The organism is Stutzerimonas sp., assembly GCF_982611455.1.
Genome location: NZ_CEXBBO010000003.1, coordinates 90,667 through 146,072, shown reverse-complemented (window position 1 = coordinate 146,072; position 55,406 = coordinate 90,667). Strand labels below are relative to the sequence as shown.

The 55,406-nt window shown below is 59.9% G+C and carries 57 protein-coding genes, 2 tRNA genes and 1 other RNA gene (1 of these 60 running past the window's edge); 48 read left to right on the top strand and 12 right to left on the bottom strand.

The window, feature by feature from the left end:
• The 7 genes from fliM to flhB form a co-directional block, all read left to right on the top strand.
• Positions 1-90 carry the 3' portion of a flagellar motor switch protein FliM gene (fliM, locus tag AC2LD7_RS03085; RefSeq protein ID WP_484596388.1) on the top strand. It extends 882 nt beyond the left edge of the window, so 90 of the gene's 972 nt are visible here — the last part of the coding sequence; its start codon lies beyond the left edge, outside the window; its stop codon occupies positions 88-90.
• 206 nt (positions 91-296) lie between these two features.
• The gene (gene fliN, locus AC2LD7_RS03080; RefSeq protein ID WP_484596387.1) at positions 297-764 is read left to right on the top strand and encodes a flagellar motor switch protein FliN; all 468 of its coding nucleotides are present in this window, start codon (positions 297-299) and stop codon (positions 762-764) included.
• Between the two features lies 1 nt (position 765).
• Complete coding sequence (gene fliO / locus AC2LD7_RS03075; protein ID WP_484596386.1) at positions 766-1,185, top strand: flagellar biosynthetic protein FliO; 420 nt, start codon at positions 766-768, stop codon at positions 1,183-1,185.
• Complete coding sequence (gene fliP, locus AC2LD7_RS03070; protein ID WP_484596385.1) at positions 1,185-1,961, top strand: flagellar type III secretion system pore protein FliP; 777 nt, start codon at positions 1,185-1,187, stop codon at positions 1,959-1,961. Before fliO ends, fliP begins: the two co-directional genes overlap by 1 nt.
• 18 nt (positions 1,962-1,979) lie before the next feature.
• Positions 1,980-2,249: a flagellar biosynthesis protein FliQ gene (gene fliQ, locus AC2LD7_RS03065; RefSeq protein WP_019340606.1), complete on the top strand. Its 270-nt coding sequence runs from the start codon at positions 1,980-1,982 to the stop codon at positions 2,247-2,249.
• Positions 2,249-3,028 carry a flagellar biosynthetic protein FliR gene (gene fliR, locus AC2LD7_RS03060; RefSeq protein WP_484596384.1) on the top strand — a complete coding sequence of 260 codons (780 nt, stop codon included), beginning with the start codon at positions 2,249-2,251 and terminating at the stop codon, positions 3,026-3,028. Before fliQ ends, fliR begins: the two co-directional genes overlap by 1 nt.
• Positions 3,029-3,064: 36 nt before the next feature.
• On the top strand, positions 3,065-4,201 hold the full coding sequence (gene flhB, locus AC2LD7_RS03055; RefSeq protein WP_484596383.1) for a flagellar biosynthesis protein FlhB: 1,137 nt from the start codon (positions 3,065-3,067) through the stop codon (positions 4,199-4,201).
• Between the two features lie 266 nt (positions 4,202-4,467).
• On the opposite strand, the gene sodC is transcribed toward flhB, so the two are convergent.
• Positions 4,468-4,989, bottom strand: coding sequence for a superoxide dismutase [Cu-Zn] SodC (sodC, locus tag AC2LD7_RS03050; RefSeq protein WP_484596382.1), 522 nt, complete (start codon positions 4,987-4,989; stop codon positions 4,468-4,470).
• A gap of 271 nt (positions 4,990-5,260) precedes the next feature.
• Between sodC and flhA the strand changes: the two genes are divergently transcribed.
• From flhA to AC2LD7_RS02975, 15 genes are all read left to right on the top strand, one after another.
• A complete protein-coding gene (flhA, locus tag AC2LD7_RS03045; protein WP_484596381.1) occupies positions 5,261-7,381 on the top strand; it encodes a flagellar biosynthesis protein FlhA in 2,121 nt (706 codons plus the stop codon).
• Between the two features lie 15 nt (positions 7,382-7,396).
• A complete protein-coding gene (gene flhF / locus AC2LD7_RS03040; protein ID WP_484596380.1) occupies positions 7,397-8,683 on the top strand; it encodes a flagellar biosynthesis GTPase FlhF in 1,287 nt (428 codons plus the stop codon).
• Between the two features lie 91 nt (positions 8,684-8,774).
• Positions 8,775-9,602: a flagellar synthesis regulator FleN gene (gene fleN / locus AC2LD7_RS03035; RefSeq protein WP_484596379.1), complete on the top strand. Its 828-nt coding sequence runs from the start codon at positions 8,775-8,777 to the stop codon at positions 9,600-9,602.
• Positions 9,603-9,619: 17 nt separating this feature from the next.
• A complete protein-coding gene (gene fliA / locus AC2LD7_RS03030) occupies positions 9,620-10,345 on the top strand; it encodes an RNA polymerase sigma factor FliA (protein ID WP_484596378.1) in 726 nt (241 codons plus the stop codon).
• A gap of 117 nt (positions 10,346-10,462) precedes the next feature.
• Complete coding sequence (locus AC2LD7_RS03025) at positions 10,463-10,837, top strand: chemotaxis response regulator CheY (RefSeq protein WP_243604701.1); 375 nt, start codon at positions 10,463-10,465, stop codon at positions 10,835-10,837.
• 20 nt (positions 10,838-10,857) lie between these two features.
• Positions 10,858-11,652: a protein phosphatase CheZ gene (locus tag AC2LD7_RS03020; RefSeq protein ID WP_484596377.1), complete on the top strand. Its 795-nt coding sequence runs from the start codon at positions 10,858-10,860 to the stop codon at positions 11,650-11,652.
• A 12-nt stretch (positions 11,653-11,664) separates the two neighbouring features.
• Positions 11,665-13,818, top strand: a complete 2,154-nt coding sequence (locus AC2LD7_RS03015) for a chemotaxis protein CheW (protein WP_484596376.1) — start codon at positions 11,665-11,667, stop codon at positions 13,816-13,818.
• A gap of 47 nt (positions 13,819-13,865) precedes the next feature.
• Positions 13,866-14,957: a protein-glutamate methylesterase/protein-glutamine glutaminase gene (locus tag AC2LD7_RS03010; RefSeq protein ID WP_484596375.1), complete on the top strand. Its 1,092-nt coding sequence runs from the start codon at positions 13,866-13,868 to the stop codon at positions 14,955-14,957.
• Complete coding sequence (locus AC2LD7_RS03005; protein ID WP_484596374.1) at positions 14,957-15,697, top strand: flagellar motor protein; 741 nt, start codon at positions 14,957-14,959, stop codon at positions 15,695-15,697. The genes AC2LD7_RS03010 and AC2LD7_RS03005 overlap by 1 nt, the downstream gene beginning before the upstream one ends.
• Before the next feature lie 158 nt (positions 15,698-15,855).
• Positions 15,856-16,686, top strand: coding sequence for a flagellar motor protein MotD (gene motD, locus AC2LD7_RS03000; RefSeq protein ID WP_484596373.1), 831 nt, complete (start codon positions 15,856-15,858; stop codon positions 16,684-16,686).
• Between the two features lie 90 nt (positions 16,687-16,776).
• Complete coding sequence (locus tag AC2LD7_RS02995) at positions 16,777-17,565, top strand: ParA family protein (RefSeq protein WP_484596372.1); 789 nt, start codon at positions 16,777-16,779, stop codon at positions 17,563-17,565.
• A gap of 86 nt (positions 17,566-17,651) precedes the next feature.
• On the top strand, positions 17,652-18,479 hold the full coding sequence (locus AC2LD7_RS02990) for a CheW domain-containing protein (RefSeq protein WP_484596371.1): 828 nt from the start codon (positions 17,652-17,654) through the stop codon (positions 18,477-18,479).
• 85 nt (positions 18,480-18,564) lie between these two features.
• The gene (locus tag AC2LD7_RS02985; RefSeq protein WP_484596370.1) at positions 18,565-19,044 is read left to right on the top strand and encodes a chemotaxis protein CheW; all 480 of its coding nucleotides are present in this window, start codon (positions 18,565-18,567) and stop codon (positions 19,042-19,044) included.
• 3 nt (positions 19,045-19,047) lie between these two features.
• Positions 19,048-19,461 carry a DUF2802 domain-containing protein gene (locus AC2LD7_RS02980; protein ID WP_484596369.1) on the top strand — a complete coding sequence of 138 codons (414 nt, stop codon included), beginning with the start codon at positions 19,048-19,050 and terminating at the stop codon, positions 19,459-19,461.
• Between the two features lie 160 nt (positions 19,462-19,621).
• Entirely contained in the window at positions 19,622-20,062 is a 441-nt protein-coding gene (locus AC2LD7_RS02975) for a rhodanese-like domain-containing protein (RefSeq protein ID WP_484596368.1), read from the top strand.
• Here AC2LD7_RS02975 and AC2LD7_RS02970 read toward each other — a convergent pair.
• Entirely contained in the window at positions 20,034-20,366 is a 333-nt protein-coding gene (locus tag AC2LD7_RS02970) for an EscU/YscU/HrcU family type III secretion system export apparatus switch protein (RefSeq protein ID WP_484596367.1), read from the bottom strand. The two genes, AC2LD7_RS02975 and AC2LD7_RS02970, sit on opposite strands and share 29 nt — an antisense overlap.
• Positions 20,363-21,883 (bottom strand): flagellar hook-length control protein FliK, encoded by a 1,521-nt coding sequence (gene fliK, locus AC2LD7_RS02965; RefSeq protein ID WP_484596366.1) that lies wholly within the window; start codon positions 21,881-21,883, stop codon positions 20,363-20,365. Before fliK ends, AC2LD7_RS02970 begins: the two co-directional genes overlap by 4 nt.
• A 133-nt stretch (positions 21,884-22,016) precedes the next feature.
• On the opposite strand from fliK, the gene ccmA reads away from it, so the two are divergent.
• The 15 genes from ccmA (at position 22,017) to AC2LD7_RS02890 (ending at position 35,254) form a co-directional block, all read left to right on the top strand.
• Positions 22,017-22,652 carry a cytochrome c biogenesis heme-transporting ATPase CcmA gene (gene ccmA / locus AC2LD7_RS02960; protein WP_484596365.1) on the top strand — a complete coding sequence of 212 codons (636 nt, stop codon included), beginning with the start codon at positions 22,017-22,019 and terminating at the stop codon, positions 22,650-22,652.
• Positions 22,649-23,320, top strand: a complete 672-nt coding sequence (gene ccmB / locus AC2LD7_RS02955; RefSeq protein WP_484596364.1) for a heme exporter protein CcmB — start codon at positions 22,649-22,651, stop codon at positions 23,318-23,320. The genes ccmA and ccmB overlap by 4 nt, the downstream gene beginning before the upstream one ends.
• 61 nt (positions 23,321-23,381) lie before the next feature.
• A complete protein-coding gene (locus AC2LD7_RS02950; RefSeq protein ID WP_484596363.1) occupies positions 23,382-24,137 on the top strand; it encodes a heme ABC transporter permease in 756 nt (251 codons plus the stop codon).
• Positions 24,134-24,310, top strand: coding sequence for a heme exporter protein CcmD (gene ccmD / locus AC2LD7_RS02945; RefSeq protein WP_484596362.1), 177 nt, complete (start codon positions 24,134-24,136; stop codon positions 24,308-24,310). Before AC2LD7_RS02950 ends, ccmD begins: the two co-directional genes overlap by 4 nt.
• Positions 24,307-24,774: a cytochrome c maturation protein CcmE gene (gene ccmE / locus AC2LD7_RS02940; protein WP_484596361.1), complete on the top strand. Its 468-nt coding sequence runs from the start codon at positions 24,307-24,309 to the stop codon at positions 24,772-24,774. Before ccmD ends, ccmE begins: the two co-directional genes overlap by 4 nt.
• Entirely contained in the window at positions 24,771-26,744 is a 1,974-nt protein-coding gene (locus AC2LD7_RS02935) for a heme lyase CcmF/NrfE family subunit (protein ID WP_484596360.1), read from the top strand. Before ccmE ends, AC2LD7_RS02935 begins: the two co-directional genes overlap by 4 nt.
• 1 nt (position 26,745) lies before the next feature.
• Positions 26,746-27,276 (top strand): DsbE family thiol:disulfide interchange protein, encoded by a 531-nt coding sequence (locus tag AC2LD7_RS02930; RefSeq protein ID WP_484596359.1) that lies wholly within the window; start codon positions 26,746-26,748, stop codon positions 27,274-27,276.
• Positions 27,273-27,746, top strand: coding sequence for a cytochrome c-type biogenesis protein (locus AC2LD7_RS02925; protein WP_484596358.1), 474 nt, complete (start codon positions 27,273-27,275; stop codon positions 27,744-27,746). The genes AC2LD7_RS02930 and AC2LD7_RS02925 overlap by 4 nt, the downstream gene beginning before the upstream one ends.
• On the top strand, positions 27,743-28,960 hold the full coding sequence (gene ccmI / locus AC2LD7_RS02920) for a c-type cytochrome biogenesis protein CcmI (RefSeq protein WP_484596357.1): 1,218 nt from the start codon (positions 27,743-27,745) through the stop codon (positions 28,958-28,960). Before AC2LD7_RS02925 ends, ccmI begins: the two co-directional genes overlap by 4 nt.
• 38 nt (positions 28,961-28,998) lie before the next feature.
• Entirely contained in the window at positions 28,999-29,415 is a 417-nt protein-coding gene (locus tag AC2LD7_RS02915) for a hypothetical protein (protein ID WP_484596460.1), read from the top strand.
• A 135-nt stretch (positions 29,416-29,550) separates the two neighbouring features.
• Entirely contained in the window at positions 29,551-29,847 is a 297-nt protein-coding gene (fliT, locus tag AC2LD7_RS02910; protein ID WP_484596356.1) for a flagellar protein FliT, read from the top strand.
• A gap of 464 nt (positions 29,848-30,311) precedes the next feature.
• Entirely contained in the window at positions 30,312-31,781 is a 1,470-nt protein-coding gene (locus AC2LD7_RS02905; RefSeq protein WP_484596355.1) for a sigma-54 dependent transcriptional regulator, read from the top strand.
• Between the two features lie 216 nt (positions 31,782-31,997).
• A complete protein-coding gene (locus AC2LD7_RS02900; protein WP_484596354.1) occupies positions 31,998-33,104 on the top strand; it encodes a sensor histidine kinase in 1,107 nt (368 codons plus the stop codon).
• A 5-nt stretch (positions 33,105-33,109) separates the two neighbouring features.
• Positions 33,110-34,513 carry a sigma-54-dependent transcriptional regulator gene (locus tag AC2LD7_RS02895; RefSeq protein ID WP_484596353.1) on the top strand — a complete coding sequence of 468 codons (1,404 nt, stop codon included), beginning with the start codon at positions 33,110-33,112 and terminating at the stop codon, positions 34,511-34,513.
• Positions 34,514-34,594: 81 nt separating this feature from the next.
• Entirely contained in the window at positions 34,595-35,254 is a 660-nt protein-coding gene (locus tag AC2LD7_RS02890) for a thiopurine S-methyltransferase (protein ID WP_484596352.1), read from the top strand.
• 166 nt (positions 35,255-35,420) lie between these two features.
• Here the strand turns inward: AC2LD7_RS02890 and htpX are convergent, their stop codons facing one another.
• From htpX to AC2LD7_RS02875, 3 genes are all read right to left on the bottom strand, one after another.
• Positions 35,421-36,293 (bottom strand): protease HtpX, encoded by an 873-nt coding sequence (htpX, locus tag AC2LD7_RS02885; protein WP_484596351.1) that lies wholly within the window; start codon positions 36,291-36,293, stop codon positions 35,421-35,423.
• An 83-nt stretch (positions 36,294-36,376) separates the two neighbouring features.
• Positions 36,377-36,850: a hypothetical protein gene (locus tag AC2LD7_RS02880; protein ID WP_484596350.1), complete on the bottom strand. Its 474-nt coding sequence runs from the start codon at positions 36,848-36,850 to the stop codon at positions 36,377-36,379.
• 7 nt (positions 36,851-36,857) lie between these two features.
• Positions 36,858-38,069: a pyridoxal phosphate-dependent aminotransferase gene (locus AC2LD7_RS02875; protein ID WP_484596349.1), complete on the bottom strand. Its 1,212-nt coding sequence runs from the start codon at positions 38,067-38,069 to the stop codon at positions 36,858-36,860.
• Positions 38,070-38,259: 190 nt separating this feature from the next.
• Between AC2LD7_RS02875 and msrB the strand changes: the two genes are divergently transcribed.
• From msrB to AC2LD7_RS02860, 3 genes are read left to right on the top strand one after another with little or no spacing between them, the layout of a single operon-like run.
• A complete protein-coding gene (gene msrB, locus AC2LD7_RS02870; protein ID WP_484596348.1) occupies positions 38,260-38,658 on the top strand; it encodes a peptide-methionine (R)-S-oxide reductase MsrB in 399 nt (132 codons plus the stop codon).
• 34 nt (positions 38,659-38,692) lie between these two features.
• A complete protein-coding gene (locus tag AC2LD7_RS02865) occupies positions 38,693-39,175 on the top strand; it encodes a glutathione peroxidase (RefSeq protein ID WP_484596347.1) in 483 nt (160 codons plus the stop codon).
• Between the two features lie 55 nt (positions 39,176-39,230).
• The gene (locus AC2LD7_RS02860) at positions 39,231-40,109 is read left to right on the top strand and encodes an ATP-binding protein (RefSeq protein ID WP_484596346.1); all 879 of its coding nucleotides are present in this window, start codon (positions 39,231-39,233) and stop codon (positions 40,107-40,109) included.
• 59 nt (positions 40,110-40,168) lie between these two features.
• Here AC2LD7_RS02860 and AC2LD7_RS02855 read toward each other — a convergent pair whose 3' ends face one another.
• Both AC2LD7_RS02855 and AC2LD7_RS02850 read right to left on the bottom strand, forming a co-directional pair.
• Entirely contained in the window at positions 40,169-40,852 is a 684-nt protein-coding gene (locus AC2LD7_RS02855) for a glutathione S-transferase family protein (protein ID WP_484596345.1), read from the bottom strand.
• A 110-nt stretch (positions 40,853-40,962) separates the two neighbouring features.
• Positions 40,963-41,730, bottom strand: coding sequence for a hypothetical protein (locus tag AC2LD7_RS02850; RefSeq protein WP_484596344.1), 768 nt, complete (start codon positions 41,728-41,730; stop codon positions 40,963-40,965).
• A gap of 214 nt (positions 41,731-41,944) precedes the next feature.
• On the opposite strand from AC2LD7_RS02850, the gene AC2LD7_RS02845 reads away from it, so the two are divergent.
• From AC2LD7_RS02845 to AC2LD7_RS02835, 3 genes are all read left to right on the top strand, one after another.
• Positions 41,945-42,020 (top strand) — tRNA-Glu (locus AC2LD7_RS02845).
• A gap of 15 nt (positions 42,021-42,035) precedes the next feature.
• Positions 42,036-42,111: transfer RNA gene (locus AC2LD7_RS02840), tRNA-Gly, on the top strand.
• A 338-nt stretch (positions 42,112-42,449) separates the two neighbouring features.
• Positions 42,450-43,379 (top strand): ZIP family metal transporter, encoded by a 930-nt coding sequence (locus AC2LD7_RS02835; RefSeq protein WP_484596343.1) that lies wholly within the window; start codon positions 42,450-42,452, stop codon positions 43,377-43,379.
• A 96-nt stretch (positions 43,380-43,475) separates the two neighbouring features.
• On the opposite strand, the gene AC2LD7_RS02830 is transcribed toward AC2LD7_RS02835, so the two are convergent.
• Entirely contained in the window at positions 43,476-44,462 is a 987-nt protein-coding gene (locus tag AC2LD7_RS02830; RefSeq protein WP_484596342.1) for an NAD(P)/FAD-dependent oxidoreductase, read from the bottom strand.
• A gap of 356 nt (positions 44,463-44,818) precedes the next feature.
• Between AC2LD7_RS02830 and ffs the strand changes: the two genes are divergently transcribed.
• From ffs to efp, 3 genes are all read left to right on the top strand, one after another.
• Positions 44,819-44,915: signal recognition particle sRNA small type (ffs, locus tag AC2LD7_RS02825), an RNA gene on the top strand.
• Between the two features lie 281 nt (positions 44,916-45,196).
• On the top strand, positions 45,197-46,336 hold the full coding sequence (earP, locus tag AC2LD7_RS02820; RefSeq protein ID WP_484596341.1) for an elongation factor P maturation arginine rhamnosyltransferase EarP: 1,140 nt from the start codon (positions 45,197-45,199) through the stop codon (positions 46,334-46,336).
• A gap of 43 nt (positions 46,337-46,379) precedes the next feature.
• Positions 46,380-46,946, top strand: coding sequence for an elongation factor P (gene efp / locus AC2LD7_RS02815; protein WP_484596340.1), 567 nt, complete (start codon positions 46,380-46,382; stop codon positions 46,944-46,946).
• Positions 46,947-47,238: 292 nt separating this feature from the next.
• Here efp and AC2LD7_RS02810 read toward each other — a convergent pair whose 3' ends face one another.
• The gene (locus AC2LD7_RS02810; protein WP_484596339.1) at positions 47,239-48,687 is read right to left on the bottom strand and encodes an SLC13 family permease; all 1,449 of its coding nucleotides are present in this window, start codon (positions 48,685-48,687) and stop codon (positions 47,239-47,241) included.
• Positions 48,688-49,341: 654 nt separating this feature from the next.
• Positions 49,342-50,691, bottom strand: coding sequence for a class II 3-deoxy-7-phosphoheptulonate synthase (locus AC2LD7_RS02805; protein WP_484596338.1), 1,350 nt, complete (start codon positions 50,689-50,691; stop codon positions 49,342-49,344).
• 117 nt (positions 50,692-50,808) lie between these two features.
• On the opposite strand from AC2LD7_RS02805, the gene AC2LD7_RS02800 reads away from it, so the two are divergent.
• Together AC2LD7_RS02800 and AC2LD7_RS02795 are read left to right on the top strand one after the other, a co-directional pair.
• The gene (locus AC2LD7_RS02800) at positions 50,809-51,558 is read left to right on the top strand and encodes a spermidine synthase (protein ID WP_484596337.1); all 750 of its coding nucleotides are present in this window, start codon (positions 50,809-50,811) and stop codon (positions 51,556-51,558) included.
• Positions 51,559-52,397: 839 nt separating this feature from the next.
• The gene (locus AC2LD7_RS02795) at positions 52,398-54,059 is read left to right on the top strand and encodes a DEAD/DEAH box helicase (protein WP_484596336.1); all 1,662 of its coding nucleotides are present in this window, start codon (positions 52,398-52,400) and stop codon (positions 54,057-54,059) included.
• Positions 54,060-54,430: 371 nt separating this feature from the next.
• Here AC2LD7_RS02795 and AC2LD7_RS02790 read toward each other — a convergent pair whose 3' ends face one another.
• Positions 54,431-54,877, bottom strand: a complete 447-nt coding sequence (locus AC2LD7_RS02790) for an REP-associated tyrosine transposase (protein ID WP_484596335.1) — start codon at positions 54,875-54,877, stop codon at positions 54,431-54,433.
• Positions 54,878-55,406: the final 529 nt, after the last annotated feature.

Genomic DNA, 55,406 nt, shown 5'->3' with positions numbered 1-55,406 from the left:
AACGGCATGCCGTCCTTCAAGGTCAAGCTGGGCGCACACAAGGGCAACCTGGCCTTGCAGGTGCTGGAATCGGTGATGCGACCACGTTGATTCAGCCTGGCAGGCCGTTGAAAAACGTAGGCGAGGCAGGCAAGACGAGGCGCAACGACCAACGGGAGTAACAGTCGAAGGCTGGCCCGCAAGGCGAGTGTAACGAGTCAAAGCTCGCATCCGAGCCTGTTTTTAACGAAGTAATGCCAACGCAGGTAGTTTTCCAACAGCCTGCTAAATATTTACCAGCCGGTCGAGGACTAGCGATGGCAGACGAACACGAACACACATCCGAAGAACAGGCGCTTGCCGATGAATGGGCTTCGGCGCTGGCAGAGGCGGGAGACGCCAATCAGGACGATATCGACGCGCTGTTGAATCAGGGGCCGGCATCGGCGCCGGTACCACCACGCGCGCCGCTGGAAGAATTCGGCACCAGCCCGAAGTCGGCGGCCGTACCGGTCGGTCTCGAGGGGCCCAACCTGGATGTGATACTTGATATTCCGGTGTCGATATCCATGGAGGTCGGTAGCACCGAGATCAGTATTCGCAACCTGCTGCAACTCAACCAGGGCTCGGTCGTGGAGCTCGACCGGCTAGCAGGCGAGCCACTGGATGTCCTGGTCAACGGCACGCTGATCGCCCATGGCGAAGTGGTGGTGGTAAACGAGAAGTTCGGCATCCGTCTCACCGACGTGATCAGCCCGAGCGAACGCATCAAGAAGTTGCGCTGACATGCGAATCCTTGCCTTTCTATCGCTGTTGCTGGCGTTGCCGGCGATGGCAGCCGAGCCATCGGCGAGCATGAACAGCAGCGGCATGGGCACGCAGATGACCAAACTGCTGTTCGGCCTGCTGTTGGTGATCGGGTTGATTTTTCTGCTTGCATGGCTCCTGCGGCGAATGCAGCAGCTCAATCCGCGCGGCAACCAGGCCATCAAACTGATCTCCAGCCATGCGCTCGGTCCACGTGAGCGGCTGGTGCTGGTGCAGGTCGGCAGCGAACAGGTTCTGCTTGGCCTGAGCGCTGGCCGGATTACCCCTTTGCATGTGCTTGAAGAGCCAGTTCATTTGCCGGATGCCGAGCCGGCCAATCCGGAGTTTGCCCAGCGCCTCATGGAGCTGCTTGGCAGGGATCAGAAGGACAAGCCCTGATGCTTCGATTGTTGTTAGCGGTCCTGCTGATAGTGGCCGCTCCGTTCGCCGTGGGTCAGGATGCCGGAGGGTTGATCACTCAGGGGGACAATCCGCTGTCGATCCCGGCGATCACCTTGAGCACCGATGCCGAAGGGCAACAGGAATACTCGGTCAGCCTGCAAATTCTGCTGATCATGACGGCGCTGAGCTTCATTCCGGCGTTCGTCATGCTGATGACCAGCTTCACTCGGATCATTATCGTCTTTTCCATCCTGCGCCAGGCCCTGGGCCTGCAACAAACGCCGTCGAACCAGATTCTCGTTGGCCTGACGATTTTTCTCACGCTGTTCATCATGGCGCCCGTATTCGAGCGAATAAACAACGAGGCGGTGCAGCCTTATCTGAACGAGCAGCTGTCGGCTCCCGATGCGATCACCCGTGCCGAGGTGCCGTTGAAGAACTTCATGCTGGCGCAAACCCGCGAGAGTGATCTGGAGCTGTTCATGCGGCTGTCCCGGCGTACCGATATCGAGACGCCGGACGCGGCCCCCTTAACCATCCTGGTGCCGGCATTCGTGACGTCAGAGTTGAAAACGGCTTTCCAGATCGGCTTCATGATCTTCATCCCGTTCCTGATCATCGACATGGTGGTGGCCAGTGTGCTGATGGCGATGGGCATGATGATGCTTTCGCCGCTGATCATCTCGTTGCCGTTCAAAATCATGTTGTTCGTGCTGGTCGATGGTTGGGGCTTGATCATAGGCACGCTCGCCAGCAGTTTCGGCACGCTTTAAGGCCCTTGGAGTTTCGCCATGACACCAGAAGTCGCCGTTGACCTGTTTCGAGAAGGGCTGTGGATGACGGCCATGATCGTCGGTGTGCTGGTAGTGCCCAGCCTGCTGGTCGGTCTGGTGGTAGCGATGTTCCAGGCGGCCACGCAGATCAACGAACAAACCCTGAGCTTCCTGCCGCGCCTGCTGGTCATGTTGATGACGCTAATCTGGGCGGGACCCTGGCTGGTCCGTGAGTTGATGGAATACACCCAGGGCCTGATCCAGAACATTCCGCTGATAATCGGCTGATGCTGGAGCTCAGCGACGCGCAAATCGGCGCGTGGGTAGGGCAGTTTCTGCTGCCCCTGTTTCGCATCGCGGCGCTGTTGATGAGCATGCCAATCATTGGAACCCAGTTGGTGCCGATGCGCGTGCGGCTGTATCTCGCGGTCGCCATTGCCGTCGTGCTGGTGCCGGGGCTGCCGCCGGTGCCGGTGGTCGAGGCGCTGAGTGCGCAAGCACTGGTGTTGATTGCCGAGCAAATTCTGATCGGCGTGATGCTGGGGTTCGTGCTGCAGTTGTTCTTTCAGGTATTCATCGTGTCCGGGCAATTGCTCGCCATGCAGATGGGTTTGGGCTTCGCGTCGATGGTCGATCCGGCCAACGGTGTCTCGGTGCCGGTGATCGGCCAGTTCTTCAATATGCTAGTGATCTTGCTGTTCCTGGCCATGAACGGTCACTTGGTGGTGCTGGAGATTCTTACCGAAAGCTTCGTCACCTTGCCGATCGGCGGCTGGCTGGTCGGCACCAATCACTTCTGGGAAGTCGCGGGAAAGCTCGGCTGGGTGTTGGGCGCCGGGCTACTGCTGGTCTTGCCGGCGATCACCGCGCTGCTGGTGGTCAATCTGGCCTTCGGCCTGATGACGCGTGCCGCGCCGCAGCTGAACATCTTCTCGATCGGCTTTCCGCTGACTCTGGTGCTGGGCCTGATCATCGTCTGGATCGGGATGGCCGACATCCTGGCGCAATACCAGACCTTCGTCAGCGAAGCGCTGGGCATGCTTCGTGATCTGATCGGGCTGCGCTGATGAGATTGCTTTCTTTACAGCTTCGGGAGGCCTCGCATGGCTGAGAGCGAAAGCGGTGCCGATAAAAGCGAAGAACCCACGGAGAAACGTCTCCGTGAGTCTCGCGAGAAAGGTCAGCTCGCCCGTTCCCGTGAGTTGAACACCGTAGCGGTCACGCTGGGCGGGATCGGCGGTCTGCTGGCTTCAGGCAGCAGCCTAGCCGGCAGCCTGATGGCAATGATGCAGAGCAATTTCGAGCTCAGCCGGGAAACGCTGCTGGACGAAAATGCCATGGTGCAGCTTCTGATGAGCAGCGGCATGATCGCGCTCGAGGCCATCATGCCCTTGCTGATCGTGCTGCTGATCGTTTCGATCATCGGGCCGATCTCGCTCGGCGGCTGGCTGTTTTCGGGCAAGTCGATGGCGCCCAAGTTCAGCCGGATGAACCCTGGCGCTGGGCTGAAGCGGATGTTTTCGACCCATGCGCTGGTCGAGCTGCTGAAGGCGTTGGCCAAATTCATCGTGGTACTGCTGGTGGCGCTGGCGGTGCTTGGCGCCTATCAGGACGACTTGCTGTCGATCGCCAAGCAACCGCTGGATCTGGCGATCATGCACAGCGCCGAGGTCGTGGGCTGGTGTGCGCTGTGGATGGCCTGCGGGTTGATCCTTATCGCGGCGGTGGATGTGCCGTTCCAGCTATGGGACAACAAGCAGAAGCTGATGATGACCAAGCAGGAAGTTCGCGACGAGTACAAGGACAGCGAGGGCAAACCCGAGGTCAAATCGCGGATTCGTCAAATGCAGCGGGAAATGTCCGAGCGCCGGATGATGCAGGCCGTGCCGGATGCCGATGTGGTCATTACCAACCCGACCCACTTTGCCGTGGCGCTGAAGTATGACGGTGACAAGGGCGGGGCGCCGATGCTGGTGGCCAAAGGTGGCGACTTCCTCGCGTTGAAGATTCGCGAGATCGCCCAAGAGCATCAGGTGACGGTTCTCGAATCGCCTGCGCTGGCGCGGGCGGTCTACTACTCCACCGAGCTCGAGCAGGAAATTCCGGCGGGTCTTTACCTCGCAGTGGCGCAGGTATTGGCATATGTCTACCAGCTACGCCAGTACCGCTCCGGCAAGGGCAAACGGCCCGATCCGCTGAGCAATCTGCCTATTCCGCCTGACTTGCGCCGAGATGAATGAGCGGCCAGGAAGCCACTCTCAGCTTGAAGCTTCGAAGAGTGGGCCTCAGCCCACTGCGCCTGAATCTGGTGGGCTGAAGCCCACCCTACGGTTCTGGGCGCATTCGGTATTAGTAGGTAGGGTGGGCCGGGCGGCGCTCCGCTTCAGCCCACCGTAAAGGAGTGCGCACCTGGTGGGCGAAATCCCACCCTTGCTTTGAAGCCTGAAGCCTGAAGCCTGAAGCCTGAAGCCTGAAGCCGGGACCGTCTTTCAAGCCTCCAGCCGCTTTACTCGATCACGCCGCAAGCCACCCGCGCTCCGCCGCCACCGAGCGGCTGCGGATGGTCGGAGTGGTTGTCGCCGCCCTTGTGAACCATCAATGCCAGGCCCTTGATGTCGCCAAGGCTTTTCAGTCGGGGTGCGAGGACTGGTTGGTTGGCCTTGCCTTCGCCATCGACCATCAGCGCTGGGAGATCTCCCATATGGCCTTCGCCCCAGGGTTCGCCATGCTTGCCGGTGTTCTTCGGATCCCAGTGGCCGCCGGCTGCGCCCGCCGCGACGGCTTCACCGTCCTTATCTGCCGGTTCACAGCTCCCTTTTGCGTGAATATGGAAACCATGGGCGCCGGAGTCCAGGCCGGACAGCGCGGGTCGGAATACCAGCCCGTATTGGCTGCTTTCGATCTTGACGGTGCCGACGGACTCGCCGATGCCTTGGGCGGTCACGGCCTTGACGGGCACGCTGAGGGTTTCAGCTTGCAGGCCCATGGCCGTGCAACTGGCGAGTGCCGCAATGATCCACTGCTTCATGGCAAAACTCCTGTGAAGTGAAAAGAGCGGGAAGTGCCGCCGGGAGCGAACGCCGTCTTACCTCTGTTACCGGTGGGCGGCGCTGCTAGCAGTGAGACTGCCCAGGCCACGGTCGGTTCGAATGCCACGTTTCCCAGCGCAGCTTCGACCTGGGCGACAGGCGCTGTTCAAGGCGGGCGCAGCAGTCCTGAACAAGTTGGACCCCTTCTTGCTATAGCCCCGGCAGGGCGCGCTTTGCGTCAATTCTTTGTTCTGCTTGCCGGGGTCTCCATTGGATCGCACGCAACTCATCAACATTCGCAATGGCCTAGCGGGCGCTGGTCGCGGCAATCTTGGCGTGCCGCTGCTGCTGCTCGTCATGATGGGCATGATGATGCTGTCGGTGCCGCCGTTCCTGCTGGATCTGCTGTTCACTTTCAACATCGCACTATCGATCGTCGTGCTGCTGGTCAGCGTCTACGCGCTGCGGCCGTTGGATTTCGCGGTGTTTCCAACGATCCTGCTGGTCGCTACCTTGATGCGTCTGGCGCTGAACGTGGCCTCTACGCGAGTGGTGCTGATCAACGGCCATGAGGGCGGGTCCGCGGCGGGTCACGTGATCGAAGCGTTCGGCAACGTGGTGATCGGCGGTAACTACGTCGTCGGTATCGTCGTCTTTGCGATCCTGATGATCATCAACTTCGTCGTGGTCACCAAGGGCGCCGGGCGGATTTCGGAAGTCAGTGCGCGCTTCACCCTCGATGCCATGCCCGGCAAGCAGATGGCCATCGACGCCGACCTCAACGCCGGCTTGATCGATCAGTCCGAAGCCAAGCTGCGCCGTGTCGAAGTCGCCTCGGAGGCGGACTTCTACGGTTCCATGGACGGCGCCAGCAAATTCGTGCGCGGCGACGCCGTCGCCGGCCTGCTGATTCTGTTCATCAACCTCATCGGTGGCGTTGGCATCGGCATGGCGCAACACGGCATGAGCTTCAGCGAGGCAGGCCAGGTTTACGCGCTGCTGACCATCGGTGACGGTCTGGTGGCGCAAATTCCATCGCTGCTGTTGTCCACCGCGGCGGCGATCATGGTCACCCGTGTCACCAGTTCCGAGGACATGGGCCAGCAGGTCAACCGGCAGATGTTCGCCTCACCCAAGGCGCTGGCTGTGTCTGCGGCAATCATGATCGCCATGGGCCTGGTGCCAGGCATGCCGCACATGTCATTCCTCGGCCTCGGTGCGGTCGCCGCTGGGGGCGCCTACTGGATCTGGCATCGCCAGCGGCAGGTCAAGCAAGAGGCCGAGCAGGAGGTGCAGAAACAACAGGAAATGCTCCCGGCGCAGCGTGCCGCGGAGACCAAGGAGCTGGGCTGGGATGACGTGACGCCAGTGGATATGGTCGGCCTGGAAGTGGGCTACCGGCTGATTCCGCTGGTCGACCGCAACCAGGGCGGCCAGCTGCTGGCGCGGATCAAGGGCGTGCGCAAGAAGCTTTCGCAGGATCTCGGTTTCCTGATGCCGTCGGTGCACATTCGCGACAATCTCGACCTTCTGCCCAACGCCTATCGCTTGACACTGATGGGCGTGAGCCTGGCTGAGGCCGAGGTCTACCCGGATCGCGAACTGGCGATCAATCCGGGCCAGGTGTTCGGTCCGCTCAACGGGATCGCGGCCAAGGACCCCGCATTCGGCCTGGAAGCGGTGTGGATCGAGGCCAGTCAGCGCGATCAGGCACAATCGCTCGGCTACACCGTGGTCGATGCCAGCACCGTGGTTGCGACTCACCTGAACCAGGTGCTGCACAAACATGCCCACGAGCTCCTGGGGCATGAAGAGGTCCAGCAACTGATGCAACTGCTGGCCAAGAGTTCGCCGAAGCTTGCCGAGGAGCTGGTGCCGGGAATGATTTCGTTGTCGACGCTGCTCAAGGTATTGCAGGCGCTGCTGCAGGAACAGGTTCCGGTTCGCGATATCCGCACCATCGCCGAGGCTATCGCCAACGTGGCCGCGAAGAGTCAAGATCCCGCCGCGATGGTGGCTGCTGTACGGGTCGCGCTCTCCCGCGCAATTGTGCAAAACGTTGTGGGGCTTGAGCCGCAGCTCCCTGTCATCACGCTTGAGCCAAGGTTGGAACAGATATTGCTCAATAGTCTGCAGAAGGCTGGTCAAGGTTCCGAAGATGGCATTCTTCTGGAGCCGGGAATGGCCGAAAAGTTGCAACGTTCCCTGGTAGAGGCAGCACAGCGTCAAGAAATGTTGGGTAAGCCGGCGATTTTGCTGGTAGCCGGTCCGGTCCGCGCGATGCTCTCGCGATTCGCCCGGCTGGCGGTGCCGAACATTCATGTCCTCGCCTATCAGGAAATACCGGACAACAAGCAAGTCACCATCGTTTCCACGGTGGGTCAGAATTAACCGAGGGTACAGGCCATGCAGGTCAAACGTTTCTTCGCAGCCGACATGCGTATCGCCATGAAGATGATTCGTGACGAGCTGGGCGCTGATGCCGTGATCACGGGCAACCGTCGTGTCGCTGGCGGCGTCGAGCTGACCGCTGTGCTTGATTACCCGATGGAGCCCGCAGCACCCAAGCAGCCGAATCCGGCGCTCGAAGCGGAACTGCGTAAAACGCAGGCGCGCATCGCCAGTGCCCACGCTGAGCTGAGCTCGCCGTCTCGCGCTCAAGCGGGTAAGGACCGTCAACTGCTTGACGAGAAGTCTGCGGCTGCCGTTCAACCGGCGCCGAGTGCCAGCGCCGCGGTGGCGTCGTTCGATTCGCGCGCGGTCGAAGCCATGCATTCGGAGCTGCAAGGTTTGCGTGAGCTGATCGAAGTTCAGCTTGGCTCGATTGCCTGGGGCAATGAACAGAGTCGCCGTCCGCAGCAGGCCAGCCTCTGGCGCCGCCTACAGCGCATCGGCTTGCCGGCCGAACTGTCGCGCGCGCTGCTGGAGAAGGTAGCTACCGTGTCCGAGCCGCGTCAGGCCTGGCGCATGCTGTTGGCGCACCTGGCGCAATCGATCAAGGTCAGCAAGGTCGAGCCACTGGAAGAGGGCGGTATCATCGCGCTGGTTGGTCCGGCCGGCGCCGGCAAGACCACCACGTTGGCGAAACTCGCCGCGCGCTACGTGCTCCAGCACGGCGCACAGAGCATCGCCTTGGCGAGCATGGACAACTACCGTATCGGTGCGCAGGAACAGCTGAAGACCCTTGGTCGCATCCTCGATGTGCCGGTCATTCAGATCGACCCCAGCCAGCCATTGAGCAAGACGCTGGAGCCTTTGGCCCGCAAGCGCCTGATTCTCATCGACACCGCCGGCTTGCCTGCGGGCGACCCGATGATGCGTATGCAACTCGAAGCGCTGGCCGACCGCGGTATCAAATCGAAGAACTACCTGGTGCTGGCGGCAACCAGCCAGAGTCAAGTGCTTAAAGCGACATGGCATAACTACCGTCGCTGTGGGCTGGCGGGCTGCATTCTGACTAAACTGGATGAAGCCGGCAGTTTGGGTGATGTGCTCGGCCTTACGATCAGCCAGCATTTGCCCATCGCGTACCTCGCCGATGGACCGCGTATTCCCGAGGATCTGCAATTGCCACGTAGCCACCAACTGGTCAGTCGCGCAGTGAGCCTGCAGTCTGAAGAGACTCCCAGCGAGGAGACCATGGCCGATATGTTCTCCGGGCTGTACAACGGTTCTTCACGGAAGGTCGGATGAACGCTTTGTTAGGTGATACAGACAAAGAAGACGCGTTCTGGCTGAACGCATCGATGGCCTCCGGGCCCCAGCAAGATATAGGCGTTTGAAGATGGGTATTCATCCCGTACAGGTAATTGCAGTGACTGGCGGCAAGGGTGGCGTCGGCAAGACCAACGTGTCGGTCAATCTGGCGCTGGCCTTGGCCGACCTCGGTCGCCGGGTGGTGTTGCTTGATGCCGACCTTGGGCTGGCCAACGTCGACGTGCTGCTGGGTTTGTCTACCAAGCGCACGTTGGCTGACGTCATTGCTGGTGAATGCGATCTGCGTGATGTAATGATTCAGGGCCCGGGCGGCATTCGCGTCGTGCCCGCTGCTTCGGGTACGCAGAGCATGGTGCAGCTATCGACGTTGCAGCACTCCGGGCTGATACAGGCATTCAGCGATATCGGTCATGATATCGACGTGCTGATCATCGACACCGCGGCGGGTATCGGCGATGGCGTCGTGAGTTTCGTTCGCGCCGCGCAGGAGGTACTGCTGGTCGTGACCGACGAGCCGACGTCCATCACCGATGCCTATGCGTTGATCAAGCTACTCAATCGCGACTACGGCATCAGTCGCTTTCGTGTGCTGGCGAACATGGCACACGCTCCGCAGGAAGGCCGAAATCTGTTCGCTAAACTGACCAAGGTGACCGAGCGGTTCCTCGATGTGGCGCTGCAGTACGTCGGCGCGATTCCTTACGATGAGGCGGTGCGCAAGGCAGTACAGAAGCAACGTGCCGTCTACGAGGCCTATCCGCGAGCCAAGTGTTCATTGGCGTTCAAGGCCATCGCGCAAAAAATCGATACCTGGCCGTTGCCGGCAACGCCGCGGGGCCACTTGGAGTTCTTTGTGGAGCGCCTTGTCAGGCCCACCACAGAGCCTAACGACTGACAGCGGCTGGACTCGGTATGTATTACAGCAAAGCTCAGGCAAAAGACTCGCAATACCAGCTCATCGATCAGTACGCGCCGTTGGTCAAGCGCATCGCCTATCACCTCCTGGCGCGGTTGCCAGCGAGTGTGCAGGTGGATGACTTGATGCAGGCGGGCATGATCGGCCTGCTGGAGGCATCAAAAAAATACGACTCCGGCAAAGGCGCGAGCTTCGAGACCTACGCCGGGATTCGCATCCGTGGCGCGATGCTCGACGAGGTCCGCAAGGGCGACTGGGCTCCGCGTTCGGTCCACCGTAACTCGCGTATGGTCAGCGAAGCGATTCGGACAATTGAAGCCAAAACAGGTCGCGACGCTAAAGATCAGGAAGTTGCGGCCGAACTTAAATTGAGTCTCGATGAGTACTACGGCATTCTGGGCGACACCCTGGGCAGCCGCTTGTTCAGCTTCGATGATCTACTTCAGGAAGGCGAACATGGGGAATTCGGGGAGGATGCCGCCAGTGCGCATCCGGAGCCGTCCCGAGATCTTGAAGACGAGCGTTTTCAACAGGCGTTGGCCGAGGCCATCGGAAACCTGCCCGAACGTGAAAAGCTGGTGCTTTCGTTGTATTACGACGAAGAGCTGAATCTGAAGGAGATCGGCCAGGTGTTGGGTGTCAGTGAATCGCGGGTGAGCCAGTTGCACAGTCAGTGCGCGGCGCGCCTGCGTGCTCGCCTCGGTGAGTGGCGCGCCCGTTAAAGGCTGGTTTGCAAAAAAGCATTAGAGGCCCTTACGAGCTTCATTCATGAGGCCCGCAGCAGACCGTGAGCAGGTTCTGGGAATTTCGGGATTACGGAGGTGTACTTGGACAAGAACATGAAAATTCTCATCGTCGATGACTTCTCGACCATGAGACGGATCATCAAGAATCTGTTACGCGATCTAGGCTTCACCAATACCGCAGAGGCAGATGACGGCACGACCGCGCTGCCTATGTTGAAGAGCGGCAGTTTCGATTTCCTCGTCACCGATTGGAACATGCCCGGAATGAGCGGCATCGATCTGCTTCGAGCTGTGCGCGCCGACGATCGCCTGAAGCACCTTCCGGTGCTGATGGTCACCGCCGAAGCCAAGCGCGACCAGATCATCGAGGCCGCGCAGGCGGGCGTAAACGGTTATGTAGTCAAGCCATTCACGGCTCAAGTGCTCAAAGAGAAGATCGAAAAAATCTTCGAGCGCGTCAACGGCTGAAGTAACGCCGCGAGGGCACTATGACGCAAGCAGAACAAAGCCTGGCAGAGTTCGAAGCGACTCTGAGGGCTCATGCACCTCAGTTGATCGAAAGCCTGCAGCAGGGCCGCTTCGACGAAGCGGCGCAGATGTTCAATGAGCTCAATCAGGCCCGCAGTCAAGGGCTCTATCAGGAAGTGGGCAAGCTCACCCGCGAGCTGCATAACGCCATCGTAAAGCTGGAGATGGATACCTGCGCCACGGGCGGTGACCCGTCACCGATTACCGATGCCACCGACAGGCTTTCATATGTGGTGGAGATGACCGAAAAAGCGGCCAACCGCACCATGGATCTGGTCGAAGAGTCCGCGCCGCTGGTGAACTACGTCAGTTACGAAGCGCAGAGTCTGACCGCCGATTGGCAGCGCTTCATGCGCCGTGACATGAACGCCGAGCAGTTCCGCGATCTGGTCAAGCGCATCGATCAATTCCTTCAGCGCACCATGAACGATGGCAGTCAGCTGTCGCAGAATCTCAGCGAAATAATGTTGGCGCAGGACTTTCAAGACCTGACAGGCCAGGTGATCAAGCGGGTAACCCGTCTGATCAGCGAACTCGAAAGCAATCTGCTCAATCTTGTTCTGATGGCCGGGCAGGTCGATCGCGTGGCTGGCATCCAGCATGACCGCGAAGCGATGCGCGCAGAGCAGGAAAAGAAAAAACAAGAAAAAGAGCCTTCCAACGGTGAAGGTCCGCAGATGCATGCCGATATACGTGAGGATGTCGTATCCGGGCAGGACGATGTCGATGATCTGCTTTCGAGCCTGGGCTTTTAGGGGAAGGTGAATATGAGCTTCGACGCCGATGAAGAAATCCTCCAGGACTTCCTGGTGGAAGCCGGCGAGATTCTCGAATTATTGTCAGAGCAGTTGGTGGAGCTGGAAAGCAGCCCCGATGACGCCGCGCTGCTCAATGCGATTTTTCGCGGTTTCCATACGGTAAAAGGTGGTGCCGGCTTTCTCCAACTACACGAATTGGTGGAATGCTGCCACATCGCCGAAAACGTCTTCGACATCCTGCGCAAGGGTGAGCGTCGCGTCGACTCGGAATTGATGGACGTCGTGCTGCAGGCACTGGACACTGTCAACGAAATGTTCACTCAGGTGCGTGAGCGCACCGAGGTCACGCCAGCAACCCCCGAACTGCTCGCTGCGCTGTCGCGTCTGGCTGAGCCTGCCGGTACGGAGGTTCCGGTTGCTGAGCACGCCGCGGTTGAACCGGCGTTGGAAGCCACGACGGCAGATAACGAATTCGAGCAGTTTCTCGGCGCCCTGGATGGTTCTGCTGGTGCGCCGACTGCTGGTGCCGGTGACGAAATCACTGACGACGAATTCGAGTCGCTGCTGGATCAGCTTCATGGCACCGGCCAGTTCGCAGCAGAGCCCAGCGCCGCGCCAGCCGTTCAGATACCTGCCTCACCGGCCAGTGACGAGATTACCGACGACGAATTCGAGGCCTTGCTGGATCAGTTGCATGGCAAGGGTCAATTCGCCGAGCCAGCTGCCGCTGCGCCTGCTGCTGATGCCGCGCCTGCGGCGGCGGGTGGCGATGAGATTACCGATGATGAGTTCGAAGCACTGCTGGATCAGTTGCACGGCAAAGGCAAGTTCGAGCCGGAAGCAACTACTCCAGCCGTAGCAGCTACGCCTGCAGTCAAAAAAGACGCTCCAGCAAAGCCGGCAGTGAAGCCCGCGCCGGGCAAGACGCCTGCAGCACCGGCAAAGGCGGAAGTTGCGCCAAAAGCTTCCGCTGCGTCCGAAAAGCCGCCGAGCGAAGCTGAAACAACCGTGCGGGTCGATACTGCGCGGCTCGATGAAATCATGAACATGGTCGGCGAGCTGGTGCTGGTGCGTAACCGTCTGGTGCGCCTGGGCTCCAATAGCGGCGACGAAGCCATGGCCAAAGCCGTATCCAACCTGGATGTGGTGACCGCCGATCTGCAGAGCGCCGTGATGAAGACGCGCATGCAGCCAATCAAGAAGGTCTTCGGCCGTTTCCCTCGGTTGGTTCGGGATCTGGCGCGTAGCCTCAAGAAAGAGATCAACCTTGAGCTTGTCGGTGAAGAAACCGATCTGGACAAGAATCTGGTGGAAGCGCTGGCCGACCCGCTGGTTCACTTGGTGCGCAACGCTGTCGACCACGGTATCGAGACGCCGGAAGAGCGCGAAGCTGCAGGCAAGCCGCGCACTGGCCGCGTGGTGCTGTCGGCCGAGCAGGAAGGCGATCACATCCTTCTGCTGATCACCGACGACGGTAAAGGCATGGACGCAGACATTCTGCGTGCCAAAGCGGTAGAGAAGGGGTTGCTGGACAAGGATGCAGCCGATCGCCTGAACGATCTGGAGTGCTACAACCTGATCTTCGCGCCGGGCTTCTCCACCAAATCGGAGATCTCCGACGTGTCCGGCCGCGGCGTCGGCATGGACGTGGTCAAGACCAAAATTTCCCAGCTCAACGGCACGGTCAATGTTTTTTCCAACAAAGGCCAGGGCTCGCGGGTAGTGATCAAGGTACCGCTGACGCTGGCGATCATGCCGACCCTGATGGTGATGCTGGGCAATCAGGCGTTCGCTTTCCCACTGGTGAGCGTCAACGAAATATTCCACCTCGACTTGTCCCGGACCAACGTGGTCGATGGCCAGGAAGTGGTGATCGTGCGAGACAAGGCGCTGCCGTTGTTTTATCTCAAACGCTGGCTGGTGCGAGGCGCGGAACATGAAGAACAACGCGAGGGGCATGTGGTGATTCTGAGTGTCGGTAACCAGAGTATCGGCTTCGTCGTCGACCAACTGGTGGGGCAGGAGGAGGTAGTGATCAAGCCGCTGGGCAAGATGTTGCAGGGCACTCCCGGCATGTCTGGCGCGACAATCACTGGCGACGGTCGTATCGCCTTGATCCTCGATGTTCCGAGCATGCTAAAGCGTTACGCGCGCCGGATCTGATCCGCTGGCAGCGGCCCTGATGGAGCCGCTGTCGCTAGGAGTGTTTTATGGCAGTCAAGGTCCTGGTGGTGGACGATTCCGGCTTTTTCCGCCGCCGAGTATCGGAAATCCTTTCTTCAGACCCGAACATCCAAGTGATCGGCACCGCCACCAATGGGCGTGAGGCGATCGATCAGGCGATGGCGTTGAAGCCCGACGTCATCACCATGGATTACGAAATGCCGATGATGGACGGTATCACCGCCGTGCGGCAGATCATGCAGCGTTGCCCGACACCCGTTCTGATGTTTTCTTCGCTTACCCACGAAGGTGCACGAGTGACGCTCGATGCATTGGATGCCGGGGCTGTGGACTTCCTGCCGAAGAATTTTGAAGATATTTCCCGTAATCCCAATAAGGTCAAACAGCTGTTATGCGAGAAGATAAACACGATTTCGCGTAGCAATCGTCGTTTCAGCACTTATTCCAGCGCTCCGACCGCCGCAACTCCAGCAGCCCGTCACGCTACTTCTCCGGCGGGATTGGCATCTGCGGCGCCGATGCCAGCGCATGCCTCAACACCAGCGCCTCGCCGCAAACCGTATCGGCTGGTTGCCATCGGCACCTCCACTGGCGGGCCGGTGGCGCTGCAGCGCGTGCTGACTCAGCTTCCCGCCAGCTTTCCGACACCCATCGTACTGATTCAGCACATGCCTGCGGCTTTCACCAAGGCGTTCGCCGAGCGGCTGGACAAGCTCTGCAAGATCCGCGTAAAGGAAGCCGAAGATGGTGACCTGCTGCGCCCTGGCCTTGCACTGTTGGCGCCCGGTGGCAAGCAGATGATGGTCGACGGGCGTGGTGCGGTGCGCATCCTGCCCGGTGACGAGCGCCTCAATTATCGGCCCTGTGTGGACGTCACGTTCGGCTCCGCCGCCAAAGCTTTCCATGACAAGGTACTGGCGGTCGTGCTCACTGGCATGGGGGCTGACGGCCGTGAAGGCGCGCGCATGCTCAAGCAGTGCGGCAGCCAGGTGTGGGCGCAGGATGAAGCCAGCTGCGTCATCTACGGTATGCCGATGGCGGTGGTGAAGGCCAATCTCAGCGACGCCGTCTATGGCCTCGATGAGATCGGTCAGCACCTGAGCGAGGCCTGCATCTGATGGATGTGCTCAGCCTTATCGGGCTGGTTCTTGCGTTTGTCGCTATCGTCGGGGGTAATTTTCTCGAGGGCGGTCACGTCTCGGCCTTGGTCAACGGGCCGGCCGCCTTGATCGTGCTAGGCGGTACCCTCGGCGCGGTGCTGTTGCAGACGCCGATGTCGGTGTTCATGCGAGCGATGTCGATCATCGGCTGGATCTTTTTTCCGCCGCGCGTGGACATGGCCCGCGGCATCAGCCTGGTCACTGGTTGGAGCGCCACGGCGCGCAAGGAGGGGCTGCTGGGTCTCGAGCCGATCGCCGAAGCCGAGCTCGATCCCTATGCCCGCAAAGGTTTGCAACTGCTGGTCGATGGCGCTGAGCCAGAGGTGATCCGCAGTATTCTCGAGGTTGATCTATACACTCAGGAAACCCGCGATATCCGTGCGGCAAAGGTGTTCGAAAGCATGGGTGGCTATTCGCCTACGGTGGGCATCATCGGTGCGGTGATGGGGTTGATTCACGTGATGGGCAACCTTGCCGATCCTAGCCAGCTGGGCAATGGCATCGCCGTTGCGTTCGTCGCGACCATTTATGGCGTGGCGTTCGCCAACCTGTTGGTGTTGCCGATCGGCAACAAACTCAAGAGCGTGGTACAGAAACAGACCGCCTACCGCGAGATGCTGCTTGAAGGCGTCCTGTCGATTGCCGAAGGGGAAAACCCCCGCTCGATCGAAATGAAGCTGCAAGGCTTCATGGATTGAGAGACGGAAAGCCGACGGCGCGCATTTGTGCCGCTGCGGACACGGGGAATGAACATGGCAGCCGCTGAAAAAACAATCATCATCCGCCAAAGCACTGCCGCCTCGCGCGGGGATATTGTTGTGTCTGATTGCTCGTTAGCGCCGGGAGTGCTCTGATCATGCCTCGGCGCAGGTCCCATGAAGAGCCCGAGAATCACGAACGCTGGCTGGTTTCCTACGCGGATTTCATCACGCTGCTGTTCGCCTTCTTCGTCGTCATGTATTCGATCTCCTCGCTCAATGAGGGCAAGTACAAGATTCTGTCCGATTCGCTGGTGGGTGTTTTCAATCAGCCAGATCGCGCCGTCAAGCCGATCCCCATCGGTGAAGAGCGGCCACACACCACGCAGCCGGATGTATCCCAGGTCGACGAGCCGTCGCAATCGTCGCAGGAACCGATCGATCCCCTGGAAAGCATCATGCACAGCATGCGCGAGGCCTTTGCCGATTTGATCGACTCGAAGCAGCTCACCGTACGGGGTAACGAGCTGTGGATCGAGATCGAACTGAACTCGAGTCTGCTGTTTCCGAGTGGGGATGCGTTACCCAACGACCATGCATTCAATCTACTAGAGAAGGTCGCCGAGATTCTGGCACCGTTCGATAACCCGATTCATGTGGAAGGCTTTACCGATAATCTGCCAATCAGCACGGACAAGTTTCCGACAAATTGGGAGCTCTCCGCTGCCCGTGCCGGCAGTGTCGTGCGGATGCTGGCTGCCGACGGTGTCGATCCGTCGCGACTGGCCGCGGTAGGCTACGGTGAGTTTCAGCCAATCGCGGACAACTCGACCGCGGAGGGCAGGGCGCGCAACCGTCGGGTGATTCTGGTCATTTCGCGTAATTTGGATGTGCGCCGTAGCGTGAGCGGTGTTGGAAGCGGCAATGCACGTACCGTCGGAGCGACGCTACAGTCTGGCACACAAAGTGCAATCGCTTCGGATCGTTAGGTACCGTTGGCGGTATCGTCAATTCTCCGTCGTCGGCCTGGCCGACACACGGCAGTTCCCGGTCTGGTTCGATCCGGATGGATGTGAGTTATGAGAGTCTGGGCTGTAGCCAATCAAAAAGGCGGAGTGGGTAAGACCACCACTTCCATCGCGCTTGCCGGATTGCTGGCCGATTCCGGCAAGCGGGTCGTGACGTTGGATCTCGATCCGCATGGATCGATGACGAGCTATTTCGGTCATGATCCGGATAACCTCGATCGCAGCGTTTTCGATCTGTTCCAGCATCAGGGATCCGTTCCAGAGGGCCTGCCCTGGCAGCTGTTGCTACCAACGAGTCACGAGCGTATTTCGCTGCTGCCGTCGAGCACTGTACTGGCGACGCTGGAGCGACAGTCACCGGGACAGAACGGCCTCGGTCTGGTGATCGCCAAGAGCCTCTCTCAGCTGTGGCAGGATTTCGACTACGCCATCATCGACAGCCCGCCGCTGCTTGGTGTGCTGATGGTCAATGCGCTGGCGGCCAGCCAGCAGCTGGTCATTCCGGTCCAAACCGAATTCCTGGCGCTGAAAGGGCTGGAGCGAATGGTCAGCACGCTTGGCATGATCAACCGATCGCGCAAGCAGGCGTTGCCCTACACCATCGTGCCGACCATGTTCGACAGGCGCACCCAGGCATCGATGAATACCTTGAAGGTTCTGCGTAACGGTTATCAGGCGAATCTTTGGCAGGCGTTCATTCCCATCGACACGCGCTTGCGCGATGCCAGCCTCGCTGGCGTCACGCCTTCGCAGCATGACCCCAACAGCCGCGCGGTGCTTGCATATCGCGCGCTGCTCAAGGCGCTGTTGGCCGCGCAAGCGTCCCCGCAGGTCGCCTGAATGTCGACATACGGGCTTGATCGCGGTTCAAGTTCACCGCGGTTGCGGCCGATAGCCTATCCAGTTGGTTCGCACGAGTTGGTTTCATGAGTCGTACCGTTCTTAAAGAAAGCCGATCGCAACAGACGCTGCAGTCCTATCTCGACGCGCTCTTGCAGGATGCCGTCATGGGTTTGGCCGAATCGGTCAGTCACGACGAATTCCAGGCAGCCGTGATCGAGGAGCAGCAACGCGACATCCAGCGGGTGGTTCCGCTGCGGCAGGTCCAGCCAGAACCGGAGCCCTTGGAGGTTGTGGTGCCGGTGGCCGCGGAGCCGGAGGCACTGCTCGAATTGGAGCCTGAGTCTCCCGCTCCGACGACACCGGCGTTGGTCGAGCCAGTCGCGAAATTCGAGCAACAGGTTCAGTTGCCTGGCGGGCCGTTGAAACACCGGAGCGGCCAACCTCAATGGGGCGAGGAGCCGTTCGAATGCCTGCTGTTCGATGTCGCCGGCCTGACCCTGGCAGTGCCGTTGATCAGCCTTGGCTCGATCTATCCGCTCGCCGGACAGGATCTGACGCCGTTGTTCGGCCAGCCCGATTGGTTTCTCGGCATATTGCCGAGTCAGGCAGGTAACCTGAAAGTGCTGGATACGGCGCGCTGGGTAATGGCCGATCGTTATCGCGACGATTTTCGCGAGGGACTGCAATACGTGATATCGGTACAGGGTTACGAATGGGGGCTGGCGGTGCATCAGGTCAGCCGCTCGATTCGCCTGGACCCACGGGAAATAAAATGGCGCTCGCAGCGCACCCAGCGGCCTTGGCTGGCTGGGACAGTGATCGATCATATGTGTGCGTTGGTGGACGTGGCTGCACTTGCCGAGCTGATCGCCAGTGGTGCGACCCGCCATCTCAAGGGCGTCCCGTCGTAAACGAATTGAACAACCAAGGGTGCGCGCAAGCGGCCCGAGTAACCGAAAGAATCGACCGCCACAGCGGTTTTGAAGAGGGTGGGCTATGAAGACGACTTCCGCACAAGGTTCCGAAGATCCGGTCCTGCAATGGGTAACCTTCCGTCTGGATAATGAGACCTACGGCATCAATGTGATGCAGGTTCAGGAAGTGTTGCGCTATACCGAAATTGCACCGGTGCCGGGTGCACCGAGCTACGTGCTTGGGATCATCAACCTGCGCGGCAATGTGGTCACCGTGATCGATACGCGCCAGCGCTTCGGCCTTGAAGCGGCGCCGGTGTCGGACAACACGCGGATCGTGATCATCGAGGCGGACCGCCAGGTGATCGGGATTCTGGTCGACAGTGTCGCCGAGGTGGTCTACCTGCGGCAGTCGGAGATCGAAACCGCGCCCAACGTTGGTAACGACGAGTCGGCGAAGTTTATCCAGGGCGTTTGCAACAAGAACAACGAGCTGCTGATTCTGGTCGAACTGGACAAGATGATGAGCGAAGAAGAATGGGCGGAACTTGAGAGTATCTGATACATGATCGCGTCGCTGGTTGCGGCGGTCGTCGCGCTTGCCTTGTGCTGCCTGGCATTGCTGGGCTGCTGCATCTGGCTGTTCCGGCGCCAGGGGCAGCAGGCTCAACTGCAAGCGCACCAGGACGCGATCCGTGATAAACGACTCAAGGAGCTCAGCGCCCGTCTGGACACTTATCTGGAAGGCAGCGTGCGGATGGGCAAAAATTTGCATGAGCTGTCACGAATCGTTGCACCGCTGCCAGAAAAGCTCAGTCAGATCGAGCAGCGCGATCCGAACAACTTCTCCTTCTCCCAGGCCGCCAAGCTGGTCGGTATGGGTGCCAGCGTCGATGATCTGACGCAATCCTGCGGTCTTTCCCAGTCTGAAGCCGAATTGATGAGCAAGCTGCATCAGGCACGGCGTAACCCCGGTTAGTTGCACGTTCGTTTCATCGCTTCTGCCACCCATTTTGTGACGTATGCCTGGCCGGTTGGCTGTGCCACGGAACGTTGTAATCGTTGCTCCCTCCAATACATACAAGGCTTCGCCCGTGTCCGGTGCGGGTCCGTGCCCGGTTTCGGGCCAGGAGGGTGTGATGCTGCGCATTCTGATGCTGTTTCTGCTGGCGAGCCCAGCCTGGCTTTGTGCGGCGGAAGCGCCGACGGAAGTCGAAGGTGCGATGACCATTAACGTTTACCAGGCTAAACAGCTTCACGAGCTTGGTGCGGTATTCATCGATGTGCGCCCACGTCGCGAGTGGGGCTGGGGTCACGTCGAAGGTGCGGTACATATGGATCTTGCCCAGGAGTTTTTCGGGCTGTCGCGCCTCGACTGGCCGAGAACCGTCCCGTTGGTGGTCTATTGCGATAGCGAGGTCTGTCCTGCCAGCGCGGCGGCCGCTCGCCTCGCCGTCACCTGGGGCTATGAGCAGGTCTTCTACTTTCGACAGGGCTACTTCGCCTGGGTGCTGCAGGATTTTCCGCAGGAAAAAGGTAGGTTCAGCGGTGTCACGACGCTGAACGCTCAGGCCCATTGAGGCGGGGAATCGGCGGCGAGGCCTGCTGCTCCGTAAAACCTTGCGGGCATTTCCCCTTCAGATACCAGGCAAACGCGATGATCTCGGCGATGGTGCGGTACAGCGCCTCGGGTATTGCATCGCCGAGCTCCAGTCGCGCCAGCAGCTTTACCAGTTCGGCATTTTCGTAGATCGGCACTTCATGTTCGCGGGCGATCGCCAGTATCGCTTCGGCCAACTCATCGTCGCCCTTGGCTGAAAGGGTTGGCGTGCTTACCCCATCGTAGGTGAGCGCGATGGCCTGACGTGGTGTGTTGGCTGTCATGCGGTTTCGTCCACGAAGCGTTGATCCAGCGAGGTGCGAGGCCCCTGTGGTGGCGTGCCCCGGCGGCAAGCCAGTTCGCCGACATTCAACCCGGCCGAGACCAGTCGCTGGCGCAGGTGGTCGAGTTCCGCCGAGATCAGTTTGGCGGTGCCGCTGTGCTCTGCCCATATTTGACTCGATAGGCTGCCATGCGCCAGCTGTGCCTGGACCTGCAGCGGGCCCAGGGGTGCGACGTCAAATGCGAGTTCGACTTTCCAGAGGGTTTCCGGTTTTTCCTTGCGATTGTGCTGAGGTTCTTCTTCGCGTTGCAGTTTTACCTGTAGCGGGACGATATTGTGCTGATCACGCATCGGCACCTCGATCTGCCAGGTGGTGACCTGCGTCCCGTCCGGGCTGGTTTGGGTTTGCGCGAGGCTGGACAGCTGATGCGTCTGCAATCGTGAAACGGCCGCAGCTGCGAGTTTCAGCAGCATTTCCAGGTCGGCCTCGCCGTCGGCATTCAGCGGCAGCCGGCTCGGCAGTGGAAAGCTTTGCGCCAGTTGACGAGCGTTCGGCTGTCCCAACGCACCCAGGGCGTTGCGGGCAAAGGCAGGCAATGCCTGACCCAGGGTTGCGCCCGCCTGAGCGTTAGCCAGCGGCCCGCCGGGCAGTCCTGGCAATTGCGCGATCAGGCGGAGTAGGGTCGCTTTCATGTCTGCCGTCAAATTGCCGGTCTGACCGCTCAGCAGGCTTCCTTCCAGGAATACACCGCTCCGAACCAATGCCTGTGCCAATGTCTTGGCATCGCCCAACTGTTGCATGTCCGGGACCAAACCGAGCAACCGCTCGGCGGCGCCGCGCAACTGCTCGGGTAGTGCGGAGCCGGATGAGAGTGCGCTTAGCAGTCCTTCGAGCGAGCCTTGGCGACTATTCTGTGCCGTCAGTTGCTGGCCCAGCACTAGCTGATCGAGACGCCCGCTCAGCGGCATGAACGCCAGCGATTGATCGCCTTGGACGCGAGCCGTGATCAGGCTACCCGGCGCAAGCGGTATGGCTGATTCGATGTTCAGCTTCTGGCCGGCAAGCGGCGAGTTGAGCAGGCTGATCACGGTTTTGAATACGGTTTGTCCAGCCTGCTGGACCTGCTGACTGACCGTAACTTTTCCCTGTACGACCGTGCCGACCGGCAGTTGGTCGAGATCGATGCTGCTCTGGGGCTGCCGGTTGCCTGGCTGCAGTGTGGCTAGAAGGCGAATGTCGGAAACCGCGGTAACGAGCATCGCTGCTCCAGGCGCGGCTGCTTTGGAGCTGCCGGCCTCGACCGTCGCCTGCCGTCCGTTGTTCAGCGTCAGGCGCAGCGTCATCTGAAAGGTTTGTAGCGCTTCCTTGATACTGATGATCTCGGCCTCAGCGCTTTCCCCAGCAGCCAGCAATCCCTGCATTGGCTGCAGCAGCTTCAACGCCATGTCGGCCGTCGTGGTAATCGGTCGAGACGGGCCGGAAGCGGGGATTGCCTGGGTACTTTTGATCTCAGTCATTTTTACTCAAATGCTCTTACAACCTTTCGCCTTTGTGGTCTTTGGTGCCGGGGCTCGCCATGTATAATTCCGGCCGCCCGGTTTGCCGTCCATTGTAGCGGCCGCGCTCCTTTCATCTTGAGGTGTCCATAGCGTGTCCAGTCCCTTTCTAGAAGCTGTGGCGCTTTCCTGCGAACGGGATTGGCGCCTCTTGTTCGAGAGGTTAGACCTGCGGATCGCCAAAGGGGAAATGTTGCAGATCGCCGGACCCAACGGCAGCGGCAAAACCAGCCTGCTGCGGTTGCTCTCAGGTCTGATGCAACCGACCGCGGGTGAGGTACTACTCAATGGCCGCGGGCTCGAAAGCCAGCGCGGAGAGCTGGCCCGCAATCTTCTTTGGATCGGTCACGCCGCGGGTATTAAGGGACTGCTCAGCGCCGAAGAAAACCTCACTTGGCTATGCGCGCTGCATCAGCCTGCGACGCGCGACGTCATCTGGCAAGCGCTCGATGCGGTGGGGTTGCGCGGCTTCGAGGACGTGCCGTGCCATACGCTTTCTGCGGGCCAGCAACGACGTGTCGGTCTGGCCCGGCTGTATCTGTCGCCGCCGCCTTTGTGGATCCTCGACGAACCTTTCACCGCGCTGGACAAGCATGGCGTGACTCAACTCGAACGCCATCTGGCGGCCCACTGCGAGCAAGGTGGCATGGTCGTGCTGACGACCCATCATTCGCTTACCCACAAGCCGGCGAGCTTCCGAGAAATTGACCTGGGGCAGCGGGCTGCATGAGTAATGTCTTCACTTTGCTATTGGCTCGCGAAGCCCGTCTTCTATTCCGCCGTCCTGCCGAACTGGCAAATCCGCTGGTGTTCTTCGCCATCGTCATCGCCTTGTTCCCATTGGCGGTCGGCCCCGAGTCGCAATTACTACAGACGATTTCGCCGGGGCTGGTCTGGGTGGCTGCCTTGTTAGCCGTACTGCTTTCGCTGGATGGGCTGTTCCGCAGCGACTTCGAAGACGGTTCGCTCGAACAGTGGGTCGTTTCGCCGCACCCATTAGCACTTCTGGTGCTCGCCAAGGTACTGGCACACTGGGCGTTTTCAGGCTTGGCGCTGGTTCTGCTGGCGCCACTGCTGGGACTCATGCTGGGAATGCCGTTGAGCGTGCTGCCCGTGCTACTGGTGTCGCTGCTGCTGGGCACGCCGATACTCAGTCTGCTCGGCGCCGTTGGTGCGGCATTGACCGTTGGTCTCAAGCGTGGCGGCTTGCTGCTGGCTCTGCTCATTCTCCCGCTCTATATCCCTGTTCTTATTCTGGGCAGCGGGGCGCTGCAGGCAGCGTTACAGGGGCTGCCTGCTATTGGTCACCTATTATGGCTTTCCAGCCTGACTGCCCTTGCAGTTACCCTGACACCCTTTGCGATAGCGGCCGGCCTGAAGATCAGCGTCGGTGAATAATGGACTGCATGATGGCTCTATCTGATAGCAGAATACGCGCCGCCACTGCGAGGCAGGCACTATGAACTGGACATGGTTCCACAAGCTGGGTTCGCCCAAATGGTTCTACGAAATCAGTAGCCGCTGGATGCCTTGGCTGGCTTGGGCGGCGCTGTTGCTGATCAGCGTTGGCGTGGTTTGGGGGCTGGCATTTGCGCCGCAGGATTACCAGCAGGGCAATAGCTTCCGCATCATCTACATTCATGTGCCCGCGGCGTTTCTCGCTCAGTCGATTTACGTGATGCTGGCCGTGGCGGGTGTGGTCGGTCTGGTATGGAAGATGAAGCTGGCCGATGTCGCGTTGCAGCAGGCTGCGCCCATCGGCGCCTGGATGACTTTCATCGCGCTGCTAACCGGTGCGGTATGGGGCAAGCCGACCTGGGGCGCCTGGTGGGTATGGGATGCGCGGCTCACATCGATGCTGATTCTGCTGTTTCTATATTTCGGCATCATTGCGCTCGGCCAGGCTATCAGTAATCGTGACAGCGCGGCGAAGGCCTGCGCGGTGCTGTCCATCGTCGGGGTGGTAAACATTCCGATCATCAAATACTCTGTGGAGTGGTGGAACACCCTTCATCAGCCTGCCACGTTTACCGTCACTGAAAAACCCGCCATGCCTGCGGAGATGTGGCTACCGCTCCTGGTGATGGTGTTGGGCTTCTACTGTTTCTTCGCGCTGGTGCTGCTGATGCGCATGCGCCTCGAAGTGTTGCGCCGTGAATCACGAAGCAACTGGGTCAAGGCTGAAGTGAAAGCGCTGGTGGGCAAGGCATCATGAATTTCTCGTCGTTTTCCGAATTCATCGCCATGGGTAACCACGGCCTGTATGTCTGGACGTCCTATGGCGTCAGCCTGGTTGTCCTGATTTTGAACGTGGCGCTGCCGATCATGGCGCGTCGGCGTTACCTGCAAGACGAGGCGCGCCGTTTGCGCCGGGAGGAAATGAAGTGAATCCTGTGCGCAAGAAGCGTCTGTTTATCGTGTTGGCCATCCTGGCCGGCGTAGGCATTGCGGTGTCACTGGCGTTATCTGCGCTGCAAGAGAACATCAATCTTTTTTACACACCGACTCAGATTGCCGCGGGCGAAGCACCGGAAGGCACACGCATCCGTGCGGGCGGCATGGTCGAAGAAGGCTCGGTACAACGCAGCAACGATTCGCTGACGGTATCTTTTCGTGTCACCGACTATGCCGAAGCGGTCACCATCCAATACCAGGGGATTCTTCCTGACCTGTTTCGCGAAGGGCAGGGGATCGTCGCCTTGGGACGTGTGAATGCGGATGGAGTGCTGGTCGCTGACGAAGTGCTGGCCAAGCACGACGAAAATTACATGCCGCCTGAAGTGGCCGCTGCGCTTGAAAAAAGCGGCAAAAGCAAGCCCTACGGTGGTAGCGAGCAGGAGTACGCGAAATGATCCCCGAGCTCGGCCATTTGGCGATGATTCTGGCGCTGTGCCTGGCACTCGTGCAGGGCACGCTTCCGTTGATTGGCGCCTGGCGCGGTGACCATCGATGGATGGGCTTGGCCCAGCCGGCGGCGTGGGGACAGTTTTCCTTCCTGGCGTTTTCCTTCGCCTGCCTCACTTACGCTTTCATGGTGGATGATTTCTCGGTCGCCTATGTCGCGCAGAACTCCAACAGCGCCTTGCCCTGGTATTACAAATTCAGCGCTGTGTGGGGCGCGCATGAGGGCTCGTTGCTGCTCTGGGCGTTCATTCTTTCGGCCTGGACGTTCGCGGTATCGATTTTCTCCCGTCAGTTGCCTGAAGACATGCTGGCTCGGGTCTTGGGTGTGATGGGGCTGATCAGCATCGGGTTCCTGCTATTTCTGATTGTCACCTCCAATCCATTCGAACGCCTGCTGCCGCAGGCGCCGATGGACGGACGTGACCTCAATCCCTTGCTTCAGGACTTCGGCTTGGTCGTACACCCGCCGATGCTCTATATGGGCTATGTCGGTTTCTCGGTGGCTTTCTCGTTTGCCATCGCCGCGCTGCTTGGCGGCCGTTTGGATGCCGCCTGGGCACGCTGGTCGCGTCCCTGGACGCTGATTGCCTGGGCCTTCTTGGGTACGGGTATCGCGCTGGGCTCCTGGTGGGCTTATTACGAGCTGGGCTGGGGCGGCTGGTGGTTCTGGGATCCAGTGGAGAACGCGTCCTTCATGCCCTGGCTCGTGGGTACGGCGCTGATTCATTCGCTGGCGGTAACGGAAAAGCGCGGTGTGTTCAAAAGCTGGACGGTACTGCTCGCGATTGCCGCATTCTCGCTCAGCTTGCTGGGCACCTTCCTGGTTCGCTCCGGTGTGCTGACATCGGTTCACGCCTTCGCCACCGATCCGGCGCGCGGCGTCTTCATTCTGGCGTTTCTGCTGTTGGTGGTGGGTGGTTCGTTGACCCTGTTCGCACTACGCGCGCCCGTGGTGAAGAGTCAGATCGGTTTCGGCCTGTGGTCGCGGGAAACGCTGCTGCTGGTCAATAACCTACTGCTGGTGGTCGCGACCGCAATGATCCTGCTGGGTACGCTGTATCCGCTGTTGCTCGATGCTTTGTCCGATACCAAACTTTCGGTTGGACCTCCTTACTTCAACGCCATGTTCCTGCCGCTCGTTGGTGCCCTGATGCTCGCGCTTGGCGTGGGTATTCTGGTGCGCTGGAAAGACACGCCGGTGAAATGGTTGATGGGCATGCTGACACCGGTACTGATGACCAGCGCTGTCCTTGGCGGGTTGGGCTCGATGGTCTTCGGCGACTTCCATTGGGCTGTGCTGGCTGTCTGTCTGCTCGCCGCCTGGGTCGTAGCGGCTGGGGTTCGCGACATACTCGACAAGACCCGCCACAAGGGTCTGATAAAAGGTGTTCGCAGCCTGGCGCCGAGCTATTGGGGTATGCAACTGGCGCATTTCGGGCTGGTGGTTTGCGCGTTGGGTGTGGTGCTGACGAGCCAGCAGAGCGATGAGCGCGATCTGCGCCTGGCGCCGGGGGAATCGCTGCAGCTGGGCGGTTACAGCTTCGTCTTTGACGGCGCCAAGCATTTCGAGGGGCCGAACTTCACGTCCGACAAAGGCACGATTCGCGTATTCGATGGCGATGAGCAGGTCGCGACATTGCATCCAGAGAAGCGCCTCTACACCGTGCAGCAGATGCCGATGACCGAAGCAGGCATTGATGCCGGTTTTACCCGTGACCTCTATGTGGCGCTGGGCGAGCCGCTGGAAGACGGTGCCTGGGCGGTGCGGGTACATATCAAGCCGTTCGTGCGCTGGATCTGGCTGGGCGCGTTGTTGATGTCTCTGGGCGGCGTTCTCTCGGTCAGTGACAAGCGCTACCGGGTCAAAGTCAGGACCCGCGTCCGCGAGACGCTTGGTTTGGCCCAGCAAGGAGCCTGAAATGAAAAGATTGCTGATGTTGCTGCCGCTGGTGCTCTTTCTAGTCGTCGCCGTGTTTCTCTATCGCGGCTTGTTCCTGGACCCGACGGAGCTTCCGTCGGCGCTGATCGGCAAGCCGCTTCCGTCGTTCTCTCTGCCCTCGGTCGAGGATCCGCAGCGGTTGATCAGCGCGCAGGACATCAAAGGCAAACCGGCGCTCGTTAACGTCTGGGCGACCTGGTGCGTGGCTTGCAAGGTAGAGCATCCTGTGCTCAACAAGCTCGCAGCGCAGGGCGTGAATATTTATGGGGTCAACTACAAGGACGACAATGCCGCTGCCCAGAAATGGCTCCGGGATTTCCATGATCCCTATCAGCTGAACATTCGTGACGAGCAGGGCAGCCTTGGCCTGGATCTGGGCGTGTACGGCGCTCCTGAAACGTTCATCGTCGACAAGCAGGGGATCATCCGTCACAAGTACGTCGGTGTGATCGACGAGCGCGTCTGGCGCGAGAAGCTTGCCGCGCTTTATCAGGAACTGGTGGACGAATGAGACAGTTGATCCGGGGCGTTCTGCTGGTGCTGTGTCTGGTTGGCAGCGCGCACGCGGCGATCGATGCGTACGAATTCAAGAGCGAAGCTGAACGAGAGCGCTACCGTACATTGGTCGAGGAGCTGCGCTGCCCTAAATGCCAGAACCAGAACATTGCTGATTCCAACGCGCCCATTGCCATGGATCTACGGCGTGAAATCTACCGCATGCTGGAAGACGGGCAGAGCAACGAGCAAATCGTCGATTATCTCGTCGCGCGCTATGGCGACTTCGTGCGCTACAAGCCACCCGTCAACGCCAAGACATTCGTGCTCTGGTACGGCCCGATAGCGTTGCTGGCACTCGGATTCGGCGTGCTGGCATTCATTTTGGTGCGCCGCCGCCGCGGGGCGGATGCCAACGCGGCGAACATCCTTTCCGAGGCCGAGCGAGAGCGCCTCGCCATGTTGCTGGATAAAAAACAACCATGATCGATTTCTGGATAGGTGCCGGCCTGCTGTTGTTGGCTGCCCTGGCGTTCCTTCTGCTTCCCTTGTTGCGGGGGCGTCGAGTGCAGGCGGAAGAGGACAGGACTGCTCTGAACGTCGCGCTGTATGAAGAGCGGCTTGATGAACTGGCCGTACAGCAATCTGCCGGAATCCTTACGCTGGAGCAGTTCGAGGGCGCGCGCGCCGACGCGGCGCGCGAACTGCTCGATGACACCGAGGGCGGCGATACGCGGCGCAGCAGCAGTCTGGGCCGGGCCATTCCGCTGATCGCCGCGATTCTGGTACCGCTGCTCGGCTATGGTCTGTACATGTATTGGGGCGCGAGCGACAAGTTGGCACTGGCGCGCGAGTTCGCGGTGCAACCTAAATCCATGGAGGAGGCGACGTCGAGGCTGGAGCGGGCGGTGAAGGCGCAACCCGAATCCGCTGAGGCGTGGTATTTCCTTGCCCGGACCTACATGCGTCAGGAGCGCCCCGCCGATGCGGCCGCCGCTTATGCGCAGCTCATCGAGGTGGCTGGCCGTCAGCCGGAGCTGCTCGGGCAATGGGCTCAGGCGCTGTATTTCGCCGAGGGTCGTCAGTGGACGGAGCAGATGCAGCAGCTCACCGACGAGGCGCTGAAAGGCGATCCCCACGAGGTCACCAGCCTCGGCTTGCTGGGCATCGCTGCGTTTGAAAATGAACGCTTCCAGGAAGCCATAGGTTTCTGGGAGCGCCTGGTTGCCACATTGCCGGCGCAAGACCCGTCGCGTCAGGCTATTCAGTCCGGCATCGCCCGCGCTCGCGAACAACTCGGCGAATCAGCTTCCGCGAGTGTGGCGGAACCTGCTGGCGAGACAGCCGCTGTGGCCAGCTCCGGCCTGACGGTTGATGTTCGCCTGGATGCTGCTCTGACCGATGAGGTGCTGCCTACCGATACGGTGTTCGTCTTCGCTCGTGCGGTTTCCGGCCCGCCGATGCCGTTGGCGGTGAAACGTCTGACGGTGGCTGATCTGCCTGCGACGGTCAATTTGAGCGATGCCGATGCAATGACTCCGCAGCTCCGATTGTCCAACTTCGAGCAAGTCAGACTGTATGCCCGCATTTCCCGCAGCGGGGATGCCACTCGCGGCGAGTGGAAGGGCCGCAGTGAGCCGCTGGCGTTGGGCAACGACGGCACGGTCAGGCTGACAATCGACCAACCTGAAACGCCCTGACCGCAGGCGGGGCGGCTACGAGGCGAGTAATGATGGCGATGGTTTCGACACAGCGTACAAGAGACTTGTTCAGGGCTTGCGGCGTGATGACGCTGGCGTTGCTGCTGGGTGCATGCGCGGGTAATCCGTATCAGACCTCGGAGCCGGGCTCTAAGGCTCCGCCAGCGCCAGGGCCCCAGGAGCCGGCTGCAAGCCCACCGCCCGTGCGCACGCCGCCGGCGCCACGTCCACCTGCAACTCAAAAGAGCCATCCGCGTTACGCGCCGCCACCCCATGCCGCTGCGCATTGGGACAACGGTCTGGGTGTGTATGTCGTGGAAGGCCGCAACATGTTTTATCGTGAGCGGCTTTACTATCGTTGGGATGGCGATTGGTATTGCGCCGGCCGTCCAGACGGCCCATGGGAACCGGTCGCGCTCCCGAGCGTCCCAACGGGTCTTCGCAGCTTGCATTGATCCGCCAACTTCAATTCGTCCTTTTTTGCGTGACGCACTAAAGGCGAATCGAAGACTGCCGATAAGAGATCAGGCCCAGCAATATATGCCGGCAGCAAGTTCAGCCTTGTAAAGCAGTTCATCCGGAGCAGATTCATGAGTGCAGCAGTCAAACGTCTTGAAGAAACCGGCAGCGCATTACGCGATGCGATGGTGCAGCAGGACTGGACGGCGATCAGCGTCCTCGATTTGCAATGCCGGCAGGTCGTTGAAGCCGCCATGAACGAGCCGCGTCAGGATGAGCCGGCGATTCGCCAGCGCCTGCAGGAGCTGGTCAATCTTTATCGTGAACTGGTGACTACTTGCCAAGCGGAGCAAAGGCGCATAGCTGATGAGCTGATTCAGCTCAATCAATCCCAGCAGGGCGCGAAGCTTTACAAGCTGTTCGGCTAATTCTTCGAAGCGTTTTCATGCTTCGCTATTTACCATTCGTCAGCTCAATTCCGACTTAAAAAGCTGTTGGGATTGCCGGCCAGACCCTGCATCTGGCAAATCCTTAGCGAAATAATTGGTCTGGATTTCGTGGCCGCTCTGTAATTGCGTTCTGTCTGTTTTCTTGGTTATTCCCCGCTAATATCGTCGAAATACCCCTATGCCGCCCATTAGGATGCTCATGCTGGATGTGAGGTTGTCGGTTTAATGGGGCGTTTGGCTGCTCTTATTTTCTTTGTATTTTCCTTCCCTAGCGTCAACAAACCGGATGGTTTCCTGGCATTTTCTAGTTTGGATTCACGTCATAAATTTGACTCGGCTCGTTTTTTTTAATTAACTAGTGGCTATCTGCCGGTGGGAGCAATCGTTTTTCTCCCAGATACGAGCGCAGGCCTTTCTTTCAGCCTCTAGAGCCTATAAACAAGATGTGGCGTGAAACCAAAATTTTGTTGATAGACGACGACAAGGATCGTCGCCGCGATTTGGCGGTCATCCTCAACTTTCTGAGTGAAGATCATCTGGCCTGTTCCAGTAGCGACTGGCATGGCGTGGTCGACTCGCTCGAATCGAGCCGTAGCGTGCTCGGCGTTTTGCTTGGGAACGTTTCAGCTAAGGGCGGTGCGGTAGAGCTGCTCAAGCAACTCAGCAAATGGGACGAGAACCTTCCCCTGATGTTGATTGGCGAGCCCGTTCCGGCGGACTGGCCGGACGAGATCCGCCGGCGTGTGCTGACCAGCCTCGAAATGCCGCCGAGCTACAACAAGCTGCTCGATTCGCTTCACCGCGCTCAGGTTTATCGCGAAATGTACGACCAGGCCAAGGCGCGCGGGCGTCAGCGCGAACCCAACCTGTTTCGCAGCCTGGTTGGCACCAGCCGTGCCGTACAGCATGTTCGGCAGATGATGCAGCAGGTGGCCGACACCGAGGCGAGCGTGCTGATCCTCGGTGAGTCCGGCACCGGCAAGGAAGTCGTCGCGCGTAACCTGCATTACCATTCCAAGCGCCGTGGCGGGCCTTTTGTGCCGGTCAACTGCGGCGCCATTCCAGCCGAACTGTTGGAAAGCGAACTGTTCGGTCATGAGAAGGGCGCCTTTACCGGCGCGATCACCTCGCGTGCCGGTCGTTTCGAGCTGGCCGAAGGCGGTACGCTGTTTCTCGACGAAATTGGCGATATGCCATTGCCGATGCAGGTCAAGCTGTTGCGAGTGCTTCAGGAACGCACATTCGAGCGCGTGGGCAGCAATCGTACGCAGAACGCCGATGTACGAATAATCGCGGCGACCCATAAGGATCTGGAAAAGATGATCGTAGACGGCAGCTTCCGCGAGGATCTGTACTACCGTCTCAACGTTTTCCCCATCGAAATGGCCCCGCTGCGCGAGCGCATCGAGGACATCCCGCTGCTGATGAACGAACTCATCTCGCGCATGGAGCATGAGAAGCGTGGCTCGATTCGCTTCAATTCCGCGGCGATCATGTCGTTGTGCCGTCACGATTGGCCGGGCAATGTGCGCGAACTGGCGAACCTCGTCGAACGCATGGCAATCATGCATCCATACGGCGTGATCGGGGTAATGGAACTGCCGAAGAAATTCCGCCATGTCGATGACGACGACGAGCAGTATGCCGTCAATATGCATGACGAGATGGAGGAGCGTGCCGCGATCAACGCTCCCATCGTGGCTGCCGACGCGCATGCGATGCTCCCCGTTGAAGGCCTCGATCTGAAAGACTACCTGGGCAATCTGGAGCAAGGCCTGATCCAACAAGCGCTCGAGGATGCTGGCGGAGTCGTTGCCCGCGCTGCCGAACGTCTGCGTATTCGCCGAACGACCCTTGTGGAGAAGATGCGTAAATACGGCATGAACCGTCGCGACGACGATCTCGACGAGTGAGCACTCACCACGCCGCTGGCCCCAGCGGCGTGGCTTCCATTTTGTAACCTGCCTGCCTTGCCGGGCATGATCTTTGCTGTCTGACATTCGACGACCATCTTTTGACGGATTCGAGTGCCAGTGACCTCAGCGTTCTCTTCATCAGCTGTCACCCAGCATCCTGCCAAGGCAGCAGCAACCAGCGAGCTTGAACAGTCGCTCGAGTTGTTTACCCGCATGTCCGGTCGATTAGGCGAATCCCAGCAGCTACTGCAGACCCACGTAGCCGAGCTGAAGGATCAGCTTGCCGAAACCAGCGCGTTGCGTCGGCGTGAATTCGACGAGAAGGAACGCCTGGCCAATCGCCTGCAGAGTCTGCTGGACCTATTGCCTGGCGGCGTCATCGTCATAGACGGGCAAGGTGTGGTCCGCGAAGCCAATCCGGTTGCTCTTGAGCTTCTGGGCGAGCCGCTCGAAGGGCTGCTCTGGCGTGAGGTGATTGCGCGCAGCTTTGCTCCGCGCAAGGACGATGGCCATGAAATTTCTTTGAAAGACGGACGTCGTGTCTCGATTGCCACGCGCTCGCTGAATGGCGAGCCCGGGCAGCTCGTATTGCTCACCGATCTGACCGAGACGCGAAGATTGCAGGAAGAGTTGGCGCGCCATGAGCGTCTCTCCTCGCTGGGCCGGATGGTTGCCTCGTTGGCTCATCAAATCCGGACACCATTATCGTCGGCTTTGTTGTACGCCAGTCACTTGGAACAAGGCGGGCTATCCGCTGAGCATCAGCAACGTTTTGCTGGACGCCTGAAGGATCGTTTGAATGAGCTGGAGCACCAAGTTCGCGACATGCTGGTCTTCGCTCGCGGCGATCTGCCGTTGGAGGATCAGCTGATGCCCGCCGAGCTGCTGGCGGCGTTGCGCTCCGCGGCAGAGGCGCGCGTGCAGGGCATCGCCATTCGTTGGCAATGCGACGTGCGGAACGGTGCGCTGTTATGCAATCGCGACACGCTGGTGGGTGCATTGCTCAATCTGATCGAGAACGCACTTCAAGCCACCAGCAATCATCCACGCATTAAAGTGCATCTCTACGCTCGAGGTTCGGCATTGCGTGTCAGTATCAGCGACAACGGCGCGGGGATCGATGCCGCGACCCTGGCTCGACTCGGCGAGCCGTTCTTCACCACGAGGGCGACCGGAACCGGGTTGGGGCTGGCCGTGGTCAAGTCGGTCGCGCGTGCGCATTCAGGTGCGCTTGAGCTGCGCTCTCGGCCGGGTCGAGGGACCTGCGCCACCTTGCAGCTGCCGCTGCTTCCGGTGTTTGCACCGGCAATCTCGGAGTGAAGCCGATGGCTGCCAAAATTCTCCTGGTCGAGGACGATCGCGCATTGCGTGAGGCGCTGAGCGACACGCTGGAACTCGGTGGCTATCCGCATCGTGCGGTCGATAGTGCCGAGGCCGCGCTCCATGCGCTTGAGCAGGAAGGCTTCGGCCTGGTAATCAGCGATGTGAACATGCCTGGCATGGATGGTCATGCGCTGCAGATGCTCGTGCGCAAGCGGTACCCCCAGATGCCGGTATTGTTGATGACCGCCTACGGTGCCGTAGAGCGAGCCGTCGAGGCGATGCGCCAGGGCGCTGTGGACTATCTGGTCAAGCCGTTTGAGCCGAAGGTCTTACTTGGGCTTGTCGCTCGACATGCCTGCGGTCAGCTTGGCGCGACCGATTCACAAGGACCGGTCGCGGTCGAGCCCGCGAGTCAGCAATTGCTGGCATTGGCGGCCCGCGTCGCGCAGAGCGAATCGACCGTGCTTATCTCCGGCGAGTCCGGCACCGGTAAAGAGGTGCTGGCTCGCTACATCCATCAGCAATCAAAGCGAGCAGACAAACCCTTCATCGCGATCAACTGCGCTGCGATACCGGACAACATGCTCGAGGCAACGCTGTTCGGCCACGAAAAAGGTGCCTTCACGGGTGCAATCGCGACTCAGCCGGGCAAATTCGAGCTGGCCGAAGGCGGCACGCTACTGCTCGACGAAATTTCCGAAATGCCGTTGGCTCTACAAGCCAAATTGCTACGCGTATTGCAGGAGCGTGAGGTCGAGCGCGTCGGCGCTCGCAAACCGATAGCGCTGGACATCCGGGTCGTCGCTACGACCAATCGTGATTTGGCGGAGGAAGTCCGAAGCGGGCGTTTCCGTGAAGATCTGTTCTATCGGCTTTCGGTATTCCCGCTCGCCTGGCCCGCCTTGCGTGACCGACCTGCGGATATCGTGCCGCTTGCCGAGCGCCTGCTGGCCAGTCATGCGCTGAAGATGCGCCAGCCTACCGCCAAGCTCATACCCGAGGCGCGTCAGTGCCTGCTCAGCCATCCCTGGCCCGGCAATGTCCGCGAGCTGGACAATGCCATCCAGCGCGCTCTGATACTGCAGCAGGGCGGTCTGATCCGGCCGGACGACCTCTGTCTGACTGCGGCGGCTGGTTTCGCTTCGCTGGCGCGTGGAACAACTGACGCTGCGCCAGTGGATCCGATACGCGCAGCACCGCCCGCCTCGACAGAGATGGGTGGCGCGCTGGGCGAAGATCTGCGGCGTCGTGAGTTCGAGTTGATCCTCGATACCCTGCGTGCCGAACGTGGCCGACGCAAGGAGACCGCCGACCGGCTGGGCATCAGTGCGCGCACCCTGCGCTACAAGCTCGCGCAGATGCGTGACGCTGGTATGGATCCGGAAGCCGCCTTGTACGCCAGCTAAACGAGCCCCTGAAAGGTCCCTCGGAGATTGGCGCGGGCGGCTCTGATAAGCTCGGTCGATCATGACTACGAGGGGCTGAAGGTGGACGAAGGATTCTGGCAACGGCGTTGGGCGCGCAACGAAATCGGCTTTCACTCGAGTGAGGCCAATCCTTACCTGCTTCGTCACTGGCCCGCTTTGCAATTGGCCAAGGGCTCCAGGATTCTGGTGCCGTTGTGCGGAAAAAGTCTTGATATGGCCTGGCTGTCCGAGAATGGTTTCGCAGTGCTAGGTGTGGAGTTAAGCGAGCGGGCAGTCGAGGACTTCTTCGTTGAGCAGGGGTTGGTCGCGGATGTGAGCCACCAGGGCGAGTTCAAGGTCTACCGTGCAGGTACGCTTGAAATTCGATGTGGCGATTTCTTCGCCTTGAGTCGCGGCGACGTGGCGGATTGTCAGGGACTCTACGATCGAGCTGCGCTGATCGCATTGCCTGCGGTGATGCGCCAGCGCTACGTCGAGCATCTGTCGCGCATCCTTGCGCCGGGCTGTCAGGGATTGCTGGTGACTCTGAACTACGAGCAAGAACAGATGCCCGGGCCGCCGTTTGCGGTAAGTGATGCCGAGGTTCGGCAGTCCCTGAGCCCTCGTTGGGACGTTGAGTTGCTGGAGCGGGCGAATGCGCTGGAAGGCAACTGGAAATTTCTTCAGCGCGGGCTGACACGCCTGGAAGAAAGCTGCTACCGGCTCGAAAGAACGGAGTAGGCGCTTGCTCTCATTGCGGAGGTGATGACGCGGCAAGCCTAGTGGAGGTGCTTTTACCCATTCAGGCTCAGCCCGAAAGCTCGATAGGCGGCGTGCGTAGCGCCGCCTATCAGCCCCACCGAAGCCATCTGCATATCTATTTCTTTGAGCTGATGGTCCGGCTCGTTCAGCCGCGCTGACGCAGCGCTTCGATACGATCCTCCAAAGACGGGTGCGTCATCAGCAGCCCGGCCAGGCCGTTACGCAGGGAGCCGTTGATGCTGAAGGCCTTGAGACTGTCCGGCATATCCACCGGTACGCCCTGTTCGGTACGTAGCCGCTGTAGCGCGCCGATCATCGCGTTGGTGCCGGCCAACTGCGCACCGGCTTCATCAGCGCGAAACTCGCGTTTACGCGAGAACCACATGACGACGATGCTGGCGAGTATGCCCAGCACCAGCTCGGCAAAGATTGTCGCGACGAAGTAGCCAATGCCATGGCCGTCTTCGTTCTTCAGGATTACCCGATCGACGAAGCTGCCGAAGATCCGCGCGAAGAACATGACAAAGGTATTCACCACACCCTGAATCAGCGCAAGGGTCACCATATCGCCGTTGGCGACGTGACCGATCTCGTGAGCCAATACAGCTTTGACTTCATCTGGAGAAAAGCGCTCGAGCAGGCCCTGGCTGACAGCGACCAGCGCGTCGTTCCTGTTCCAGCCGGTTGCGAAAGCGTTGGCTTCGTACGCGGGAAAAATACCCACTTCCGGCATCTTGATTCCAGCGTCGCGGGAAAGCTGCTCGACGGTTTGCAGCAGCCACTGTTCGTGACGAGTACGAGGCTGGCTGATGATCTCGGTACGAGTGCTCATTTTCGCCATCCACTTGGAGATGAATAGCGAAACCAGTGCACCAGCGAAGCCGAAGACGGCGCAGAAAATCAGCAGACTGCCGTAGTTCTGACCCGTGAAGCGGTCCACCCCAAGCAGCTTCAGGGTGATGCTGGCAACGACCAGTACAGCCAGGTTGGTGGCCAGGAACAGGAAAATACGCATCATGTTGCGGCAGACTCCAAGGGGAACAGTAAAGAACGATAGGCTATATAAGGGGCGGCTCGGCGCTATTCAACCGGACGACTATTTCAAGCTATGTCGCTTGTAGTGCGGGCGCGCTCGGTGTTGGCTGATGGCGGACTGCCGAACAGCTGGCGGGTCAGCTGCGCCAGCTGTTCGCTGTGGCCGTCGCGTAGTGCCTGACGAAGCTGATGGGCGAGGCTGGAATGAACCCGGCGCACGCTAGGAGGTAGCGATTCGTTACTGGTCATTGCTTCAGGCACACTGCTCGTTAAGCGCAGAAATGCCTTTTCGGTGAGAACAGTCTGGTCGATTGCCTGATATTGAATGGTGCTCTCGAAGCGCAAGTAGCCTTCATCGGCCAGCCACAGCAGGGTGCCCAGGCAACTCTGGTGCCGCTTGCTGGGCAGACCGAACTCGTCCGGTTCCTCATGTCCGATCAGGTCTTCGATGTATAGCGTGACTTTCCGCGGGAAGGCCTGATAGAGCAACAGCAGGCCGGTCGCGGCGTCTCGGTAGAAATCGTCGATCTGCAGGTCCATGAAGCCGCTACTGGCTGTAGGTCTTGAGGAAATTGCCGATGCGGCCGATCGCCTGTTCGAGATCATCCACCCGCGGCAGCGTGACCACACGGAAGTGATCCGGCCATGGCCAGTTGAACGCGGTGCCCTGAACGATCAGTAGCTTTTCGGACAACAGCAGATCGAGCACGAACTTTTCGTCGTTATGGATCGGGCAGATCTTCGGATCGATTCGGGGGAAGGCGTAGAGCGCACCCATCGGCTTGACGCAACTGATGCCAGGAATGTCATTGAGCAATTCCCAAGTGCGGTTGCGCTGCTCCAGCAAACGGCCTGGCGGCAACACCAGATCGTTGATGCTTTGATACCCGCCGAGTGCAGTCTGAATCGCATGCTGGGATGGCACGTTGGCACACAGGCGCATATTGGCCAGTATATCGATGCCCTCGATATAGCTCTGCGCCTTGTGCTTGGGCCCCGAAATAACCACCCAGCCGGAGCGAAAGCCGGCGACCCGATATGACTTGGACAGGCCGTTGAAGGTCAGGCAGAGCACGTCCGGCGCCAGGGAGGCGGTGCAGATATGCACAGCATCGTCATAGAGAATCTTGTCGTAGATTTCGTCGGAGAACAGTACCAGCTTGTGCTGACGCGCCAGCTCGACCATGCCTGCCAGCACTTCGCGCGGGTAGACCGCGCCAGTCGGGTTGTTCGGATTGATCAGCACGAGCGCCTTGGTATTGGGTGTGATCTTGGCTTTTATATCAGCCAGGTCAGGCCACCAATTGGCCTGCTCGTCACAGAGGTAGTGCACCGGCTTGCCACCCGCCAGGCTTACGGCAGCGGTCCATAGCGGATAATCCGGGGCCGGTATCAATACTTCGTCGCCATTGTTGAGCAATGCCTGCATGGACATCACGATCAGCTCGGATACACCGTTGCCGAGATAAATGTCTTCGATGGTCACGCCTTCTACCTGCTTCTGCTGGTAGTACTGCATGATGGCCTTGCGCGCGCTGAACAGGCCTTTGGAATCGCTGTAGCCCTGCGCGGTCGGCAGGTTGCGGATAACGTCCTGAAGGATTTCTTCGGGGGCTTCAAAACCGAACGGCGCCGGATTGCCGATGTTCAGCTTGAGGATGCGATGGCCTTCCTCCTCCAGGCGTTTAGCGTGCTTGAGCACTGGCCCGCGGATGTCGTAGCAAACATTGGCGAGCTTGTTCGATTTGCTGACCTGCATGATCCTGAGTGTCCCGAAGTGAAGACGTGCCATGCGCTGGAAGGCTGGCAACGTTTGGCATGAACCCGGGCGCCTTGGCAGTCGGAAACCCTGCTGCCAGACTAGGCGTCTAAGAGCAACGCATCATACGTGCGGCCCGACCACCGGAAAAGGTACAGATCCGCCTTTTTTAAACTCACGAGGTGTACCGATGGAAAAGCTAGAAAAACCGCTTGAAGCCTGGCGCGAAGCGCTCTCTGACGAGCAGTTTCAGGTCTGTCGCTTGGGTGCGACCGAGCGCCCATTTAGCGGCAAGTACAACGACGCGAAAACTCCCGGTATCTATCACTGCGCCTGCTGTGACGCATCGTTATTCGACTCGGATGCCAAATTCGACTCCGGCTGCGGCTGGCCCAGCTACTTTCAGCCTGTCAGCGATACGGCGATCACCAGCGTTGACGACTTCAGTCACGGGATGCATCGAATCGAGGTCAAATGCTCGCGCTGCGATGCGCATCTCGGCCATGTCTTCCCGGATGGCCCGGCTCCGACCGGCCTGCGCTACTGCATTAATTCAGCCTCTCTCAATCACAAGCCGCGCGACGCCTGATCAGGCTGGCGACGCAGTCAACGGGATTACCGCCATGCGCGATCCGCTGTTCGAAACTCCTTGTATGACCATCGACGGTCGGCAGAGCACGCTTGCTGAGTTCGGAGGTAAGGTTCTGCTGGTGGTCAATACAGCCAGCCAGTGTGGTTTTACGCCGCAGTACAAGGGCTTGGAAGCGTTATGGAAGCGCTATGGCGAGCAGGGGCTGGTGGTGCTCGGTTTTCCCTGCGATCAGTTCGGTCATCAGGAGCCAGGCGATGAGAAAGAAATCGCCACGTTCTGCGAGCGTAACTTCGGTGTCAGCTTTCCGCTGTTCGCGAAGGTGCAGGTCAATGGCGGCGATGCCCATCCGTTGTTCGTTCAGTTGAAAAAGCGCGCGCCGGGTCTGCTCGGCAGCAAGGCGATCAAGTGGAATTTCACTAAGTTTCTGATTGCCGATGAGGGGCGCTCGATTGAGCGCTTTTCGTCGCGAACGCCGCCGGCGGCACTGGCGGCGCACATCGAATCCCATCTTTAGTCCGCAAACCTGGCGGCCAGGCCGCGTCTATCCGTTATGTATTTGGAGTCGTTGAATGGATGCCGAGCTGAAAGCCTTCTTACAGCGCACCGATGCGCTGATTACGCGTCTGGAACCCTTGTTGCCGTCGCCGCGTGAGCCGATCGATTGGACCAACAGCCTGGCCGCACGCTGGCACCGTGAAGGGCAGGGCGGCTATCTGCAGCCTTTGAGCGTGTCGCTCGATTTGAATCTGGCCGACTTGATCGGCATTGACCGGCAACGCGAGCTGTTGTCGAACAATACCCGCCAGTTCGTGTCGGGCCTGCCAGCGAACCACGTCCTGCTATGGGGCGCACGTGGGACTGGGAAGTCTTCGCTGATTCGCGCGCTACTGGCCGAGCATGCACCGGCGGGCCTGCGCCTGATCGAGATCGAACGCGACCATCTGGCTGATTTGCCGAAGGTGGTCGAACAGCTCGCCGGGCAGCCGCAGCATTTCGTGGTGTTTTGCGACGACCTGTCGTTCGAGGCGGGTGAAGGCGATTACCGCGTATTGAAAAGCGTATTGGACGGGTCCCTGGAGCGGGCGCCGGAAAATGTGCTGCTGTACGCCACGTCCAATCGCCGGCATTTGGTGCCAGAGCGCCAGAGCGATAACGAGAACTGGCAGATGATCGACGGCGAGCTGCATCCCAATGAAGCGGTTGAAGACAAGATTGCGCTGTCTGATCGCTTCGGGCTCTGGCTGTCGTTCTACCCGTTCAGTCAGGAACATTATCTGAACGTGGTGCAGCACTGGATCGGCTCGCTGGCCGAACAGGCCGGGCTCAGCTGGAGCTGGGATGACGCGTTGGAGAAGGACGCGATTCGCTGGGCTACGGCGCGGGGTAATCGCAATGGCCGCTGCGCCTACCAGTTTGCCCGGCAGTGGGTGGGTATTCGTCTGCTCTGACAAACTATAGGTGGGTTATAGGCGGGGCGCAGGTGGATGCTGGGCCCCGCTGTAGCGAGTCAGCTGGGCTGCTTCGCGCTTTTACCCATCTCGACGAGCTTGGCGGTCATACGCTGTTCGCCCGGCAGCAGGCTCTGCACCGAAGCCAGCGCCTTCATTCGTGCGAAATGGGCGGCCAGCGCTGGCCAGCGCCCCGCATCGATCACTTCACCACCGTGTTCCATGTTGATCAATTGGCAAGCGAAAGCGATATCGGCCATTGAGAGCTGATTGCCAATGAAGCAATCATTTTCGCCCAGCTGCCGCTCAAGGTAATCAAAGTGCGGCGGCAGCTTTTCGCTCAGTACAGCCTGGACGCTTTCTTCGTTGCACGGGTGGCCCGAGCTTGGCTTCAGTATGCGATTGCGGAACACGCCGAAAGTCGTCAGCGGAGCAAGTTCATAGTCGGCGTACTTCTCCAGCCAGCGTATCTGCGCGCGCTGTGCTGCGTTGTTTCCGTAGAGCCGCGCGGTTGGTTCGTAGGCTTCTTCGAGGTATTGGCAAATCACGCTTGAATCGGCGAGGCAAAGCTCACCGTCTTTGAAGGCTGGGATGCGTCCGAGTGGATTGAGCTGCAGATACCATTCCGGTGGCGTGAATGGCATGACCATTTCGAGCTGATAGTCCAGGCCCTTCTCTAGCAGGCACAGGCGGACTTTGCGAACGAATGGCGACAGCGGGGCGCCGAATACAGTCAAGGACATAAAACTCTCCAGGGCAGGGCTGGTATACGTTGGTAGCCGGCGCGAGGGGTGCACCGCGTCCCGAGTTGGCGCGTTGTTTTGGCTGTCTCGCCTACATTTTCAACGGCCTGCTAGTAAATGTTGTTTTTCTTCCAGTCGTCTTCGCTTTCGAAGTTCTTCAGACCTTCGGTCAGCTCATTGGGTTCGTCAAGCTTCGGTTGGTGTTGCGTCTGCTCGAGTTGATTGGCGTGCGTGTAGCTCGCTTCGAGCTGTTGCAATTGGGCCTGGTAATCGGCCTGGTTGGATTGCTTGCGGATGTGCTGAATGCCGCGCTCGAAGGCGAGGCGTGCCTTGTGCGCGCTTCCCTGCTGCAGGGCCTGCTGGCCGATATTGGTGAAATACTCTACGTGCAACATCACCATCATCCGCTGGATCTGGTGTAACCAACGTTTGGCGGCGGTCGTATCGAGCTGACCCTGCTTGTTGGCCCAGATCACTTGCGCGTGCAGATCTTCCAGCAGTAGGCGAACCTCTTTGGCCTGGGCCTCGGTGAGAATTTTCACCGGCGTGTTCGGCACCGGAATCTCGTCGCCCTTGGCAACTGCGTTGCGTAGCGAGTCGACGCGGGCCGTAATGGCGGGGTTTTTCTTATCCAGCGGCAATAGGCGTTCGCCGAGGTACAGCTCGAGCCGCGCCAGCATCAGCTTGAGTGCAGGGCTCATCATCTGGCCTGGGATGCTGTCGGAAAGATTGGCACAGCGACGTATTCGGTCGTTGAGCTCGGCTCGCATGCGAGCCTTTTCCAGATTGTTCTTTTCGACGATCTGGTTGATGAAGCCAATCGCTATCAATATGAATAGGCCAGCAATGACCAATCCTGCAATCAGAACCGGGGACACGGGACGCACCTCTCTAATACGGGCGATTTTGTATCGAGTGTAGAGCGTTAGATGGCAAGCTGATAGCTCGACGCTGCTTCGAATTCTTCGTTTAAAAAATTTTTGGATGACGCTTGACGGCTATCGATGTCCTCCATAGAATGCGCGCCACTTGCAGCGTGAAGCACATCGCAAACGCTGGAAGCCGGAATGAAAGCTGTAGTTTCCGGGCTGCGTCCCCTTCGTCTAGTGGCCTAGGACACCGCCCTTTCACGGCGGTAACAGGGGTTCGAGTCCCCTAGGGGACGCCATTTTTGTTGTAGAGCGCGGGAATAGCTCAGTTGGTAGAGCACGACCTTGCCAAGGTCGGGGTCGCGAGTTCGAGTCTCGTTTCCCGCTCCAAATTCGCTTGCGAAAGGTTTGAAGCCAAACGCAAGCACTAAGAAAGCGACCTTGAGTCGCTTTTTTTGTGCTCGTAATTCAGCTTCGCGGTCGCACCCCGACACCGCGCGGAACTTCATCTCCAATTTTCGATATTCGCGAACTCGCCTTAGCGCCTCGCCAGGCCTGCCCCCTGTCCCATTCTTCAAAACTCAGCGAGCCGGTTACGGTCCTACGTATAGATGTTCATCGCGCCGTACGCGCTGGGTGTGCTGCAGGCAGGTTGGTGATCGACCGATCGGCGGCGCCCTTCGTCCGCTATGGGGCGACGACAAACCTACCTATCGGGGGCCGTCATCATGGCAAGCACTCAAAGCGCTACAGCGACGCTGCGCTCGGCATGGATCGCCCATGCACAGGCAAACCCCATTATCGCGCTGGGTCTCGTCGGCACGGTGCTGGTCGTGCTGCTGTTGCTCGGGACAAGTGGCTACAACGCGTTTCAGAACGGCGATGAAAGCCACATTCGCTACGCGTTGCTAGGCGGTACGGCAGGCTTCGCTGCGACAGCGCTGGGTGCGCTGATGGCAATCGCGTTGGGTAATATTTCCACGCGCACCCAGGACAGCATGCTTGGCTTCGCTGCCGGAATGATGCTCGCGGCCAGTTCGTTTTCGCTGATCCTTCCTGGTCTTGCCGCTGCCAGGGATCTTTTCGGCAGCGGCCCTGCTGCAGCATTGACCGTGGTAGTAGGGCTCGGGTTTGGTGTGCTGTTAATGCTCGGACTGGATTATTTCACGCCGCACGAGCATGAAAGCGCGGGTGCCTTTGGCCCGGATCATCAGCGCATGAGTCGGGTCTGGTTGTTCGTCTTTGCGATCATTCTGCATAACATCCCGGAGGGCATGGCGATCGGCGTGAGCTTCGCCAATGGCGATATGAATGTTGGCCTGCCGCTTACCACGGCAATCGCCATTCAGGATATTCCCGAGGGGCTGGCCGTTGCGCTGGCGTTGCGGACCACCGGTCTCTCCACTTGGCGAGCGATCCTGATTGCCGCCGCGTCGGGACTGATGGAGCCGCTCGGAGCTCTGGTGGGTTTGGGTATATCCAGTGGTCTGGCCATCGCGTACCCGGTCAGCCTTGGGTTGGCCGCTGGCGCCATGATCTTCGTGGTATCGCACGAGGTGATTCCCGAGACCCACCGCAATGGCCATCAGACGCCCGCGACGGTCGGTTTGATGGGCGGTTTCGCGGTGATGATGTTTCTCGACACAGCATTGGGCTAACCGAATCGTTACCCGTGTGCATCGATTACCGGCTCGACAGATTCGCGTCGACGGCACGAAATCGAATCGACCGTTGCGGTAAGCGATCAGATTCGGCTAGAGCTGCTCCAGTAACCGCCGTGCCGCCTCCTGGCCGCTGAGCCAGGCCCCTTCGACGCGGCCGGACAGGCACCAGTCGCCACAGGCGTACAGGCCGAGGTGGGCATCGGCCAGGGCGCCCCATTCGTGGGACTGGCTCGGGCGCGCATACAGCCAGCGATGGGCAAGCGTAAACTCAGGGGCGGGCACGATGCAGTCGATCAGCTCAGCAAATGCTCCGTGCAGGTGCTCGATCACCGAATCCTTGGACATATCGAGATGCTGACGGCTCCAGGCACTGGTCGCATGCAACACCCAGGTATCGAGATGGTCGTCGCGCCCGGGTTTGCTGTGGTGGCGGGTTAGCCAATCCAGGGCGTCATCCTGAACGAAACAGGCATCGAGCTTAGTATCCAGCGGCTTGGCGAAGCCCAGGGCGACGGACCAGGTCGGCTCCATCGCGACGCTGGCGGCGACGGCGGCCAGCTTCGGTGCAGAGGCCAGCAACGTGCTGGCTTGTGGCGCGGGGATGGCGATGATTATCTGGCTGAACGGGCCGTGGTTAGTGCCTTCGGCGTCAACCAGCGTCCAGTATTCCTCACCGCGAAACACGTCAGTGATGCGGCAGGCGAATGTGGCTGGCAACTCGCCAAGCAGGCCGACGGCAATCGAGCTCATGCGTGGTACGCCGACCCAGCGAAGCTGCTCGTCCGCGGAGGGCGACAATTGCCCGCTGCGGGATTGGTAAAGATTTGGTGACCATTCTGCGACCCAGCCTTGGACCTGCCATTGGTGCACGGTCTCGGTGAAGCGCCGGTCCCGAGCGGTGAAATACTGAGTTCCGAGATCGAGATTGCCTGCGTCGCTGCGTTTGCTGGCCATCCGTCCGCCAAGGCCGCGACTCTTGTCGAAAAGTTGGACAGACTGTCCGGCCGCATGCAGTGCCTGCGCGGCCGAGAGCCCTGCAATGCCGGTGCCGACGATGGCAATGGGAGCGTTGGTCATGCTTACCTCTTTCGATAGCGCCGCCAGTCTCCGCTGCGCGATAACTGCGCTGGTTCGTTCGGTCCTGTTGCCGTTTCGAGAGCAAAGCGGCAATTGCTGATTCGCTTCCTATCCTCAAACAGACTGTTCGTTTTGCCTAGGGGTTCGGGCCGATCTAAGGCGCATATAGCGTTTTTTTATTCGCGGACCGACAGGCGGCGAAGATGCGGCTGATTCTATCTGGCGAGCGCGCTCCAGTGCGGTCGTTATGCCTGACGAGTCAATGCGTTAGCGCTTGCATGGATTGGTTGTAAGTTGGGAATAAGCCGGTACAATGGCGCCGCTCGCCGCCAGGCGGGTTTTGTTATGGTGGGCCCTGCCGGTCCCCCCGCAACGATCAGCCGTGAACCCGGTCAGGCCTGGAAGGGAGCAGCCGCAGCGGTGACATTGTGTGCCGGGGTGTGGCTGGTAGGGTTCACCTCCATAACGACGTTTTTCTCCCTCTTCTCTATGTCGCTGACAAGCACCGATCTCTCTGTGAGTTCGAGCGAATCCGCATGCTTGCTCGTACTCGAAAAGCATAAAGCATCGCCCCGAGGTCGGGCCTCCCACAAAAAGCAGCTGCCGCGCACCGACCATCGTAGGAGGCGCGCCCCGCGGCGAATGCAGGCCGCAGGCCTGCCGTAATCTGTATTCTTTGCGAGTATTCATGTAGCCACTAACCACCTGGCATCTCTCGTTCAAGGAGTGTTGGTTTGTCTGTCAAAGCGAGCTGGGACATTTTCTGCGTCGTCGTCGATAATTACGGCGACATTGGCGTGACTTGGCGCCTGGCCCGGCAGCTAGTCGCCGAGCATGGTCAGCGTGTGCGTCTGTGGGTTGACGATCTGGATACCTTCGCACGGCTTTGCCCCGGCACCAGCGCCACGGCCAGCCAGCAATGGCATGAGGGTGTGGATGTGCGGCATTGGACATCCGAATGGCCGCATGCCGAGCCGGCTGACGTGGTGATCGAGGCTTTCGCCTGCCAATTGCCCAGTGCCTATATAGATGCGATGGCAAGCAGTGAGCGCCGTATCCTCTGGCTCAATCTGGAATATCTGAGCGCCGAAGATTGGGTGGTGGGCTGCCATGCACTGCCTTCGATGCAGCCGGATGGCCTGCAGAAGTACTTTTTCTTTCCAGGATTCGAGCAGGGCACCGGCGGTCTGATTCGTGAGGGTGATTTGCTGGCTCGGCGGGAGGCCTTCCAGAGCGATTCAGTGCTTCGCGAGGCGTTTCTGCAAAGCTTCGATCTGACGGTCCAGCCCGGTGCTCGATTGATCTCGCTGTTCGCCTACGAAAACTCCGCCGTTTCGGGATGGCTCGATGCGTTGGCCGCCGATGCGCGCCCGTCGCAGTTGCTGGTGCCGGAGGGGAGAGTGCTGGGTGACGTAGCTCGCTGGCTGGAGCTGGATCAACTGCGCGCCGGTGATCGCCATGCACATGGTGCGCTGCAAATCGCAGTGTTGCCGTTCATGACGCAGAACCAGTACGACATGCTTCTGTGGTGCTGCGACTTCAACGCGGTGCGCGGCGAGGAATCCTTCATTCGCGCGCAATGGGCCGGGCGTCCGCTGGTCTGGCACATCTACCCGCAGGAGGAAGACGCCCACTGGGACAAGCTCAACGCCTTTCTCGAACTTTATGTGCGCGATCTGGCTCCAGCGCCCGCAGCCGCGCTGCGTGACTTCTGGCGTGCCTGGAACAATGGTGAGGGCAGCGGCGCCACCTGGACCGCGATGCTCCAGCATGAGCGCGAGCTGAACGCCCATGCCGAGCGCTGGACGCACAAACAGGTCGCCAATGGCGATCTAGCCGGAAAGCTGGTGTTTTTTTACACAGATTGGCTATGATACGCGGCCTGTTTTTTGTCTCTAATCCCATTCGGATATTCGTATGAAAACCGCACAAGAGTTCCGTGCCGGCCAAGTGGCCGTTATCAACGGCGCACCCTGGATCATCCAGAAAGCTGAGTTCAACAAGTCCGGTCGTAACAGTGCCGTGGTCAAGATGAAGCTGAAGAACCTGCTCAACGGTTCGGCGACCGAGACCGTGTACAAAGCTGACGACAAGCTGGAGCCGGTAATTCTCGAGCGCAAGGAAGTGACCTATTCCTACTTCGCTGACCCGCTGTACGTCTTCATGGACGAGGAATTCAACCAGTACGAGATCGAAAAAGACGATCTCGAAGGCGTGATGACCTTCATCGAAGACGGCATGACCGACGTCTGCGAAGCCGTCTTCTACAACGACAAGGTAATCTCGGTTGAATTGCCGACCAGCATCGTTCGTGAAATCGTCTACACCGAGCCATCCGTCCGTGGCGACACCTCCGGCAAGGTCATGAAGACCGCCCGCCTGAAGAACGGTGCCGAGTTGCAGGTTTCCGCCTTCTGCGAAATCGGTGATTCGATCGAGATCGATACCCGCACCGGCGAGTACAAGTCCCGCGCCAAGGGCTGATTTTCGGCCTTTAGCAGAAAGCCCAGCCTGGCGCCAGGCAGCTTAATGACGAACCCCGCTTATTAGCGGGGTTTCGTTTTTAAGAACTGGTCGTTTAGCGGAGGGCCGCCCGGTGTTTTTTGGTTTGGCAGGCCGATAATCCGCATTCGCCGCGGGGCGCGCCTCCTACACACATAGGTGCATAGCCGTTGCTTTTGTAGGAGGCTCGCCTCGGGGCGAAGCTTTAAGGCTGTTGCGTTAACCAGCATTCGCTGCGGCTCGCGCCTCCTGCGAGATGCGGGTTCAAATCGCCTCAGCTTGCCCAGAGCCAGCCGATCATCACGTAGCAGAGCAGCGTAATCAGCACGACACCGAAGATATTCAGGGCAAATCCTGATCTGATCATCGATTGGATGCGCATCTCGCCGGTACCGAAGACGATAGCGTTCGGCGGCGTGGCCACCGGCATCATGAACGCGCAGCTCGCGGCAAGGGCGGCGGGAATCGCCAGCATTTCCGGCGGCAGGCCCTGGGCCACTGCAAGCGCGCCCAACAGCGGCAGGAAGGCGGCTGCGGTCGCGGTGTTGGACGTGATTTCGGTGAGGAAGGTGATCACCAGCGCCACCAGGCCAATCATCAGAATCAGCGGCAACATGCCGAACACACCGAGGCTCTGCGCGATCCATTGCGCAAGCCCAGAGGCGCCGATGACGCCAGCCAGCGACAGCCCGCCGCCAAACAGCAAGAGTACGCCCCAAGGCAGCTTGTTGGCTGTTTCCCAATCCATGAGGAAGGTCCGCTCACGCAGATTGGCCGGAATCAGGAACAGGGCCAGCGCGGCGGCGATGGCAATACTGGTGTCGTTCACGCCATCGACGTAGTTGGCTAGCAGTGGCTGGAAGATCCAGGCCAGCGCAGCAAGCAGGAAGACTGCGGCGACCAGTTTTTCCGGATGCGACATGGGGCCGAGATCGGCCAGCTCCTTCTCCAGCATCGTCTGGCTGTCGTGGCCTGCCAGATTGAAGCCGCCGCGAGTCAGCCACCACCAGGTGAAGACCAGCATGCCGAGACTCACCGGAACGCCCAGCAACATCCATTGGCCGAAGCCGATGTGCACGTCGTAGTTCTCGCGCAGGAAAGCGGCCAGCAGTGCGTTGGGCGGCGTGCCGATCAAGGTGGCGACACCGCCGATGCTGGCGGCATAAGCGATGCCGAGCAGTAGGGCAGTGGCGAAGCGCTCACGCGCCTGCGCGCCGCTGCCTTCGGTCAGTAGACCGATCACAGAGAGCCCGATGGGCAGCATCATAATGCTGGTGGCGGTGTTGCTTACCCACATGCTGATGAACGCGGTGGCGATCATGAACCCAGCGATCTGTCGGCTCGGCGCATTGCCGACTGCCAGTAGCGTGGCCAGGGCGATGCGTTTATGCAGGTTCCAGCGCTGCATGGCCAGCCCGAGCAGGAAACCGCCAAGAAAAAGGAAGATCGTCGCGTTGGCATAAGGCGCCGTAGCTTTTTCTAGAGTATCGATACCCAGTACGGGAATCAGCAGGATCGGCAGCAGCGAGGTAGCTGGAATTGGAATGGCTTCGGTGGACCACCAGACGGCCATCAGCGCCGCCATGCCGACGGTCAGCCAAGCGGTTTCCGAGAGCCCAGCCGGCGGGTCGGTCAGGATGCACAGCAACAAGAGCAGCGGCCCGAGAAAAAGGCCGATGGAAGCCGCTAACGCCGCTCCTTTATTCTCTGATGAATCGGTCATGAAAGATTTCCTCTGTCGATAATCCGGCTGCGAGAGGGCGTAGAAGATCCGGATCAAATGCGGTGTAGATTCTAACAGAATTAATTAGCTAGCGAATTAGTAGCCTGCTATGTAATTTTGATTGCCGCTGGCGATGGTCACAGCGATATTGATGTGCTTGAGGCGTTAGACAGCGCTGCGCGTTGCAGTGCCGGCCTCTGGTCGTCCCGCGCAGGCGCACGGGGCGGCAGGGAATGCCTTGAGCTGCTTCGGAATACCGCAACGGGGCGGTTTCATATCTGTAGATGAGTCGGGTGGGCCGGGCGGCGTTCCGCTTCAGCCCACCTTTTCTAACCCCGGTGGGCGGTGGGCTGAAGCCCACCCTACGAGTAGCAGTTATGCGGCCAGGTGCGGGGCGACTGGCTATGCTGATTAGACATACCTTCGTGGAGTGAGGTTTGTCGCGGTTTTTCAATCGAACCTACGAAGGCACATAAATAGCGACATTAGCTCGGTCCGCACCCGCTTCAGATGTAGGGTGGGCTTCAGCCCACCTTTTTCTAAGGCCCCGGTGGGCTGAAGCGGAACGCCGCCCGGCCCACCCAACGAAGTCGCAGTTATGCGGCCAGGCACAGGGGCGGCTAGCTATCGGGCTATGCGGTTAGAGCTGTCTTGTCAGCTTCGCCGCACCTGCTTCAGCGTCTCGGCGATCATGAATGCCATTTCCAGCGATTGATCGGCGTTGAGCCGCGGATCGCAGTGAGTGTGGTAGCGGTCGGAGAGGCCGTCTTCGGTGATCGGGCGCGAACCGCCGATGCATTCGGTGACGTTCTGCCCGGTCATTTCAATATGAATGCCGCCCGGATAGCTGCCTTCGGCACGGTGCACATCGAAGAACTGGCGCACCTCGGCCAATACCCGTGCGAAATCGCGAGTCTTGTATCCGCTGGAGGCCTTCATGGTATTGCCATGCATCGGGTCGGAGCTCCACAGCACGTGACGGCCTTCGGCCTGCACGGTCTGGATCAGTCGCGGCAAGCCAGCCTCGACCTTGTCCGCACCCATGCGCACAATCAGATTCAAGCGGCCAGGGTCGTTGTCTGGATTGAGGATGTCGATCAGACGAATCAACTCTTCGCTATCCATGCTCGGACCGACCTTGACGCCGATCGGATTACCTACCCCGCGCAGGAATTCCACATGCGCACCGTCCAGCTGTCGCGTGCGGTCGCCGATCCACAGCATGTGTGCAGAGCAGTCGTACCAGCCGCCGCTGAGGCTGTCCTGACGCACGAAGGCCTGCTCGTAATTGAGTAGCAGAGCTTCGTGGGCGGTGAAGAAATTGGTCTCGCGTAGCTGAGGTGCGTTGTCCATCCCACAGGCGCGCATGAATTTCAGCGCCTGATCGATCCGCTCGGCCAGTTGGTGATACTTCTCGGCCATCTGTGAGTTGGCGATGAAATCCAGGTTCCACTGGTGCACCTGATGTAGATCGGCGAAACCGCCTTGGGCGAAGGCGCGTAATAGGTTCAGGCTGGAGGTGGACTGGTGATAGGCCTGGAGCAGGCGGTCCGGGTCCGGCACTCGGCTTTTCTCGTCGAAGTCGATGCCGTTGACGATATCGCCACGGTAAGCGGGCAGGGTGATGCCATTGATGGTCTCGTTGCCTGACGAGCGTGGCTTGGCGAACTGCCCGGCCATGCGCCCGACCTTGATCACCGGGCAGCCTGCGGCGAAGGTCATGACCACAGCCATCTGCAGCAAAACCTTGAAGGTGTCGCGGATTTTCGGTGCGGAAAACTCGGCAAAGCTTTCCGCGCAGTCGCCACCCTGTAAAAGGAAGGCTCGGCCCTGGGTCACTTCGGCGAACTGTCGGCGCAACTCACGCGCCTCGCCGGCAAACACCAGCGGCGGCAGGCTCGCCAGCGTGTCCTCGACGCGCTGCAGGTGCGCGGCGTCAGGGTACTCGGGCTGCTGCTGAATGGGTTTGTTTCTCCAGCTAGTAGGGCTCCAGGCCTGGCTCATCGAAGTTGCTTCCGTCCACGAAAAAGTGCGCAGATTTTACCTGATGCGCTACGTCGCCGCTGATAATCGCCGCCGATCGGACTGTTAAGATGCGCCGACCGGTTTGGAGTGAGCGTAATGGACAAGCAGGAAGTGTTGCTGGCCGAAGTAAACGACGCCTTCGGTCTGATCCGTGTGCTGGAAGTGGGCGATTACCGGTTTCTCGAGTTCGGCGCGGCCGTTGAGCAAAGCTGCGTATTCACACGTGACCCGAGCTGGTTGGAGTATGACTACACCCGCGCCATGCTGATGGGCGGGCTGCTTCATCCCGCACCTGAAACCGCGCTCTTTCTCGGCCTTGGCGCCGGTACGCTGACCCAGGCATGCCTCGAATTCCTGCCGCTGGAGGATGTCGAGGCCATTGAGTTGCGCCCGGATGTGCCGGAGTTGGCAATGCGCTATTTGGGCCTGCAGAACGATCCGCGGCTCTACATTCGCATTGGCGACGCGGTGGAGCTGTTGGACTCGGCGGAAAGCGCCGACTTGATATTTGTCGATCTTTACACCGATGTCGGGCCCGCCGCCGCGCATCTGGCGTGGCGCTTTCTCGAGCGTTGCCAGCAGAAGTTGAATCCGGACGGCTGGCTGGTCATCAACCAGTGGGGCACCGACGAGGACAAACCGCTCGGCGCGGCGCTGCTGCGCGGCCTGTTCCATCGCCATTATTGGGAATGTCCGGTAAAGGAGGGCAACGTCGTGCTGTTCGTGCCAGCAGATCTGGAGCAGGCGCTCGACGAATCCGGTCTGTGCGAGCGTGCCACGGCCCTGACGCCGCGTCTGGGCTATTCATTGGATTCGCTGATCGACGCGCTACGCCCGGCCAGTTGATTCAAGCAACCGATCTGCCTTCGTGGGCGGGCCTCCCACAAAAAGACAACAGCACACGCCGCAGTCCCAGCCGACCCGCTTCTCGTAGGAGGCGCGCCCCGCGGCGAAGCGGATCCCCTGCCGACTCAAAAGCTAAAGCTTCGCCCCGAGGCGGGCCTCCTACAAAAGCAATAAGCACACTGCCCGCAGCCCAGCGCCGACCCGCTTCTCGTGGGAGGCGCGCCCCGCGGCGAAGTGGATCCCCTGCCGGTTCAAAAGCTAAAGCTTCGCCCCGAGGCGGGCCTCCCACAAAAGCAATAAGCACCCTGCCGCAGCCCAGCGCCGACCCGTTCCTCGTGGGAGGCGCGCCCCGCGGCGAAGTGAATCCCCTGCCGACTCAAAAGCTAAAGCTTCGCCCCGAGGCGGGCCTCCCACAAAAGCAATAAGCACACTGCCGCAGCCCAGCGCCGACCCGCTTCCCGTGGGAGGCGCGCCCCGCGGCGAATGTGGACCCTCTGCCGAGTTAAAGGTAAACGCTTCGCCCCGAGGTCGGGCGTTCTACAAAAAAACATCTCTTCGCCGAGCGTCCAGCGAACTTAACCCGCAAGACAAAATGCGCGCACAGCTTCACAGAATTCCGGTATAGTACGCGCCGGCTGAAACTCAGCCTGCGTTCAGGTACTGCAATACACGAAGCGCTGCTTCGGCTGCTGTCCGCTTCTCGCGGCTGTCCTTGACGATTCATCATTCATTACGTTTTCGCAAACCCCGCCGACCAGGCTGCCAGGGTGACCTTCGGGTTTTGCATGGCATGCGCAGCTTCGGAACATGGGTCTTTGCGGAGCATCAGGAAAAGACCCATGACCCAGGAAATCGGCGGCTTTGCCGCACTCGGTATTCATCCATCCGTACTCGCTGCAGTCATTGCAGTGGGCTACGAAGAGCCTTCGGCCATCCAGAGCCAGGCTATCCCGGTAATCCTTGGCGGCCACGACATGATCGGCCAGGCCCAGACCGGCACCGGCAAGACCGCAGCGTTCGCGCTGCCCATTCTGTCCAAGATCGACCCAGCCAAGCGTGAGCCGCAAGCGTTGATCCTCGCGCCGACCCGCGAACTGGCCCTGCAGGTCGCCACTGCGTTTGAAACCTACTCCAAGCAAATGCCCGGCGTCGGTGTCGTGGCTGTCTACGGTGGTGCCCCGATGGGCCCACAGCTCAAGGCCATCCGCCAGGGCGCGCAGATCATCGTTGCGACCCCCGGCCGTCTGGTCGACCACTTGAGCCGCAACAGCGCGCTGCTGTCGACCATCCAGTTTCTGGTGCTCGACGAAGCCGACGAAATGCTCAAACTGGGTTTCATGGATGACCTCGAAGTCATCTTCGAAGCCATGCCGGAAAGCCGCCAGAGCGTGCTGTTCTCCGCCACACTGCCGCATTCCATCCGTGCCATCGCCGAGAAGCACCTGCGCGAGCCGCAGCACATCAAGGTTGCCACCAAGACCCAGACGGTTGCCCGCATCGAGCAGGCGCACCTGATGGTTCATGCGGATCAGAAGATTGGGGCCGTGCTGCGCCTGCTTGAGGTCGAAGACTTCGACGCACTGATCGCCTTCGTGCGCACCAAGCAAGCCACTCTTGATCTCGCTGCTGCACTGGAAGCCAAGGGCTACAAAGCCGCTGCGCTGAACGGCGACATCGCTCAGAACCAGCGCGAGCGCGTCATCGAATCGCTCAAGGATGGTCGTCTGGACATCGTCGTCGCCACCGACGTCGCTGCTCGCGGCCTCGATGTGGCGCGCATCACCCACGTATTCAACGTGGACATGCCCTACGATCCGGAATCCTACGTGCATCGCATCGGCCGTACCGGTCGTGCCGGTCGCGAAGGTCGCGCACTGCTGCTGGTTACTCCGCGTGAGCGCCGTATGTTGCAAGTCATCGAGCGCGTCACCAATCAAAAAGTGGCCGAAGCCCGTTTGCCCAACGCTCAGCAAGTGCTGGATGCGCGCATCAAGAAGCTCACCAACAGCTTGGCGCCACTGGTGGCCGACGCCGAAGCCAGTCATGGCGAATTGCTCGACAAGCTGGTTGCCGATATCGGCTGCAGCCCGCGTGCTCTGGCCGCTGCGCTGCTGCGCAAGGCTACCAATGGCCAGGCATTGACCTTGGCTGAAGTGGAAAAAGAGCAGCCGCTGGTTCCGACCAGTAGCCCCCGCGAGCGCACCGATCGTCCCGAGCGTAGCGGTGACCGCGAGCGCCGTGCACCGATCCCGCTGGCCGAAGGCCGCGCCCGCTGCCGCACGCCGTTGGGTGCCCGCGACGGCATCGCGGCGCGCAACCTGCTCGGTGCCATCCTCAACGAAGGTGGTCTGGCTCGCGAAGCTATTGGCCGCATCCAGGTCCGTGACAGCTTCAGCCTGGTCGAACTGCCGGAAGATGGCCTCGATCATCTGCTCGGCAAACTCAAGGACACCCGCGTCGGCGGCAAGCAGCTCAAGCTGCGTCGTTATCGCGAGGATTGACCGTCACTGGGTAACGCGAAGGGTGGGCTTATAGCCCACCCTTTTTATTTCAGCTGTCCCCACACTGATTTTTCGTGGAGGCGCGCCTCGCTGCGAACGCAAACCGCAGGCCTGCCAATTTCCAAAGCTTCGCCCCGAGGTCGGGCCTCCCACAGATCCAAAGCATTCCTGCACCGAAGCGCTTTCGTGGGAGGCGCGCCCCGCGGCGAAGGCAGTCTCGCTGCCAGCTCGAAAGGCAAAAAGCATCGCCCTGGGGTCGGGCCTCCCACAGACCAAAAGCAGTCCTGTACCGAAGCGATTTTGTGGGAGGCGCGCTACCGCAGGCTCTGAAGTTTCGCCGAGTGAATCAAGGCGCAGCACTTTTTCACCTATCACAACCAAACCGCATCCCAATGCGGATAATCTCCGATCCGCTCTACCAAACCTGCCCGTAGGGGATTGGCAACCACATACCGCGCCATGTTTCGAAGGTCTTCCTCTTTGCGCAATGCACGGTCGTGAAATCCATCCTGCCAAATTGGCCCACCGATACGCTTCGCCGATATCGATTTCACCCGCCCTACGAGCTTTGAGAGCGACTCCTGCCGCAACTCCAGTAGCCAGTGCAGGTGATCCGGCATCACCACAAACGCCAACGTTTCGTGCGAACCCAGTGCTGCATCGTCTCGCATAACGCGAATTAGCATTCTGGCGACAGCGCAATCTTCGAAGATCGGCAGACGATGTTTCGTTACCGTGGTGACCAAATAAATCTGCCCTTCACCAGACCAACGACCCGCACGTAGCCTGTTTGACCAAAAATAAGCATCCTTGCTCATGCCAAGTCCTCTCGTAACTAGCCCAGCAGCATAACCTCAAAAAGCTTCGCCCCGAGTCGGGCCTCCCACAAGAACCCAAAGCAAAACGCCCAAGCCCACACCGGGCCGCTTTTTTTGTAGGAGGCGCGCCCCGCGGCGAATGCAGACCCACTGCCAGCTCCAAAGACAAGCTTCGCCCCGAGTCGGGCCTCCCACAAGAACCCAAAGCAAAACGCCCAAGCCCACACCGGGCCGCTTTTTTTGTAGGAGGCGCGCCCCGCGGCGAATGCAGACCCACTGCCAGCTCCAAAGACAAGCTTCGCCCCGAGTCGGGCCTCCCACAAGAACCCAAAGCAAAACGCCTAAGTCCCGCACCGGCACCGCTTTTTTTGTGGGAGGCGCGCCCCGCGGCGAATGCAGACCCACTGCCAGCTCAAAAGACAAGCTTCGCCCCGAGTCGGGCCTCCTACAAGAATCCAAAGCAAAACTCCAAGCCCCGCACCGGCACCGCTTTTTTTGTGGGAGGCGCGCCCCGCGGCGAATGCAGACC

Bases quoted from the DNA above. Each gene is read 5' to 3' on its own strand.
- AC2LD7_RS02900 (WP_484596354.1), top strand. From the start codon at position 31,998: ATGTCCGGTCGATTAGGCGAATCCCAGCAGCTACTGCAGACCCACGTA.
- flhB (WP_484596383.1), top strand. From the start codon at position 3,065: ATGGCTGAGAGCGAAAGCGGTGCCGATAAAAGCGAAGAACCCACGGAG.
- AC2LD7_RS02905 (WP_484596355.1), top strand. From the start codon at position 30,312: ATGTGGCGTGAAACCAAAATTTTGTTGATAGACGACGACAAGGATCGT.
- AC2LD7_RS02880 (WP_484596350.1), bottom strand. From the start codon at position 36,850: ATGGACCTGCAGATCGACGATTTCTACCGAGACGCCGCGACCGGCCTG.
- ccmB (WP_484596364.1), top strand. From the start codon at position 22,649: ATGAGTAATGTCTTCACTTTGCTATTGGCTCGCGAAGCCCGTCTTCTA.
- AC2LD7_RS03015 (WP_484596376.1), top strand. From the start codon at position 11,665: ATGAGCTTCGACGCCGATGAAGAAATCCTCCAGGACTTCCTGGTGGAA.
- fliP (WP_484596385.1), top strand. From the start codon at position 1,185: ATGCTTCGATTGTTGTTAGCGGTCCTGCTGATAGTGGCCGCTCCGTTC.
- msrB (WP_484596348.1), top strand. From the start codon at position 38,260: ATGGAAAAGCTAGAAAAACCGCTTGAAGCCTGGCGCGAAGCGCTCTCT.
- AC2LD7_RS02980 (WP_484596369.1), top strand. From the start codon at position 19,048: ATGATCGCGTCGCTGGTTGCGGCGGTCGTCGCGCTTGCCTTGTGCTGC.
- AC2LD7_RS02930 (WP_484596359.1), top strand. From the start codon at position 26,746: ATGAAAAGATTGCTGATGTTGCTGCCGCTGGTGCTCTTTCTAGTCGTC.
- AC2LD7_RS03005 (WP_484596374.1), top strand. From the start codon at position 14,957: ATGGATGTGCTCAGCCTTATCGGGCTGGTTCTTGCGTTTGTCGCTATC.
- AC2LD7_RS02855 (WP_484596345.1), bottom strand. From the start codon at position 40,852: ATGTCCTTGACTGTATTCGGCGCCCCGCTGTCGCCATTCGTTCGCAAA.
- efp (WP_484596340.1), top strand. From the start codon at position 46,380: ATGAAAACCGCACAAGAGTTCCGTGCCGGCCAAGTGGCCGTTATCAAC.
- htpX (WP_484596351.1), bottom strand. From the start codon at position 36,293: ATGATGCGTATTTTCCTGTTCCTGGCCACCAACCTGGCTGTACTGGTC.
- AC2LD7_RS03020 (WP_484596377.1), top strand. From the start codon at position 10,858: ATGACGCAAGCAGAACAAAGCCTGGCAGAGTTCGAAGCGACTCTGAGG.
- fliT (WP_484596356.1), top strand. From the start codon at position 29,551: ATGAGTGCAGCAGTCAAACGTCTTGAAGAAACCGGCAGCGCATTACGC.
- AC2LD7_RS02935 (WP_484596360.1), top strand. From the start codon at position 24,771: ATGATCCCCGAGCTCGGCCATTTGGCGATGATTCTGGCGCTGTGCCTG.
- AC2LD7_RS02865 (WP_484596347.1), top strand. From the start codon at position 38,693: ATGCGCGATCCGCTGTTCGAAACTCCTTGTATGACCATCGACGGTCGG.
- AC2LD7_RS02830 (WP_484596342.1), bottom strand. From the start codon at position 44,462: ATGACCAACGCTCCCATTGCCATCGTCGGCACCGGCATTGCAGGGCTC.
- AC2LD7_RS02970 (WP_484596367.1), bottom strand. From the start codon at position 20,366: ATGACAGCCAACACACCACGTCAGGCCATCGCGCTCACCTACGATGGG.
- AC2LD7_RS02990 (WP_484596371.1), top strand. From the start codon at position 17,652: ATGAGTCGTACCGTTCTTAAAGAAAGCCGATCGCAACAGACGCTGCAG.
- AC2LD7_RS02950 (WP_484596363.1), top strand. From the start codon at position 23,382: ATGAACTGGACATGGTTCCACAAGCTGGGTTCGCCCAAATGGTTCTAC.
- flhF (WP_484596380.1), top strand. From the start codon at position 7,397: ATGCAGGTCAAACGTTTCTTCGCAGCCGACATGCGTATCGCCATGAAG.
- AC2LD7_RS02790 (WP_484596335.1), bottom strand. From the start codon at position 54,877: ATGAGCAAGGATGCTTATTTTTGGTCAAACAGGCTACGTGCGGGTCGT.
- AC2LD7_RS02835 (WP_484596343.1), top strand. From the start codon at position 42,450: ATGGCAAGCACTCAAAGCGCTACAGCGACGCTGCGCTCGGCATGGATC.
- AC2LD7_RS02875 (WP_484596349.1), bottom strand. From the start codon at position 38,069: ATGCAGGTCAGCAAATCGAACAAGCTCGCCAATGTTTGCTACGACATC.
- AC2LD7_RS02810 (WP_484596339.1), bottom strand. From the start codon at position 48,687: ATGACCGATTCATCAGAGAATAAAGGAGCGGCGTTAGCGGCTTCCATC.
- motD (WP_484596373.1), top strand. From the start codon at position 15,856: ATGCCTCGGCGCAGGTCCCATGAAGAGCCCGAGAATCACGAACGCTGG.
- AC2LD7_RS02795 (WP_484596336.1), top strand. From the start codon at position 52,398: ATGACCCAGGAAATCGGCGGCTTTGCCGCACTCGGTATTCATCCATCC.
- fliK (WP_484596366.1), bottom strand. From the start codon at position 21,883: ATGACTGAGATCAAAAGTACCCAGGCAATCCCCGCTTCCGGCCCGTCT.
- AC2LD7_RS02995 (WP_484596372.1), top strand. From the start codon at position 16,777: ATGAGAGTCTGGGCTGTAGCCAATCAAAAAGGCGGAGTGGGTAAGACC.
- AC2LD7_RS02985 (WP_484596370.1), top strand. From the start codon at position 18,565: ATGAAGACGACTTCCGCACAAGGTTCCGAAGATCCGGTCCTGCAATGG.
- AC2LD7_RS02805 (WP_484596338.1), bottom strand. From the start codon at position 50,691: ATGAGCCAGGCCTGGAGCCCTACTAGCTGGAGAAACAAACCCATTCAG.
- fliR (WP_484596384.1), top strand. From the start codon at position 2,249: ATGCTGGAGCTCAGCGACGCGCAAATCGGCGCGTGGGTAGGGCAGTTT.
- fleN (WP_484596379.1), top strand. From the start codon at position 8,775: ATGGGTATTCATCCCGTACAGGTAATTGCAGTGACTGGCGGCAAGGGT.
- AC2LD7_RS02975 (WP_484596368.1), top strand. From the start codon at position 19,622: ATGCTGCGCATTCTGATGCTGTTTCTGCTGGCGAGCCCAGCCTGGCTT.
- fliQ (WP_019340606.1), top strand. From the start codon at position 1,980: ATGACACCAGAAGTCGCCGTTGACCTGTTTCGAGAAGGGCTGTGGATG.
- fliO (WP_484596386.1), top strand. From the start codon at position 766: ATGCGAATCCTTGCCTTTCTATCGCTGTTGCTGGCGTTGCCGGCGATG.
- AC2LD7_RS02860 (WP_484596346.1), top strand. From the start codon at position 39,231: ATGGATGCCGAGCTGAAAGCCTTCTTACAGCGCACCGATGCGCTGATT.
- AC2LD7_RS02925 (WP_484596358.1), top strand. From the start codon at position 27,273: ATGAGACAGTTGATCCGGGGCGTTCTGCTGGTGCTGTGTCTGGTTGGC.
- ccmD (WP_484596362.1), top strand. From the start codon at position 24,134: ATGAATTTCTCGTCGTTTTCCGAATTCATCGCCATGGGTAACCACGGC.
- AC2LD7_RS02895 (WP_484596353.1), top strand. From the start codon at position 33,110: ATGGCTGCCAAAATTCTCCTGGTCGAGGACGATCGCGCATTGCGTGAG.
- sodC (WP_484596382.1), bottom strand. From the start codon at position 4,989: ATGAAGCAGTGGATCATTGCGGCACTCGCCAGTTGCACGGCCATGGGC.
- AC2LD7_RS02800 (WP_484596337.1), top strand. From the start codon at position 50,809: ATGGACAAGCAGGAAGTGTTGCTGGCCGAAGTAAACGACGCCTTCGGT.
- ccmI (WP_484596357.1), top strand. From the start codon at position 27,743: ATGATCGATTTCTGGATAGGTGCCGGCCTGCTGTTGTTGGCTGCCCTG.
- AC2LD7_RS03010 (WP_484596375.1), top strand. From the start codon at position 13,866: ATGGCAGTCAAGGTCCTGGTGGTGGACGATTCCGGCTTTTTCCGCCGC.
- AC2LD7_RS03025 (WP_243604701.1), top strand. From the start codon at position 10,463: ATGAAAATTCTCATCGTCGATGACTTCTCGACCATGAGACGGATCATC.
- AC2LD7_RS02915 (WP_484596460.1), top strand. From the start codon at position 28,999: ATGGTTTCGACACAGCGTACAAGAGACTTGTTCAGGGCTTGCGGCGTG.
- fliN (WP_484596387.1), top strand. From the start codon at position 297: ATGGCAGACGAACACGAACACACATCCGAAGAACAGGCGCTTGCCGAT.
- fliA (WP_484596378.1), top strand. From the start codon at position 9,620: ATGTATTACAGCAAAGCTCAGGCAAAAGACTCGCAATACCAGCTCATC.